57 protein-coding genes, 1 tRNA gene and 1 pseudogene (1 of these 59 running past the window's edge) are annotated in these 57671 nt (G+C 39.5%); 39 read left to right on the top strand and 20 right to left on the bottom strand.

Annotation, left to right across the window (positions count from 1 at the left end):
* The first annotated feature begins 122 nt into the window (after positions 1-122).
* Both CWC11_RS16065 and CWC11_RS16070 read left to right on the top strand, forming a co-directional pair.
* On the top strand, positions 123-653 hold the full coding sequence (locus CWC11_RS16065) for a redoxin domain-containing protein (protein WP_138683515.1): 531 nt from the start codon (positions 123-125) through the stop codon (positions 651-653).
* 237 nt (positions 654-890) lie between these two features.
* Positions 891-1337, top strand: a complete 447-nt coding sequence (locus CWC11_RS16070; RefSeq protein WP_058547401.1) for an Hsp20 family protein — start codon at positions 891-893, stop codon at positions 1335-1337.
* A gap of 60 nt (positions 1338-1397) precedes the next feature.
* Here the strand turns inward: CWC11_RS16070 and CWC11_RS16075 are convergent, their stop codons facing one another.
* Positions 1398-2954, bottom strand: coding sequence for a cryptochrome/photolyase family protein (locus CWC11_RS16075; protein WP_138683516.1), 1557 nt, complete (start codon positions 2952-2954; stop codon positions 1398-1400).
* A 394-nt stretch (positions 2955-3348) separates the two neighbouring features.
* On the opposite strand from CWC11_RS16075, the gene CWC11_RS16080 reads away from it, so the two are divergent.
* Positions 3349-3819, top strand: coding sequence for a hypothetical protein (locus tag CWC11_RS16080; protein WP_138683517.1), 471 nt, complete (start codon positions 3349-3351; stop codon positions 3817-3819).
* Between the two features lie 2 nt (positions 3820-3821).
* On the opposite strand, the gene CWC11_RS16085 is transcribed toward CWC11_RS16080, so the two are convergent.
* Positions 3822-4283, bottom strand: a complete 462-nt coding sequence (locus tag CWC11_RS16085) for a globin family protein (protein WP_138683518.1) — start codon at positions 4281-4283, stop codon at positions 3822-3824.
* A gap of 407 nt (positions 4284-4690) precedes the next feature.
* Between CWC11_RS16085 and CWC11_RS16090 the strand changes: the two genes are divergently transcribed.
* The 25 genes from CWC11_RS16090 (at position 4691) to CWC11_RS16210 (ending at position 29326) form a co-directional block, all read left to right on the top strand.
* Positions 4691-4767: transfer RNA gene (locus CWC11_RS16090), tRNA-Met, on the top strand.
* A gap of 281 nt (positions 4768-5048) precedes the next feature.
* Positions 5049-5504 carry a ribosome maturation factor RimP gene (rimP, locus tag CWC11_RS16095; RefSeq protein WP_058547404.1) on the top strand — a complete coding sequence of 152 codons (456 nt, stop codon included), beginning with the start codon at positions 5049-5051 and terminating at the stop codon, positions 5502-5504.
* Positions 5505-5542: 38 nt separating this feature from the next.
* Positions 5543-7042, top strand: coding sequence for a transcription termination factor NusA (nusA, locus tag CWC11_RS16100; RefSeq protein ID WP_058547405.1), 1500 nt, complete (start codon positions 5543-5545; stop codon positions 7040-7042).
* Positions 7043-7067: 25 nt separating this feature from the next.
* Entirely contained in the window at positions 7068-9728 is a 2661-nt protein-coding gene (gene infB, locus CWC11_RS16105) for a translation initiation factor IF-2 (RefSeq protein ID WP_058547406.1), read from the top strand.
* Positions 9729-9837: 109 nt separating this feature from the next.
* On the top strand, positions 9838-10245 hold the full coding sequence (gene rbfA / locus CWC11_RS16110; protein WP_008467148.1) for a 30S ribosome-binding factor RbfA: 408 nt from the start codon (positions 9838-9840) through the stop codon (positions 10243-10245).
* Complete coding sequence (gene truB / locus CWC11_RS16115) at positions 10245-11204, top strand: tRNA pseudouridine(55) synthase TruB (RefSeq protein ID WP_138683519.1); 960 nt, start codon at positions 10245-10247, stop codon at positions 11202-11204. Before rbfA ends, truB begins: the two co-directional genes overlap by 1 nt.
* Before the next feature lie 144 nt (positions 11205-11348).
* A complete protein-coding gene (gene rpsO, locus CWC11_RS16120) occupies positions 11349-11618 on the top strand; it encodes a 30S ribosomal protein S15 (RefSeq protein WP_004585888.1) in 270 nt (89 codons plus the stop codon).
* A gap of 512 nt (positions 11619-12130) precedes the next feature.
* The gene (gene pnp, locus CWC11_RS16125; RefSeq protein ID WP_058547408.1) at positions 12131-14257 is read left to right on the top strand and encodes a polyribonucleotide nucleotidyltransferase; all 2127 of its coding nucleotides are present in this window, start codon (positions 12131-12133) and stop codon (positions 14255-14257) included.
* A 141-nt stretch (positions 14258-14398) separates the two neighbouring features.
* Entirely contained in the window at positions 14399-15277 is an 879-nt protein-coding gene (gene nlpI / locus CWC11_RS16130; protein WP_058547409.1) for a lipoprotein NlpI, read from the top strand.
* A complete protein-coding gene (locus tag CWC11_RS16135) occupies positions 15264-16439 on the top strand; it encodes a hypothetical protein (protein WP_138683520.1) in 1176 nt (391 codons plus the stop codon). Before nlpI ends, CWC11_RS16135 begins: the two co-directional genes overlap by 14 nt.
* Positions 16440-16657: 218 nt before the next feature.
* The gene (locus CWC11_RS16140) at positions 16658-19450 is read left to right on the top strand and encodes a monovalent cation/H+ antiporter subunit A (RefSeq protein ID WP_058547411.1); all 2793 of its coding nucleotides are present in this window, start codon (positions 16658-16660) and stop codon (positions 19448-19450) included.
* Positions 19450-19803, top strand: a complete 354-nt coding sequence (locus CWC11_RS16145; protein ID WP_058547412.1) for a Na+/H+ antiporter subunit C — start codon at positions 19450-19452, stop codon at positions 19801-19803. Before CWC11_RS16140 ends, CWC11_RS16145 begins: the two co-directional genes overlap by 1 nt.
* Positions 19800-21317, top strand: coding sequence for a monovalent cation/H+ antiporter subunit D (locus CWC11_RS16150; protein ID WP_138683521.1), 1518 nt, complete (start codon positions 19800-19802; stop codon positions 21315-21317). Before CWC11_RS16145 ends, CWC11_RS16150 begins: the two co-directional genes overlap by 4 nt.
* Positions 21317-21853, top strand: a complete 537-nt coding sequence (locus tag CWC11_RS16155; protein WP_058547414.1) for a Na+/H+ antiporter subunit E — start codon at positions 21317-21319, stop codon at positions 21851-21853. Before CWC11_RS16150 ends, CWC11_RS16155 begins: the two co-directional genes overlap by 1 nt.
* Positions 21847-22116 (top strand): K+/H+ antiporter subunit F, encoded by a 270-nt coding sequence (locus CWC11_RS16160; protein ID WP_013464545.1) that lies wholly within the window; start codon positions 21847-21849, stop codon positions 22114-22116. Before CWC11_RS16155 ends, CWC11_RS16160 begins: the two co-directional genes overlap by 7 nt.
* Positions 22117-22125: 9 nt before the next feature.
* On the top strand, positions 22126-22458 hold the full coding sequence (locus CWC11_RS16165) for a Na+/H+ antiporter subunit G (protein ID WP_058547415.1): 333 nt from the start codon (positions 22126-22128) through the stop codon (positions 22456-22458).
* A 129-nt stretch (positions 22459-22587) separates the two neighbouring features.
* Positions 22588-23085: a DUF2059 domain-containing protein gene (locus CWC11_RS16170; RefSeq protein ID WP_138683522.1), complete on the top strand. Its 498-nt coding sequence runs from the start codon at positions 22588-22590 to the stop codon at positions 23083-23085.
* A gap of 206 nt (positions 23086-23291) precedes the next feature.
* Complete coding sequence (locus CWC11_RS16175) at positions 23292-23732, top strand: MerR family transcriptional regulator (protein WP_138683523.1); 441 nt, start codon at positions 23292-23294, stop codon at positions 23730-23732.
* Complete coding sequence (locus CWC11_RS16180; protein ID WP_138683524.1) at positions 23725-25968, top strand: heavy metal translocating P-type ATPase; 2244 nt, start codon at positions 23725-23727, stop codon at positions 25966-25968. Before CWC11_RS16175 ends, CWC11_RS16180 begins: the two co-directional genes overlap by 8 nt.
* A 10-nt stretch (positions 25969-25978) precedes the next feature.
* Entirely contained in the window at positions 25979-26332 is a 354-nt protein-coding gene (locus CWC11_RS16185; protein ID WP_138683525.1) for a cupredoxin domain-containing protein, read from the top strand.
* A 97-nt stretch (positions 26333-26429) separates the two neighbouring features.
* On the top strand, positions 26430-26645 hold the full coding sequence (locus CWC11_RS16190; protein WP_138683526.1) for a TIGR02450 family Trp-rich protein: 216 nt from the start codon (positions 26430-26432) through the stop codon (positions 26643-26645).
* 620 nt (positions 26646-27265) lie between these two features.
* Positions 27266-27478, top strand: a complete 213-nt coding sequence (locus CWC11_RS16195) for an EF-hand domain-containing protein (RefSeq protein ID WP_058547421.1) — start codon at positions 27266-27268, stop codon at positions 27476-27478.
* Between the two features lie 169 nt (positions 27479-27647).
* On the top strand, positions 27648-27848 hold the full coding sequence (locus CWC11_RS16200) for a hypothetical protein (RefSeq protein WP_058547422.1): 201 nt from the start codon (positions 27648-27650) through the stop codon (positions 27846-27848).
* A gap of 81 nt (positions 27849-27929) precedes the next feature.
* Positions 27930-28145, top strand: a complete 216-nt coding sequence (locus CWC11_RS16205; RefSeq protein ID WP_138683527.1) for an EF-hand domain-containing protein — start codon at positions 27930-27932, stop codon at positions 28143-28145.
* 233 nt (positions 28146-28378) lie between these two features.
* Positions 28379-29326 carry an EAL-associated domain-containing protein gene (locus CWC11_RS16210; protein ID WP_138683528.1) on the top strand — a complete coding sequence of 316 codons (948 nt, stop codon included), beginning with the start codon at positions 28379-28381 and terminating at the stop codon, positions 29324-29326.
* A 43-nt stretch (positions 29327-29369) separates the two neighbouring features.
* Here CWC11_RS16210 and CWC11_RS16215 read toward each other — a convergent pair whose 3' ends face one another.
* Positions 29370-30989 carry a M28 family metallopeptidase gene (locus CWC11_RS16215; protein WP_138683529.1) on the bottom strand — a complete coding sequence of 540 codons (1620 nt, stop codon included), beginning with the start codon at positions 30987-30989 and terminating at the stop codon, positions 29370-29372.
* 156 nt (positions 30990-31145) lie between these two features.
* Here CWC11_RS16215 and CWC11_RS22840 point away from each other — a divergent pair, with 156 nt between their 5' ends.
* The gene (locus CWC11_RS22840) at positions 31146-31295 is read left to right on the top strand and encodes a hypothetical protein (RefSeq protein ID WP_171038438.1); all 150 of its coding nucleotides are present in this window, start codon (positions 31146-31148) and stop codon (positions 31293-31295) included.
* 12 nt (positions 31296-31307) lie between these two features.
* Here the strand turns inward: CWC11_RS22840 and CWC11_RS16220 are convergent.
* Positions 31308-32401, bottom strand: a pseudogene (locus tag CWC11_RS16220) (MBL fold metallo-hydrolase).
* 122 nt (positions 32402-32523) lie between these two features.
* Here CWC11_RS16220 and CWC11_RS16225 point away from each other — a divergent pair.
* Positions 32524-33117 carry a TetR/AcrR family transcriptional regulator gene (locus CWC11_RS16225; protein WP_138683530.1) on the top strand — a complete coding sequence of 198 codons (594 nt, stop codon included), beginning with the start codon at positions 32524-32526 and terminating at the stop codon, positions 33115-33117.
* A gap of 58 nt (positions 33118-33175) precedes the next feature.
* Here the strand turns inward: CWC11_RS16225 and CWC11_RS16230 are convergent, their stop codons facing one another.
* On the bottom strand, positions 33176-33415 hold the full coding sequence (locus CWC11_RS16230) for an RNA recognition motif domain-containing protein (protein WP_058547426.1): 240 nt from the start codon (positions 33413-33415) through the stop codon (positions 33176-33178).
* Between the two features lie 215 nt (positions 33416-33630).
* Between CWC11_RS16230 and CWC11_RS16235 the strand changes: the two genes are divergently transcribed.
* Positions 33631-34908 carry a VCBS domain-containing protein gene (locus tag CWC11_RS16235; protein WP_138683531.1) on the top strand — a complete coding sequence of 426 codons (1278 nt, stop codon included), beginning with the start codon at positions 33631-33633 and terminating at the stop codon, positions 34906-34908.
* An 86-nt stretch (positions 34909-34994) separates the two neighbouring features.
* On the opposite strand, the gene lipA is transcribed toward CWC11_RS16235, so the two are convergent.
* From lipA to leuS, 13 genes are all read right to left on the bottom strand, one after another.
* Positions 34995-35960, bottom strand: coding sequence for a lipoyl synthase (gene lipA / locus CWC11_RS16240; protein WP_058547427.1), 966 nt, complete (start codon positions 35958-35960; stop codon positions 34995-34997).
* On the bottom strand, positions 35957-36610 hold the full coding sequence (gene lipB, locus CWC11_RS16245; RefSeq protein WP_104642286.1) for a lipoyl(octanoyl) transferase LipB: 654 nt from the start codon (positions 36608-36610) through the stop codon (positions 35957-35959). The genes lipA and lipB overlap by 4 nt, the downstream gene beginning before the upstream one ends.
* A 19-nt stretch (positions 36611-36629) precedes the next feature.
* Positions 36630-36908: a DUF493 family protein YbeD gene (gene ybeD, locus CWC11_RS16250; RefSeq protein WP_058547429.1), complete on the bottom strand. Its 279-nt coding sequence runs from the start codon at positions 36906-36908 to the stop codon at positions 36630-36632.
* A gap of 179 nt (positions 36909-37087) precedes the next feature.
* Complete coding sequence (locus CWC11_RS16255; RefSeq protein ID WP_058547529.1) at positions 37088-38248, bottom strand: serine hydrolase; 1161 nt, start codon at positions 38246-38248, stop codon at positions 37088-37090.
* 53 nt (positions 38249-38301) lie between these two features.
* Entirely contained in the window at positions 38302-39066 is a 765-nt protein-coding gene (locus tag CWC11_RS16260) for a septal ring lytic transglycosylase RlpA family protein (RefSeq protein WP_138683590.1), read from the bottom strand.
* A complete protein-coding gene (gene rodA, locus CWC11_RS16265; protein ID WP_138683532.1) occupies positions 39066-40172 on the bottom strand; it encodes a rod shape-determining protein RodA in 1107 nt (368 codons plus the stop codon). Before rodA ends, CWC11_RS16260 begins: the two co-directional genes overlap by 1 nt.
* Positions 40172-42049 (bottom strand): penicillin-binding protein 2, encoded by a 1878-nt coding sequence (gene mrdA, locus CWC11_RS16270; RefSeq protein WP_131692387.1) that lies wholly within the window; start codon positions 42047-42049, stop codon positions 40172-40174. Before mrdA ends, rodA begins: the two co-directional genes overlap by 1 nt.
* Before the next feature lie 8 nt (positions 42050-42057).
* Positions 42058-42528 carry a 23S rRNA (pseudouridine(1915)-N(3))-methyltransferase RlmH gene (gene rlmH, locus CWC11_RS16275; RefSeq protein ID WP_058547433.1) on the bottom strand — a complete coding sequence of 157 codons (471 nt, stop codon included), beginning with the start codon at positions 42526-42528 and terminating at the stop codon, positions 42058-42060.
* Between the two features lie 36 nt (positions 42529-42564).
* Entirely contained in the window at positions 42565-42882 is a 318-nt protein-coding gene (gene rsfS, locus CWC11_RS16280; protein ID WP_058547434.1) for a ribosome silencing factor, read from the bottom strand.
* 54 nt (positions 42883-42936) lie between these two features.
* Positions 42937-43572, bottom strand: a complete 636-nt coding sequence (gene nadD / locus CWC11_RS16285; RefSeq protein ID WP_138683533.1) for a nicotinate-nucleotide adenylyltransferase — start codon at positions 43570-43572, stop codon at positions 42937-42939.
* Positions 43573-43582: 10 nt separating this feature from the next.
* On the bottom strand, positions 43583-44620 hold the full coding sequence (gene holA, locus CWC11_RS16290) for a DNA polymerase III subunit delta (protein WP_058547436.1): 1038 nt from the start codon (positions 44618-44620) through the stop codon (positions 43583-43585).
* Positions 44620-45111 carry an LPS-assembly lipoprotein LptE gene (locus tag CWC11_RS16295; RefSeq protein ID WP_138683534.1) on the bottom strand — a complete coding sequence of 164 codons (492 nt, stop codon included), beginning with the start codon at positions 45109-45111 and terminating at the stop codon, positions 44620-44622. The genes holA and CWC11_RS16295 overlap by 1 nt, the downstream gene beginning before the upstream one ends.
* Complete coding sequence (leuS, locus tag CWC11_RS16300) at positions 45112-47700, bottom strand: leucine--tRNA ligase (protein WP_138683535.1); 2589 nt, start codon at positions 47698-47700, stop codon at positions 45112-45114.
* Between the two features lie 174 nt (positions 47701-47874).
* Between leuS and CWC11_RS16305 the strand changes: the two genes are divergently transcribed.
* The 5 genes from CWC11_RS16305 to CWC11_RS16325 all read left to right on the top strand — a co-directional run bounded on the left by CWC11_RS16305 (position 47875) and on the right by CWC11_RS16325 (position 52286).
* On the top strand, positions 47875-48333 hold the full coding sequence (locus CWC11_RS16305; RefSeq protein ID WP_138683536.1) for a zinc ribbon-containing protein: 459 nt from the start codon (positions 47875-47877) through the stop codon (positions 48331-48333).
* Positions 48334-48411: 78 nt separating this feature from the next.
* Entirely contained in the window at positions 48412-50835 is a 2424-nt protein-coding gene (locus tag CWC11_RS16310; protein WP_249330757.1) for a Lon protease family protein, read from the top strand.
* Positions 50836-51312: a BamJ family beta-barrel-assembly machinery protein gene (bamJ, locus tag CWC11_RS16315; RefSeq protein ID WP_138683538.1), complete on the top strand. Its 477-nt coding sequence runs from the start codon at positions 50836-50838 to the stop codon at positions 51310-51312.
* Positions 51313-51349: 37 nt separating this feature from the next.
* On the top strand, positions 51350-51604 hold the full coding sequence (locus CWC11_RS16320) for a hypothetical protein (protein ID WP_138683539.1): 255 nt from the start codon (positions 51350-51352) through the stop codon (positions 51602-51604).
* Between the two features lie 145 nt (positions 51605-51749).
* The gene (locus CWC11_RS16325) at positions 51750-52286 is read left to right on the top strand and encodes a hypothetical protein (RefSeq protein ID WP_138683540.1); all 537 of its coding nucleotides are present in this window, start codon (positions 51750-51752) and stop codon (positions 52284-52286) included.
* An 18-nt stretch (positions 52287-52304) separates the two neighbouring features.
* On the opposite strand, the gene CWC11_RS16330 is transcribed toward CWC11_RS16325, so the two are convergent.
* Positions 52305-52829: a CIA30 family protein gene (locus tag CWC11_RS16330; RefSeq protein WP_138683541.1), complete on the bottom strand. Its 525-nt coding sequence runs from the start codon at positions 52827-52829 to the stop codon at positions 52305-52307.
* Between the two features lie 64 nt (positions 52830-52893).
* A complete protein-coding gene (locus tag CWC11_RS16335; RefSeq protein ID WP_138683542.1) occupies positions 52894-53682 on the bottom strand; it encodes a hypothetical protein in 789 nt (262 codons plus the stop codon).
* Positions 53683-53862: 180 nt separating this feature from the next.
* Here CWC11_RS16335 and CWC11_RS16340 point away from each other — a divergent pair, with 180 nt between their 5' ends.
* The 3 genes from CWC11_RS16340 to CWC11_RS16350 all read left to right on the top strand — a co-directional run.
* Positions 53863-54948, top strand: coding sequence for an alkene reductase (locus tag CWC11_RS16340; protein WP_138683543.1), 1086 nt, complete (start codon positions 53863-53865; stop codon positions 54946-54948).
* A 140-nt stretch (positions 54949-55088) separates the two neighbouring features.
* Complete coding sequence (locus tag CWC11_RS16345; protein ID WP_138683544.1) at positions 55089-56165, top strand: RDD family protein; 1077 nt, start codon at positions 55089-55091, stop codon at positions 56163-56165.
* Between the two features lie 32 nt (positions 56166-56197).
* On the top strand, positions 56198-57671 hold the 5' portion of the coding sequence (locus CWC11_RS16350) for an NACHT domain-containing protein (RefSeq protein WP_138683545.1). 392 nt of this gene lie beyond the right edge of the window; only the first 1474 of its 1866 coding nucleotides appear in the window; it begins with the start codon at positions 56198-56200; its stop codon lies off the right edge, out of view.

Consider the following 57671-nt stretch of genomic DNA (forward strand, 5'->3'; position numbering starts at 1 on the left):
AAAGATCAACACGCCCTAATAGATTTCTAATTACATTTTCAGGTTGAATTAATAAAAGTTACCCTAAGCTATGTGGGTGAGAGCAAAGTTAATTTTATCTGAAACAGTAAAAGGAGATCGCAATGAGTAACACTAGTTTAAAACCTGCGGATATTATGCCATCACTAATAGTGAGTGATGTGGACGAGAAAAAAATAGACTTAGTAGACAGAGTAAGTGACTCCCCATGGAAAATGATTGTTGTTTATAGAGGTCAACATTGCCCTAAATGTACTGCGCAACTTAATGAGCTTGCTAAAATACATAAAGACTTTAAAGAGGCTGGCGTTGAAGTTGTTGCCGTTAGCGGCGATAGTCATGAGCAGCTTAATAAGCATTTAGAAAAAATAGACATTAATTTCCCAATTTACTACGGTTTAACCATCAAGCAAATGACCGACTTAGGGCTCCATATCAGTGAGCCACGTAGCGATGCAGAAACAGACCATCCATTTGCAGAACCTGGCATTTTTGTACTTAACGAAAAAAATCAGCTTCAGATGTTCGATATATCAAACAGCCCGTTCGTTCGCCCTGATTTAGAACAGTTATTAGGTGGAATTAAGTTTTCAAGAGAAAACGACTATCCAATTCGTGGTACATTTATTAAATAATAGTATTTATAAATGATTTAAAAAGGCACAGTTTTGTGCCTTTTTTTATTTTTACTTTAAATTTTTTTATTTAATTACTTGAAAACAAAATTACTGCCCATAAATAGTTATGTGAAGACGCCTGATGGGTCTTTATTTAACAGAAGTATTTGAAATTTATATTATTAATTTATTTGTGTTGTACTTGTTCAAAAGAAAAGTAGCAACATTATATCGCTTAAATATGAGGATATTATTATGCGTACAGTAGACTTATCACCACTTTACCGTTCATTCATTGGCTTTGATCACTTAGCATCTTTAATGGACGCAGCAGCACGTACAGACAAGCAACCAAGCTTTCCTCCGTACAACATAGAAGCACTCGATAAAGATAAATATCGTATCACAATGGCCGTAGCAGGCTTTAGTGAAAGCGAGTTAACTATTGAGTCAGAAAATAACACGCTTAAAGTTGCAGGTACTAAAGCAAATAAAGATGAAAACGCAGAGCGTAAATTTATTCATCAAGGTATTGCTGAGCGTAACTTTGAACGTAAATTCCAGTTAGGAGATCATGTAAAAGTACTTGGCGCAGATTTAGCCAACGGCTTACTAAGTATTGACTTAGAACGTGAAATCCCTGAAGCGCTAAAACCACGTAAAATTGAAATTGGTAGCAGCAATTTAATAGAAGGTAAATAATCTTCTAAAGTACATTTTACTCTGATTATTTAGCCGCCTCATTTTAGGCGGCTTTTTACTTTATAAAGAATCTATATTTTTGATATGGTGCTTTGCTTGCTCAAGAGTTTGTGTTTGAAGATCGGATGACTGTTTATCCCAATTCTTATAAACCATGCCTATTCTGGGATTAGACTGTAGTTTATCTCGATGTTTATCCATAAAATGCCAATATAGACTGTTGAGCGGACATGCATTTTCACCTATTTTTTGCTTAACATCGTATCGACAGTTTTTGCAGTAATCACTCATCTTATTAATGTAATTGCCACTTGCTGAATAGGGCTTGGTTGCAATAATACCGTCATCTGCAAACTGACTCATTCCCCGTGTGTTTGGCATTTCCACCCATTCTATGGCGTCTATATAAACGCCTAAATACCAATTATCTACTTCGTTCGGATTTATGCCTGTTAATAAGCAAAAGTTCCCTATGACCATTAGGCGTTGTATATGATGCGCATAAGCTGTTTCGAGGCTTTGGGTAAGGGCGTGGCTTAAACAGTTCAGTTTTGTATCCCCATTCCAAAAATATTGAGGCATTTTTTGTTTTGCATCCAGCTGGTTTTTATTAGCGTAGTCGGGCATATTCACCCAATAAATAGCCCTTACATATTCTCTCCAGCCTAAAATTTGCCTGGTAAACCCCTCTACTTGTGAAATTGTTATTTGCTGAGGATTTTGTTCATATTCGTTTATCACACGTTTAATTACATAAAGTGGGTGAAGTAATTTTGCATTTAATGCGAACGATAAACGGCTGTGATACAAGCTGGTATTATGATTACATTGATCTGTCATCGCATCTTGAAATTGCCCAAACCGGCTCAGTAAATTTTTACAAAAGTATTCTAAGCAATCAATAGCTTGCTTTCTGGTGGTTGGCCACTGAAGTAACTCATCTTTGATTTCTCCAAAATAGCTCACATTATGTTTGTTTAAACGGGAAATAATACTGCTTACATCACTATCGAACATTTTTGGAACAGGGATATCAGCTAAGTCACTTTTTGAAAATTTATTACGGTTATTACTGTCATAGTTCCACTTTCCACCTTGTGGCTTTGCACCATCCATCAATATATTGTATTGCTTTCTCATTGCACGGTAAAAGTGTTCCATCGTCGCATGCTTGTTTTTAGTGAACCGTTCATTTATTTGTTCAAACTGTAATAAAAAGTGTTCTGTATCAACTGCGTTTATATTAAATGTACTCTTTTTTTTAAATTTATTAAGTTGCTGCTTTAAACGAAACTCATCAGGGTACTGATACTCTATTGCCGAGCAATTATATTGAGTTGCTATGCGGGTAAGTAAATCGGGGAGGTTAGCATCGCCTTGTGTTTCATCTAGTGTTAAATGAAGTACATTAAATCCGGCTTCTTTAAGCGCGCTTGCAAAATTAGCCATAGCACTAAAAAAAGCGCATAATTTTTGTACATGATGTTTTACGTAATTAGTTTCTTGTTTTAGTTCCGCAATTAGGTATAAAGTGTCATTATCTTTATGCTTAAACCATGAGTGAGATGGGTTGAGTTGGTCGCCCAATATAAGCCTTACTGTTTTAAAGTTTGTCATAATATGGCCAAAGTATTTTTATACGACATAACGCGAATAAGCGATCGTGATAATTTAGAAGGGGTAGCAAAGTGAACTATTTCATAAATATCATTATTCTATTTTACAGTTTAACTTACAGCACGTATTTGGCTTCTACACCCGTTTATAAATGTTAAACAGCTCAAGGTGTTGAGTTTAGCCAGCACCCTTGCTCTGAAAATCCTCAATTAATCACTATAAAGGTAGACAGTGTGAGGAATGATTCAAGCTCAGCTTCTAAACTTGATAGTAAAAATACCTCGTCGAAATCAATTGATACGTATATAAAAATAAAAGCGCTGGAGAAGAAACTGGCTGAACATCAAGATAAAATTAATACTTATAAAGCTAAGATGCAAAGGCAGTTAGTGTTTTGAATATAAAATCAGAGGAACAGCCAAGTACTTTATTAGGTGCCAAGCAAAGTAGTGCCTTTTCAGAACAGGCGATAGCGGGAATAGCGCGATTTAATGTACTTATTAATAATGAGCAAATCCTTATGGGGGCGCTGAATCAGCAATTAAATGCATTATTAAAAATAGCCGACAACATAACAGACGCAAAAGATCTCCCTGATCAATCGGTTGATGTGTTTATTAAAAGCCAGCATTTAAAGCGTGAAATTAATCAGACTGAAAACAAAATTAAAACTCTAAGAGATGAACTACAAGAAAACACAACAAGCCTAGAAGGGAAGCTTATAGAGCCCGTTAAAACTAAGGAAGAGATTGAGTTAAACAGCGCTATTTTGAAAAGGGTGGAAGCGTTAAATATTCAGTACAATGTTTTATTAGATATAGAGCAAAAAAAGCTTAATCGATTATTAAACCAATTAAGCTTTTAAAACTATAATTTATTACTTTGTTTTTGTTGCATTTTTTGCTGAAGAGAAACTACATTTGAAACATTAAACAGGGTGTTATTTGCAAATTTTTCAAAAAAATTGAGAGTATCTCTCCATGCTCGTTGACTTTCATGAGTAAAATATGTGCCAAGGTGTTCTTTAAGAGTTTCGTAAAACGCATCTGATAAAATAGTTATATCATTTTGAGTTGCTCCAGAGTTTTTTAAATACGCTAGATGGTGTACTAAAAAAGGCGCAACCGATGACGGCTTGTTTATATGCTTAACAATTCGCTCGAGCACACAAAACAAAGTAAAGCTTTTTTCGTTAAAATATGACGCTGCTGGGTAATCCATCTTGATATCAGACTCAGCTAATTTATTATGAAACCGAGCAGTAAATGCATGAAAGTTTGGTTTAATAATCTTTAAATTATTTAACAATGCTATTTGTTGTGTATTCATTTTTATCTCTTCGCAGTAGATTATAATTATTATTCTCAATCTGGTTACGCTTTATTATAGCGGGGTGTTCAAATACTGCACGTTTTTTTAGTGTTAAAGTATGGGTTTTAGTTTTTTCTATGGTTTTTCTAGTCATTGCGTATATACAAAAGCTCTTTTAAAAGTCAGTTTGTATGCACACTTTAAATGTAGCTTAATTAAATAAGTATACAAAGTGGCTGTGTTTTGTGAAGCTTACGATCCTAATATCTACATAAAATTAGCATCTTGGCGAATTGTGATTTTTATAAACTAATTATTTATTATGGTTGCTAATTACCCCACACATCCTTATAATAGCGGCCATTGTTTAGCGTGTTGTAAAACAGCTAACAGCGATATTAAATTTAAGGTTTGATATCTATTGGCGCGGGATGGAGCAGCCTGGTAGCTCGTCGGGCTCATAACCCGAAGGTCGTCGGTTCAAATCCGGCTCCCGCAACCAATTCTACTAGTAGGTATTACCTTACTAATTTATATCGCGCATTCTAAGTAATGCGCGTTTTGCGTTTTAAGCTATGTAGTTTAAATTAGGTCAGTTACTGACTCGCAACCAAGCTTGGCCCTCGGCCACACAGTTTTATGCTTTATTGGTGTGACGCCCCGCTTGGTTCGGGGCGTTGTTGTATCTGCACCTTACGATTTATGGCAATTGTCATCAAATCAAAACTTAAACTCAGTATTTTAGGGCTATAAGCCCTTTTTTTGTTTGTATGGAGGATTTTCGTGACAAAACTTGAACAAGATTTAGTAACCATGTTAACGCCTGCGGTAGAAATGTTAGGCTTTGAATTACATGGTCTTGAGTTTGTGCAAGCGGGTCGCCATTCTACCTTAAGAGTATATATTGCTCATGAGGATGGGATCTCAGTTGATAACTGTGCGGACGCGAGTCGTCAAATTAGTGCGATTTTAGACGTCGAAGACCCAATTACAAACGAATATGATTTGGAAGTATCGTCTCCTGGTGTTGATCGTCCATTATTCAAACAAGATCACTACGAGCAGGCGCAAGGAGAGGAAGTACGCGTGCGTACTAAACTTCCACAAGACGGTCGTCGTAATTTTAAAGGCGACTTAGTAGCTGTTAGCAGCGATATGATCACACTATCTAGTGATGGTGCAGAGTATTTAATCATGCTTAGTAACATCGAACGTGCGAATTTAATCGCAAAGTTTTAATTCGAGTGCGAAGGAATAGGGCAAGCGAGGCATTACCCATGGCAAAAGAGATATTATTGGTTGCTGAAGCCGTTTCCAATGAGAAAGCGGTTCCAAAAGAAAAGATTTTTGAAGCTTTAGAGTTCGCTCTAGCAACAGCAACAAAGAAAAAACACGATGGCGAAATTGAAGTGCGTGTAGCAATTGACCGTAAAACGGGCGATTACGATACGTTCCGTCGTTGGCAAATTGCAGCAGTACAAGAAGATGGTTCATTAGAAAACCCTTACAGCGAAATCACACTAGAAGCAGCTCAAGTTGAAGAACCTGATTTGCAAATGGGCGATTACGTTGAAGAACAGATTGAATCTATCAAATTTGACCGCATAACTACACAGATGGCAAAACAAGTTATCGTACAAAAAGTACGTGAAGCTGAACGTGCTCTAGTTGTAGAAGCTTATAAAGATCAAGAAGGCGAGCTTGTTACAGGTGTAGTTAAAAAAGCGACTCGTGATGCAATCGTACTTGATTTAGGTAATAACGCAGAAGCTGTTATTTACCGTGACGATATGCTTCCACGTGAAAACTTCCGTCCAGGGGATCGTATTCGTGGTCTTCTTTACGAAGTTAAACCAGAAGCACGTGGCGCACAATTATTTGTTACGCGTTCAAAACCAGAAATGCTGATGGAATTATTCCGCATTGAGGTGCCAGAAATTGGCGAAGAAATGATTGAATTACGTGCCGCAGCACGTGATCCAGGTTCTCGTGCTAAAATCGCCGTTAAATCTAACGACAAACGTATTGACCCAGTGGGTGCGTGTGTTGGTATGCGTGGCGCACGTGTTCAAGCTGTATCGTCAGAACTTGGCGGTGAGCGGGTTGATATCGTACTTTACGATGACAACCCGGCGCAGTTTGTTATTAACGCAATGGCACCTGCAGAAGTTGCTTCAATCGTAATGGATGAAGACACTCACTCAATGGATATCGCTGTTGAAGCAGATAACCTAGCACAAGCAATTGGTCGTAATGGTCAAAACGTTCGTTTAGCAAGCCAATTAACTGGCTGGGAACTAAACGTAATGACTGTTGAAGACATGCGTACTAAAAATGAAGCTGAGTCAGATAAGTTAATTAACTTATTTACTGAAAACTTAGATATCGATGATGAGTTTGCATCACTACTTATTAACGAAGGTTTCTCGACACTTGAAGAAGTGGCGTATGTACCTGCATCAGAGTTTTTAGAAATTGATGGCTTAGATGAAGAAACAGTAGACGTTTTACGTTCACGTGCAAAAGACGCGTTAACGACTAAAGCGCTTAAAACGGAAGAAAGCTTAGATGGCGTAGAGCCAGCTGAAGACTTACTTGCGCTTGAAGGCTTAGAACGTCATTTAGCATTTGTTATGGCAAGTAAAGGTGTAGTTACACTTGAAGACTTAGCTGAGCAAGGCATCGACGAACTAGTTGATATTACAGAGCTATCACCTGAAAAAGCAGGTGAATTAATTATGGCTGCACGTAATATTTGTTGGTTTGCAGACGAGTAATTTATTAACGGAGGTATTACACACTATGGCAGAAGTAAATGTTGAAAAACTAGCCGGCGATATAGGTACAACTGTTGATAAATTGCTACAGCAGTTTTCACAAGCGGGTATCACTAAGCAGGCAACTGATAATGTAACTGAAGCTGAAAAAGCGACATTACTTGATCATTTAAGCAAGCAACATGGCGGTACTGGCTCAGATGGCCCAGCGCGTATGACTTTACAACGTAAGAGCAAAAGCACGTTAAGTGTTACTGGTTCTACTGGTAAAGCAAAAGATGTTCAAGTTGAAGTTCGCAAAACACGTACATACGTGAAAAAAAGCGCAATGGAGCAAGAACAAGAGCAACAACGCCTAGCCGCAGAAGAGAAAGCGCGTCTTGAAGAGCAGCAAAAAGCTGCACAAGAAGCCGCTGAATTAAAAGCGAAACAAGAGGCAGAACGTAAAGCGAAAGAAGACGCTGATCGTAAAGCCAAAGAAGAAGCTAAACGCAAAGCAGATGCAGAGCGTAAAGCTAAACAACAGCAGATGACCCCTGAGCAAAGTGCTAAGTCTGAGAAAGATCGCATCGAAGCTGAGCGTCTGCAAAAAGAAGCAGAAGAGGCCGCATTGAAGAAAGCTGAAGAAGAAGCGAAACGTCAAGCAGAAGAGGCAAGAAAGCTAGCTGAAGAGAATTCAGCACGCTGGAAGAAAGAAGAAGAAGAACGTAAGAAGCGCGAAGAAACCGCGGATCATCACCTTACGACTTCAACTTACGCACGTGAAGCAGAAGATGTTGCCGATGCTCGTGATGAGCAAGGTACACGCCGTGCGAAGAAAAAGAAAAAAGCGCCAGCAAAAGATAAGTTTGCTGCGTCTAGAGGCCGTAACAAGTCTAAGTTAAAAGCACCAGCATCGCTGCAGCATGGTTTCCAAAAACCAACAGCTGACGTTAAAAACGAAGTGCGTATTAGCGAAACAATTACAGTTGCCGAGCTTGCATCACGCATGGCTGTTAAAGGCGCTGAAGTTGTGAAAACAATGATGAAAATGGGTGACATGGTTACCATTAACCAAGTAATTGACCAAGAAGCTGCACAACTTGTTGCTGAAGAAATGGGTCACAAGGTTATCATCGTTAAAGAAAACGAATTAGAGCAAACAGTACTAAATGACCGCCATGAAGATGGTAAGTCTGAGCCGCGCGCTCCAGTAGTAACTGTAATGGGTCACGTTGACCATGGTAAAACATCTACACTAGATTACATTCGTTCAGCGAAAGTTGCATCTGGCGAAGCCGGTGGTATTACACAGCACATTGGTGCATACCACGTTGAAACAAACGGCAGCATGATCACTTTCCTAGATACTCCTGGTCACGCCGCGTTTACATCAATGCGTGCTCGTGGAGCTAAAGCGACTGATATCGTAATCCTAGTAGTTGCAGCAGATGATGGCGTAATGCCACAAACTAAAGAAGCGGTTCAGCATGCTCGTGCAGCTGGCGTTCCTTTAATCATCGCAGTAAACAAAATGGATAAAGAAGGCGCAGATCCAGATCGCGTTAAAAATGAACTAGCTCAGCTAGACGTTATCCCTGAAGATTGGGGCGGCGATACGCAGTATGTTCATATCTCAGCTAAAACTGGTTTAGGTATTGATGACCTTCTAGAAGCTGTACTTATGCAATCTGAGCTTTTAGAGCTTACAGCTCCTTCTACAGGTATGGCTGCAGGTGTTGTAATTGAATCTCGTCTTGATAAAGGCCGTGGTCCAGTTGCATCTATCCTAGTTCAATCTGGTACGCTTAACCAAGGTGACATTGTATTATGTGGTCTTGAATATGGCCGTGTTCGTGCAATGCGCGATGAAAACGGTAAAGACATCAAATCGGCTGGTCCTTCTATTCCAGTTGAGATTTTAGGTCTTTCGGGTATTCCAGCTGCAGGTGATGAAGCGACTGTAGTTAAAGATGAGCGTAAAGCACGTGAAGTTGCTTTATACCGTCAAGGTAAATTCCGCGATGTTAAACTTGCTCGTCAACAAAAAGCGAAGCTTGAAAACATGTTCACTAACATGGCTGAAGGCGATGTTTCTGAAGTTAACGTGGTACTTAAAGCAGACGTTCAAGGTTCAATCGAAGCGATTTCTGACTCACTAACTAAACTTTCTACTGATGAAGTAAAAGTGAAGATTGTTGGTTCAGGTGTTGGTGGTATCACTGAAACTGATGCAACACTTGCTGCAGCGTCTAACGCAATCGTAGTTGGCTTTAACGTTCGTGCTGACGCATCAGCGCGTAAAGTAATTGAGACTGAAAACTTAGATCTACGTTACTACAGCGTAATCTACAGCTTAATTGACGAAGTTAAACAAGCAATGTCAGGTATGTTAGCACCAGAGTTTAAGCAAGAGATCATTGGTCTTGCTGAAGTGCGTGACGTATTTAAGTCTCCAAAAATTGGCGCTATCGCTGGTTGTATGGTTACTGAAGGTGTTGTTAAGCGTAGCGCGCCAATTCGTGTACTTCGTGATAACGTTGTTATTTACGAAGGTGAGCTTGAGTCACTTCGTCGCTTTAAAGACGATGTTGCTGATGTTCGTAACGGCATGGAATGTGGTATCGGCGTTAAGAACTACAATGACGTTCGCGTTGGTGACCAAATCGAAGTATTCGAAACAGTTGAAGTACAACGTACACTTTAATTGCTCGTAAGCTAAGATTGTAAATGGGGGCTTAGCCCCCATTTGTGTATCCATTATTAAATTATCTTATTATTAAATTTCAATAAGTTATTATTTTAGGACAAATGCAATGAGAGAGTTTTCTCGCACTGATCGTGTTGCTCAGCAAATTCAAAAAGAAATTGCTGTAATTTTACAACGCGAAATTAAAGATCCACGCTTAGGTATGGTGACAGTGTCTGCGGTAGAAGTATCGCGCGACTTATCTTACGCTAAAGTATTTATCACAGTATTTAACACTGAAGATGAAAATGCAGCGAAGCAAAGCGCAAAAGTACTTAACGAAGCTACGGGTTATATCCGTTCGTTATTAGGTAAACGTATTCGTGCACGCATAATGCCAGAGCTTAAGTTTGTTGTAGACAACTCACTTATGGAAGGTATGCGTATTTCTAACTTAGTAGATTCGATCATTCGTGAGGATAACGCTAAGCACGTAGATGACGAAACAGATAGCGAAGAAGGCACTAAAGACTAATGGCAAGACGCAGTAAAGGCCGTCCAGTTGACGGTATTTTGTTGTTAAACAAACCTGAAGGTATTTCGTCTAACAAAGCGCTTCAACGAGCGAAAGGTATTTATTTTGCTCAAAAAGCAGGGCATACCGGTGCACTCGACCCACTAGCAACAGGTATGCTTCCCATTTGTTTTGGTGAAGCGACCAAGTTCACTCAGTTTTTACTCGATATAGACAAAACCTATGTAGTACGTGCCAAATTAGGTGAACGTACAACAACATCAGATTCTGATGGGGAAATTGTTAGTACTAAAGATGTAAACGTAACGTATGAACAGCTAGAGCGTGAAATTGCGGCCTTTTTAGGTGAATCAGATCAGTATCCATCAATGTATTCAGCGCTTAAGTATGAGGGTAAACCTTTGTACAAGTACGCACGAGAAGGCATTGAAGTACCTCGTAAATGCAGAAAAATTAACGTATTTAGTTTAACGCTAGATGAGTTTGACGAGCAAACTAACGAAGTACAAATGACTGCGCATGTGTCAAAGGGTACGTATATTCGTACGATTGTTGATGATTTAGGCGAAAACCTAGGGTGCGGCGCACATGTTATTATGCTTCATCGCTCAGCTGTAGGGCACTACCCAACAGATAAAATGGTAACGCTTGATGAAGTTCAAGCCTTGTTAGATAAAGCTAAAGATGAAGAAATAGCACCATCAACTTACCTTGATGAGTTATTGCTACCTATGGACACTGCTTTAGTTGGTCTTCCTGTTGTAGAAATAACAAAAGAACAAGGCTCGGTGTTTAGCCATGGGCAAGCTGTAGATATAGCAACAGATTTACCTGATGGTCCAATTAAAGTACTTGCCGATGGTGTGTTTATTGGCACTGGCGAGCGTAATCCAAATGGGCAGTTAAAGTCTAAACGTGGACTTGCAAGCCAACAAGATGACTACAAAAAGCCAGAATAAGCACTGTGCTGAATGCCCTAAGGGTATCTTTAGTATAATTAGCTTGTAGTTATTCTCATAGTTGATAGAATACGCCCGCTTAATCGTTTTGGCTGAATTAGTGATCGGCTAAGACACCTTTTAAATTTAATTTTTGGAGTTACTATGTCACTAAGCAATCAAGAAAAAATCGATATCATTGCTAAATTTGCACGTGCAGAAGGCGACACTGGTTCACCTGAAGTACAAGTAGCATTACTTACTTTTGATATCAACAAGCTTCAAGGTCACTTTGCTGACCACAAGCATGACTTCCACTCACGTCGTGGTCTGCTTCGTAAAGTAAGTACTCGCCGTAAATTGCTTGATTACCTTAAAGGTAAAGATATCTCGCGTTATACTGCGTTAATCCAAGAGCTTGGCCTACGTCGCTAAGAACTTGATTACGAGAAAAGGAGCTTTATAGCTCCTTTTTTTGTGCCTAAAATTTACGCTTTAAAAAACACTTATCTAATCTCACCCCTTGAAAATCAATAATACACATCTGCAATAAAACCTAATAATTTTAGAAACTAAATTTGGCGCTAGCTGCGTTAAAATGTCCATGATTAGAGCGATTAAATAACGAGATTTCTCCTAGTTATTCACTCGATCCCATTACCTCAAAATAGATCACTTAATTAAGCTCATTGGTATAAGCCGTGTGTCATGAAGCAATTGATAAATAATAAGATAAAAGCGATTACTTTTATCTCGGGGTAGACTCGCAATTTTACGTCGCTTTGGTATATACTGTGCGCGTAGATAAATAGGTTATCTGCAGTTATTAAAAATTTTGCCAATTGTAGTACTTAATTGATTTCCAACTGAATACAATTATGTACTGTAATTGGCCCTTTTAATGACACTTATTAATGAAATATAAAAACATTTAAGGAATATTTTAAGTGCAAGCAATTATTAAAGAATTTCAACTAGGTCAACACACTGTAACCCTAGAAACTGGTGCAATCGCACGTCAAGCAGACGGCGCAGTACTAGCAAGCATTGGCGACACTTCAGTTTTAGTAACTGTTGTTGGTAAGCGTGAAGCTCAGCCTGGTCAAGACTTTTTCCCACTTACTGTTAACTACCAAGAGCGTATGTACGCTGCTGGTCGTATCCCAGGTGGTTTCCTTAAGCGTGAAGGTCGTCCTAACGACGGTGAAACACTAATTGCACGTCTTATTGACCGTCCAATTCGTCCACTTTTCCCAAGCGGTTTTGTTAACGAAGTACAAGTTATTGCAACTGTTGTATCTGTAAACCCTGAAATCCAACCAGATATGGTTGCGATGATTGGTACATCAGCTGCACTTGCTATCTCTGGTATCCCGTTCAGCGGTCCAATTGGCGCATCACGTGTTGGTTACATTAACGGTGAATACGTACTTAACCCTACACTAAAAGAGCTTGAAGAAAGCCAACTTGATTTAGTTGTAGCGGGTACTGATAACGCAGTACTAATGGTTGAATCAGAAGCTGACGTACTTGCAGAAGACGTTATGCTTGGTGCTGTTGTATATGGCCATGAGCAATCTCAAGCTATCATCACAGCTATCAACGAATTTAAAGCAGAAGCGGGCAAGCCTACATGGGATTGGTCAGCACCTGAGAAAAACGTAGCACTTGAAGAAAAAGTTGCTGCTATTGCTGCTGATAAAGTAGGTGAAGCTTACCGTATTACTGATAAAGTAGCGCGTAAAGAAGCACTTGGTGTAGCTAAAGACGAAGTTGTTACTGTACTTACAAGCGAACTTGCTGAAGGCGAAACGCTTGATAAGCAAGAAGTTGGTAAAGTATTCGGTTCTCTTGAGAAGAAGATCGTTCGTGGCCGTATCGCTGCTGGCGAAAAACGTATCGATGGTCGTGAACCAGATATGATTCGTGCACTAGACGTAATGACTGGCGTATTACCGCGTACTCACGGCTCTGCTATCTTTACACGTGGTGAAACTCAAGCATTAGTTACAGCTACACTTGGTACAGAACGTGATTCACAGTTAATCGATGATTTAACTGGCACACACAAAAACCACTTTATGCTTAACTATAACTTCCCTCCATTCTGTGTTGGTGAAACTGGTTTTGTAGGTTCTCCTAAGCGTCGTGAAATCGGCCATGGTAACCTAGCTAAGCGTGGTATTTCAGCTGTAATGCCTACACTTACTGAGTTCCCTTACTCAATCCGTGTAGTATCTGAAATCACTGAATCAAATGGTTCATCTTCAATGGCGTCTGTATGTGGTACTTCACTAGCACTTATGAACGCGGGTGTACCAATTAAAGCATCTGTTGCGGGTATCGCAATGGGCTTAGTTAAAGAAGAAGAAAACTTTGTAGTACTTTCTGATATCTTAGGTGATGAAGATCACTTGGGCGACATGGACTTTAAAGTTGCAGGTACTTCAAACGGTATCACTGCACTTCAAATGGATATCAAGATTGAAGGTATCACTCAAGAAATCATGCAAATTGCGCTTAAACAAGCAAAAGCTGCACGTTTACACATTCTAAATGTGATGGACGAAGCGATTTCTGCTCCTTCTGAAGAACTATCTATGTTTGCACCACGTATTTACACAATGCAAATTCCACAGAAGAAAATCGCAGAAGTAATTGGTAAAGGTGGCGCTACTATTCGTCAACTTACTGAAGAAACTGGTACAACGATTGAAATCGGTGATGACGGTACAATTAAAATTGCCGCTACAGATGGTGAAAGTGCAGCTAATGCAATTAGTCGTATTGAGCAATTAACAGCTGAACTTGAAGTAGGTACTATCTACGAAGGTAAAGTTGTACGTATCGTAGACTTTGGTGCGTTTGTAAATATTCTTCCTGGTAAAGATGGCTTAGTGCACATCTCTCAAATCAGTACTGAGCGTGTTAACAATGTTTCTGACCACCTAAGTGAAGGTCAAGAAGTTAAAGTTAAAGTACTAGAAGTTGACCGTCAAGGTCGTGTACGTCTAAGTATTAAAGAAGCAATGGAATCAGCAGCACCAGCAGCTGATGAGTCAAAAGACGCATAATTGCTAACTTATTAATCTAGCTATATTAGCTAGATAGTAAAAAAGGGGCTGTTTAGCCCCTTTTTTTATGCTTTAATGAAACCTTACTAGACAAGGTCTGTCTTATATTTATCGCGATATATCTTGGTATTAAGGATTTTAATGATACTCAAACATTTAGCTTTGGCATCTTTTGCTATTTTGTCTTTAAGCGCTTGCCAAACTACAACTGAAACAGAGCCTACACCTATTGTTAATGTGCCTTTCACAGCACCTTTAGCCTCAGACTTTAGAAGTGAAATTGCCATAGCTCGTTACTCTGAGCTATTAAATAGAGCCGACCTAAGTGAAGAGCAGCAAGCTAAGCTTTACTACGACCGTGGTGTACTTTTTGATAGCCTAGGCATGACCACTCTTTCACGCATAGATTTTAACCGCGCGGTTAAACTTAAGCCCGATTTAGCTGAGGTGTATAACTTTTTAGGTATTCAACATACGCTTATGCAGCAATATGAGAAAGCCTATGAGTTCTTTGATTCAGCGCTTGAACTAGATGAAGAGCACGAGTATGCCTACTTAAATAGAGGTATTGCCCTTTATTACGGTGATAGGGCAGGCCTTGCTAAAAACGATTTTGATGAGTTTTTAGCGCGTTCTCCAAATGATCCATACCGTGTTTTATGGGTTTACTTAGCAAGCGCGCAAGAAGATAAAGTTAAGGCATTGGAATCACTTAAAACCAATGCAACAGCACTTGATGAATCACAATGGGCATATCAATTAATATCACTTTATAGCGGTGATATGAGCGAACATGCTTTTTTATCAGGTATTAGTGATGGCGTTAAAACTGAGCAGGAATATGCTCAACGTTTATGTGAAGCTTATTTTTACTTAGCTAAAATGCATCAGGCGGCGGGTGAAGAGTACTTAGCTGCAGATTATTTTAGGCTCGCACTTGCAACCAATGTACATGAGTTTATTGAGTATAAATACGCTCGTTTAGAACTTGAGTTGATGGCGGGTGTTGACGCAAGTTAAACGTATTAAACTAATAGGTGTATTACTGTGTTGCCTGATGCTTTCAGGCTCAAGTAATCACCTTAATGCTATTGGCTATTGGCATGCTTTAAGCACCAAAGCTAATGTGCTGCAAAATTATTGGCGCTTTCCCACTTATTTTTCGAACCATTTAGCAACCCTACCTAATGCCCTCCTGGCAAAACTTGCACGTCATTCAATACCTAATGCTCAATATACATATTCACTAAGGCTTTTAAATGATAACCAAGGGGATACCGCAAAAAAGTTTTGGTTTGCGAGCATAAATGAGTTAACTATTTCTCAGCGTAAAACATTAGCTACACACTTGCTAGAGCAAGCAAGGTGGAGCGATTTGAAATTACTTGCGAGCATAAATTCTTTACCGGCAGGGGATGTACTAAATCATCTTAAAATTGAAATAAAAACGCCGCATAATAAAATCTCCAGCGCATTTATAAGTAAGCTTGGTTTTGCATCGCTACAAGATCACCTTAAGCCAGATGCGCAATGTATGTTTAACGTATTAGCGATGAGCGATCATCGTAGTGGTTTATATAAGCTTTCTGAGCTTATTAATACTTATAATAAACAGCCAGAGCCAAAGCATAATATTTTTTGTTTTTCTAAACCTATTTATGTTGCGGGGACTATTGAATGCAACAACAGTGCTAATCAAGCAGCAAAGTGTTATTGGGAAAGATCTTTGCTCAAAAAACAACTCCCTAAAAACTTTGATTTTATTATTATGATGCCAGAGCAGGGTATGGCAAATGTAAGTAAAGGCACCATGCTCGTTAATTCAACAGCAAATTACAACGTGTTTTTACATGAATTAATGCATTTTAGCGGCTTTGAAGATGAATACGTTCTACCTAAATCTAAACAAGCGTGGCTATGTGCGCAAAGTGGTTACGTTGCTCCTAATTTATATATTTCTCAAAATAACGATGCACCAATAGGCTGGCATAAAGCAAAAAGTTGTCAAAAAGGGGGAGTGGCTTATAAACCCAGCGAAAATTGGTCTATTATGCAGTATCAGCAATTAGGGCTGTCAGCGCAATATAGGGCGATTTGGTTAAAACATTTAGATATGACCAGTAACCAGATTAATAGTCGCTCCAGTGCTCTTACATTTGCAAATAAAGAAATACTGAATTAACTATCTTGGGTTATTAATTTAGTGTTTTAAATAGCTAAATAAATTGTTTGAACTTGTTTGAAAAATAGCCATGTAAAGTCGCTTTTCGTAGACAAAATCAGTGTTTTTCAGTATAACTATAGTTATTAATGTCGTTTAAAAACAGGCAGTAAAAGCATCTTTAAGTCACCAAAAAAGGGATGCCCTGATAAACTTATGATAATAAAAGGCCCTACACTATGACTTTGCTCTGGATACCCTTGCTATCCTTAATTGGCAGTGTTATTTCTGCATGCACAGGTAAATTATCTCGTAATCAAAGCGCTGGCTTAACGGTTTTGGCACCTTTGACTGCATTGGGAATTACTTTATATCATGCACCAGCAGTTTTAGCGGGTGAAACTATCCGTTACTCATTGTCTTGGATCCCTACTATAGGGCTTGATCTATCCCTTCGATTAGACGGCCTTAGCTTATTGTTTATGTTTATGATTTTAGGCATTGGCTTGCTCGTTATTTTATATGCGCGTTACTACCTCAGCGCTAACGACTCAATGGCTAAACTATATAGCTATTTGATGTTGTTTATGACCGCTATGCTAGGCATTGTAATGTCTAACAATGTAATTCAGCTTTGGTTATTTTGGGAATTAACCAGCATAAGTTCATTTTTGTTGATCAGTTATTGGTGGCATAAGTCAGAAGCGCGAAAGGGCGCGCGTATGGCGCTGGCTGTAACAGGAGCCGGCGGTTTAGCGTTACTAGCAGGTTTAATGCTGATAGCTGATATAGTTGGTAGTTATGACCTTGATGTTATTTTAGCAAGTAAGGCCATTATTCAATCGCACGACTTATACGAAGTTGCCTTAGTACTCGTTTTACTTGGTGCGTTTACTAAATCTGCGCAATTTCCGTTTCATTTTTGGCTCCCTCATGCCATGGCTGCGCCGACGCCTGTTAGTGCTTATTTACACTCGGCAACAATGGTTAAAGCCGGTATATTTTTGTTAGCACGTTTTTACCCTGCGCTTGCTGGTACTGACACTTGGTTTATTTTGGTGGGCTTAACAGGGTTAACTACTTTATTATTTGGCGCATACATAGCGCTATTCAAACACGATTTAAAAGGGCTGCTAGCCTATTCAACAATTAGCCACCTTGGTTTAATTACACTCTTACTAGGGCTTGATACTGAGCTTGCAACGGTTGCTGCAATTTTTCATATTATAAATCATGCGACCTTTAAAGCGTCGCTATTTATGGCAACCGGTATTATCGACCACGAAACCGGCACGCGCGATATGCGTAAGCTCAATGGTATGTGGCGATTTTTACCCTATACAGCCACACTCGCAATGGTCGCAGCTGCATCAATGGCTGGTGTGCCTTTACTTAACGGCTTTTTATCAAAAGAAATGTTTTTTGCCGAAACATTACATCAACAAGTATTAGGCTCAATGTCTTGGCTAATTCCTGTGCTTGCGACAATTGCTGGTGCGTTTTCGGTCGCGTATTCTGCGCGCTTTATTCATGATGTGTTTTTTAACGGCGACCCAATTGATTTACCTCGTATGCCACATGAACCGCCACGTTATATGCGTGTACCTATAGAAATCCTTGTTGTAATTTGTTTACTGGTTGGTATGTTCCCGCACTTTATTGTTGGCGGTATTTTATCTGCGGCATCTTCAGCGGTATTAGGCAAAGCGATGCCAGATTACGAAGTTGCTTTATGGCATGGCTTTAATTTACCTCTATTGATGAGTGCAATGGCAGTGGCTGGCGGTTTATTTATTTATATCAATCGCAAATACTTGTTCCAGTTTCAGGCTTCATTACCCCCACTTAACGCTAAAAAAACCTTTGAGCGCGCAGTGCTGTCGGTCATTGCTTGGAGCCAATCTAAAATTAATCACATAGAAAACGGCTCACTACAGCGTTATTTAGTTGTTATGTTAGGCGTAGTATTACTGTGCGCTGGCTGGCCACTATTTGAAATGCAAGAGTTAGCCGGAACAATGGCACTAACCCCTGTTGATGTTCACAATGCGATAGGGGCTGCTTTACTAATTATTGGTGCATTGGCTACTGTTATTTGGCACCGCTCTCGAGTAGTTGCGTTATTAATGATTTCTATTGTGGGGTTAATGGTATCGGTTGCGTTTACGCGCTTTTCGGCGCCAGATTTAGCCCTAACCCAATTAACAGTGGAAGTAGCAACCGTTATTTTACTTATGCTGGCGCTATTCTTTTTACCGCAATACACGCCTAAAGAGTCAAGCTCACTGCGTGTTTTACGTGATTTAGGAATAGCCTCTACATTAGGTGTGGTGATTGCGAGTATTTGTTATGCGTTGCTTACGCGCCCATTAGAATCTATCTCAGACTTTTTTATCGCCAACGCTAAAACTGGCGGTGGTGGTACTAATGTTGTAAACGTTATTTTGGTGGATTTTAGGGGCTTTGACACGCTTGGTGAAATTACAGTGTTAGGTATTGCTGCACTTGGGATATTTAAAGTTCTGTCTAGAATTCCATTATTTATGCCAGCGAGTGACGGTGAAGGACGCCCTTGGGCACGAGAACGTCACCCTATATTGCTTGCCAGTATTTCACACAGTTTATTACCACTTGCTTTACTGGTTTCGGCGTATATTTTCTTACGTGGTCATAACTTACCTGGTGGTGGTTTTATTGCTGGGTTAGTGACATCAATTGCCTTTATTTTACAGTACATGGCACATGGCTCTGCGTGGATCAGCGAGCGATTTGGGGTTAACTACCGTAAAATCATTGCTTCTGGTATTGGTATTGCTTTATTTACTGGCGTGGGCAGCTGGTTCTTCGACAAACCATTTTTAACTACTTGGTTTGACTACTTTGATATTCCATTTATTGGGAAAACAGAACTCGCAAGCGCGATTGTATTTGACCTAGGTGTTTATCTAACCGTTGTAGGCGCTACATTAATGATTTTGGCAAGCCTTGGGAACATGACAGCAGAGACCCAGAAAAAAGAGGTAAATATTTAATGGAATTATTGTACGCATCTTGCGTTGGAGTATTAGTTAGTTGCGGGATCTTTTTATTATTAAGAGCGCGCACATTCCCTGTAGTACTTGGGCTTACTATGATTTCATATGCCGTTAATTTATTTTTATTTTCTGCAGGTCGTTTAACGATTAATAAAGCAGTAGTACTGGGTACAGGTGCCGATTATGCTGATCCGCTGCCTCAAGCGTTAGTACTTACGGCCATAGTAATTGGCTTTGCAATGACTGCATTTGTGGTTATTTTAGCTATTCGTGGTCGTGCAGATTTAGGAAGTGATCACGTAGATGGTCACATAGTTAAAAGCCCGGCAGATACTAAGGAGCAAAAATGATTCAACATTTAGCTTCTTTACCTATTTTATTACCTATGTTGGCAGCGGTTATATTACTTTTGCCTCCATGTGGTAAAAGCTTACCAATTCGTCGTATAGCCTCGTCTATTATGGCTATTATTACGTTTGCTATTAGCGTATTGCTTTTACTGCATGTACATAATACAGGGATAAACGTATACGCTATCGGTAACTGGTCTGCACCATTTGGTATTGTACTTGTAGCCGACATGCTTTCTACATTGCTAGTTGCACTTACATCGTTACTTGGCTTAGGCGTTATTTTATATAGTTGTGCAGGCGATGACGCTAAAGGTAACTTTTTTCACCCATTGGTTCACTTTTTAGTATTAGGTGTTAATGGTGCATTTTTAACCGGTGATTTATTTAACGTATTTGTATTTTTTGAAGTACTACTTATTGCTTCGTACTCTTTGCTGATGCATGCCGGTGACAAACAAAATACCCGTGCGGCTTTGCAATATGTAATATTAAATTTAGTTGGCTCAAGTGTATTTTTAATTGGCTTAGGTATTTTATACGGTGTACTTGGTACATTAAATATTGCTGATATGGCTTTAAAAGTATCGCAGCTGTCGGGCGATGATGTTTATTTAGCTAAAGCAGGCGGATTATTACTACTTATTGTATTTGGTTTAAAAGGGGCGTTACTGCCACTACATTTATGGTTACCAAATACTTATGCTAGCGCAAAGCCTGTTGTAGCTGCATTATTTGCGATTATGACCAAGGTAGGTGTATATGCCATGTTGCGTGTTTACACCGTAATATTTGGTGAACAAGCTGGACAGCTCGAGCATATGGCGCAACCGTGGCTGTGGGGCTTGGCCATTGCGACCATAATTGTTGGTGCAATTGGTGTAATGGCTGCTCAAGATTTACGAAAGTTAACTGCAAACTTAGTGGTTGTATCGGTTGGTACGCTAGTGGCTCTTATTGCGCTGCAAAACGTAACCGCAACAGCTGCATTACTGTATTACTTAGTACACTCAACACTTGTATGTGCCGCTTTATTTTTATTAGCCGATTTAATAGCTACACAACGCGGTAAAGTGGGCGATAGGCTCGTTGCTGGTCGAGCTGTAACACAGCCTTACTTATTGGGCGGCTGCTTTATAATTGCAGTACTCACGGTTGTTGGAATGCCACCTCTTTCGGGTTTTGTTGGAAAAGTGTGGATCCTTAAAACAACTTTAAATGCTCAACAAGCGTGGCTATTTTGGCCTGTTTATTTATTTGCGAGCTTTGTATTATTAGTTGCACTTTCGCGTGCCGGAACCACCATGTTTTGGGAGCGTAAAGATAAAAAAAATGAAAATACAGATGGAGAAAATGCACACCCATTGCAAGTAATAATAATTGTAAGCCTATTAGCGTGCTCACCATTAATGGTTATATTTGGTGGCCCTATTACCGATTACATGCTTGGCGCGGCTGCGCAATTGCACGATATTAGCGGTGGTATTAACGCTGTAATTAGAGGAGGTGCGTAATGAGATTACAAGCCCGTTATCGTTGGCTACCAACGCCTTTTCGTAGTTTATTTTTATTTTTAATATGGTTGTTACTAAATAACAGTGTATCGGCAGGACATTTGGTACTGGCAACGCTTTTTGCCATATTTATACCGCTGCTGAGCTTTTCTTTGCGTGACCCTCAGCCTCTTATTTTAAAGCCTGGTCTTGCGTTAAAACAATTGCTTATAGTTTTATACGATATTGTTGTGGCTAACTTACAAGTGGCATTATTAATAATGGGCCCCGCTAAAAAGTTACGTCCAGCTTTTGTGAAAGTGCCTATAGATTTAATGCACGATATGCCGATTACTATACTTGCTAGCTGTGTTTCATTAACGCCAGGTACGGTAAGCGCCGAAGTGTATCCTATACCTGAATCACTTGCAGAAGGTGAAGAGCCAACTCAGCGCTATTTACTGATACATGTGCTCGACTTAAAAGATGAAGAAGCACTTATCAAACAAATTAAACAACGCTACGAAGCTCCATTAAAGGAGATATTTAAATGTTAGACACCGTATTACTCATTGTTTTTTCAATGATTGGTTTATCGCTATTGCTTAACCTATGGCGCCTTATAATTGGCCCATCAGTGCCCGATCGTATTTTAGCGCTCGATACTATGTATATAAACGTAATAGCACTAATTATTTTGTATAGTATAAGCATGGGCACAGGGCTTTACTTTGAGGCTGCATTACTGATAGCAATGCTAGGTTTTATAAGTACGGTTGCGGTGTGTAAGTATTTACTTCGTGGCGATATAATTGAATAGGGTAAAAACATGATCAGCGAATGGATTGTCTCAATATTATTGTTATTTGGTGGTGTATTTATTTTAATTGGCTCAGTAGGCTTAGTAAAACTACCTGACTTTTTTATGCGCTTACATGGGCCAACTAAAGCTACAACGCTAGGTATGGCAAGCATTTTAATTGCCGCTATGGTTTATTTTGCAAGCTCAGCACATGGGCTAAGCGTTAAAGAAATACTTATTACCATATTTTTATTAATTACCGCACCAATCAGTGGCTATATGCTAATAAAATCGGCTATTCATCATAAACTTGAAGCTAAAGAAGGCACAAAAGGGCTTGATAACATAGAAGATAATTAGGGCAGTAATGTATTAAAAAAGGCCGAATAAATTGTATTTATTCGGCCTTTTTTTGTAATTGTTAGTATCATTTACAATGCTAAATAATCGTGTGACTATAAACTCACTATTTAATTAAAGGATACTATTATGGGTAAAGCACTACTTTTGTCTTTGTTGATTTTCTCAAGCAGCTTATACGCAGAGCAAAACACTAAGCAGCAAAAAATAGATGAGCTAATTAACGTAATGAACATGGATGCGATGGTTGATTCTATGTATGGGCAAGTTGAGGGCATGATGAAAAATATGTCTGCTCAAATGGGCGTTAAGCCTTCTGAACAAGCTATTTTTGATAAATACTATGCAGATATGACCAATGTGCTTAAATCTGAAATGAGCTGGAAAAAAATGCAGCCTATGATGGTAAATGTTTACGACAAGCACTTTAATGAGCAAGAAATTGCCGATATGCTCGCGTTTTATAAGACAGAAACAGGGCAAAAAATTCTTAAAAAAATGCCTGTAGTAATGCAAGAATCGATGCAAATGTCGCAAAGTTTAATACAAGATGCAATGCCAAAAATTCAAGATATAGCAGGCAAGCTAAGTGAAGAGCTAAAAGCCTCTCGCGAGCAAGCTAACTAGAGGCTGTTAATTAAAATTAAAGTATTAAAGAACAACAGCTCCTAATACTTTTACCCCTTTTATTTGAGCGCTCTAGCCAGAGCGCTTTTACTTTTGCGCTAAATCAGCTTCAGTAAATTTAAATTATGCTTTAATGCTCCCTCTATTGACCTATGTGTTGCACATAGGTTTATTATTGATCTATTGAAATTCCACGGAGCTAAATTATGTATGTAAAACAATTAGCCAAATTAATGGATGTGACGCCTGATACCGTTCGTCATTACACCCGTGTGGGTCTTTTAAACCCAATACGCAGTGAAAACAATGGATACCAGCAATATACCAAGGCAGACAAACAGCGGTTACAATTTATTATAAGCGCTCGCCAATTGGGGTTTTCTATAAAAGATGTGCAACATATTATTGGTGAGTCAGAGCAAGGCAATTGCCCATGCCCACTTACGCGTAAGATTATAGCCAAGCGTTTAGAAGAAACGGAAGCGCTGTTTCAAGAAACGCTTAAATTACGTACGCGTATGCAATCGGCACTAAAACAATGGGATGCATCTGCCGATGGTGCTGTTTCAAGTGATGTATGCAGTTTAATAGAAACATTTATCGATCCTATTCCAAAGCCTGTAAAAATAGAGGTGCGTGATGAGTAGCAGCAAAAACACCGAACTTAACTTTATGATTGAAGGTGCTAATTGTGGCAGCTGTGTTGCTAAAATAGAAAAAGCCCTAAAAAGTGTGCAAGGCGCAAACAATGTAGAAATGAATTTTGCAGAGCGTACAGTACGAGTAGAGGGAAGTGCTGAGCAAAACACACTAATAAAAGCGGTTGAAAACATAGGCTATGGCGCAAAACCTATGAGTAATAAATCTGATCAAGACGCTCTTGACGAAAAAGCTAAATCGGATGATGCGCACTATAAAAAACTCATGCGAAATATGATGCTTGCCTTAGGTTTAGGTATACCTTTAATGGTTTACGGCCTTATTTTTGATATGAGTGTATCGACAACAACGCAGCGCATTGCATGGTTTGTTGTAGGCATTATTACCCTTGTGGTAATGGCGATATCGGGCAAGCAGTTTTATAGAGGTGCATGGCAGGCATTTAAAAACCATGCTGCAAATATGGATACGTTAATAGCGCTCGGTACAGGCACCGCTTGGTTATATTCAATGTTTGTTGTAATTGCACCTAGTTTATTACCTGAAGTGGCAAGACACGTATATTTTGAAGCATCATCGATGATCATTGGTTTAATTAGTTTAGGCCTTGCCTTTGAAGTAAAAGCTCGCGGGCGCACTTCGCAGGCAATTAAGCGCTTAATTGGATTACAAGCTAAAACTGCGCGTGTTGTACGCCAGGGGCAAGAGCAAGATATTGATATAAATGATGTGCAAAAAAACGATCACGTACGCGTACGTCCTGGCGAAAAAATACCGGTAGATGGCAATGTACTTGAAGGTAGTAGCCGTGTTGACGAGTCAATGCTTACAGGTGAACCTATGCCTGTAAGCAAACAAGCCGATGATAAAGTTGTTGCTGGCAGCATAAATAAAAGTGGCACTTTATTATTTGAAGCCACGCATGTTGGCCACGAAACCACCCTTGCCAATATTATTAATATGGTAAAGCGAGCACAAAACTCAAAGCCTTCAATAGGGCGCTTAGCCGATGTTATTTCGGGTATTTTTGTACCCACAGTGATGATTATTGCCATATTGGCTGCGCTCGCATGGCTAAATTTTGGCCCAGAGCCTTCAATTGCTTATGCAGTGGTCGCGCTTACCACTGTGCTTATAATTGCGTGCCCGTGTGCGCTTGGTTTAGCAACGCCTATGTCGGTAATGGTAGGCGTTGGTAAAGCGGCTGAGTCGGGTATTTTGATTCGTAATGGCGAGTCACTGCAAACCACCTCTAAAATAACCACCATGATTTTAGATAAAACCGGCACTATCACGCAAGGTGCCCCACAAGTAACAGATGTGGTTACGTTTAATAGCGCAGATGAAAACAACGTAATGCAGCTAGTTGCAAGCCTAGAGAGTAGCTCTGAGCACCCTCTGGCAGAGGCTATTATGCAGCATGCTAAAAAACAAAACGTAACCTTGAGTAAAGCTACTGATTTTGACGCCATTACCGGTAAAGGTGTAAGCGGTAAGGTGAATGGGCAAATTTTGTTATTTGGTAATAAAGCGCTTATGGATAAATACGAGATTGCTGTTGATGAGGCTACTGAGCAAGCGCACAGGTTTGCAAAAGAGGCTAAAACGCCCATGTACTTTGCTTGTGATAACCAGCTAACAGCGTTAATTGCGGTGGCGGATCCGATAAAAGAAGATTCTGCTGAGGCAATAAAACGACTACAACATAAAGGTATTCACCTTGTCATGCTAACAGGGGATAACAAAGCGACAGCACAAGCGGTTGCGAAAAAAGTAGGAATAGATGACTTTATAGCTGAAGTTTTGCCACAGGACAAAGTAAACGAAGTGAGTAAACGTCAGCAGCAGGGCGAGATTGTTGGTATGACTGGCGATGGTATTAACGATGCTCCTGCGCTTGCTAAGGCGGATGTAGGTTTTGCAATTGGTACTGGCACCGATGTAGCTATAGAAAGTGCCGATATAACGTTAATGCGAGGCTCACTCCATGGCCTAGCTGATGCAATAGCGATAAGCAGCGCAACTATTGGTAACATTAAGCAAAACCTATTTGGTGCCTTTATATATAACGTAGCGGGTATTCCTATTGCCGCAGGCGTACTTTATCCATTTTTTGGTTTGTTATTAAACCCTGTTGTAGCAGGAGCTGCTATGGCACTTTCATCGTTAACGGTGGTCACTAACGCTAACCGCTTACGTTTTTTTAAGCCTAATAAATCTTAGGGAGTAAATTATGTTGATGATTAATATACTCGGCGCCATTTTAATAGCAGCTATTATTTACTGGTTTTGGTTATATAAACCAAAGCAAATTCAAACTGATAACAATACAGTCACCATAGTAGTAGATAACGGCGTGTACCAGCCTGGTAATATAAAAGTCGCGGCCAATAAACAAGTCACGCTTACTTTTAATAGAAAAGACAGCGCGCCGTGCGCCGAAACCGTCGTATTTCCAGAGCTTGATATAAGCAAAAGCTTGGCAATGGGAGATGATAATAAAATCACCTTGCCTGCACTAAAAGCTGGCGAATACGACTTTCATTGCCAAATGCAAATGTATAAAGGTAAGTTGACTGCTGAGTAACTTAAGCTTTAGTGAAGTAATATAAATACGGCCTAGCTGTTTGTTGAGCTAAACAATGGGTTAGGCCGTATTAATAAAAAAACGATTATTTAAAATTATGAATAAATTAAACCCTAAAAAATTACTCAATAGTAAATGGACCGCCACACCAGCAATTAATAAAGAAAAACATTTTATTATTGTCGAAGTTGAATACGATGAGGACGCCAATGTAATAGCGTGCATTACTGAGTCGGTATTTTCTAAAAACCAATACCCAATTAGTTGGCGCGATTTAAAAGACGCTCAAAAGTGGTGCCAAGGCTGGAAATAGCTTCCATGCATTCAACTTTTACATTTTTTTATAAGCAAAGCCACTGAGTAAAGGCTTTTACCGTTGGTACTGCATTTAAACTCCCTCCAAAAAACATAATGTTAAAGAGGATTTAATAGGTCTTAGGCTTTGCAAATTTCTCTTTTAAATACAGCGCCCATAATAAAATTCGCCATTTGGCAACAAAACCATGTTTTTCTAAATATTTTTAAAAATCACGATAAAATATTTTTAAATTATTTTAAAATTCATTTATTTCAAAGGCTTAAATTTTTTAGCTTTGTGCTTTAAACCCCATTTATTTTTCTGTTCATATTAAGTTTATTCTCATAACCATCAAATTATTGGTTTTAGTTTGTAATTAGCTTTTGTGTGTCTTTTTTATTAATTATAACTTATTGATTAAATTGATATATTTGTAACCCTACTGACTGCTGTTGCTAAAAAGCAACAAAATTACTCCCATCATAATGCTTTGCCGATACATTTTAAGCTTAACTATATGTTTTTAAATAAAAAATAAAACATGGCATCGAAGTTGTAATACCTAAGATGTAATTAGCAAAACGTGATGAAAGCCTCTGGCCTTAATCGCAACAACCCAATGAAGGAATACGATTATGAAAACATTTCAGTCAACATTAGTACTAATGGCTTTAGCTTCTTCATCAGCGGCTTTTGCAGCAACAGATTTTGATACGTTAGACACAGATGGTAATGGCGCAGTTAGCCTAGCCGAAGCATCAGTAGATGCAGAACTTTTAGGCCAATTTGAAGAACTTGATACAAACCAAGACGGTGAGTTATCACAAGATGAGTTTTCAAAGGCATAAGTTAAAACCAGCTAATGCTCTATGATGCGATCTAAATTCTGAGTTGCCAAAGACAACCTAAATAGGCAAGGGAGCCTATTAAAAAGAATAACCAGGAAGTGAATAGTGACCAACATAGAGCAAATTTTTAGAGCTATTTAGATTTTGCATGTAATTGAAGGATTTAATTATGACAAAGCTGCAATCAGCCCTCGTTCTTTTAACACTGGTTTCATCATCAGTGGTATTTGCAAATACAGATTTTAAAACCCTCGATGCACACGAGCAGGCTTTACAATCTCAAAACGAAGTGCAAACAAAGCAATTGATGGAACAATTAAATATGCAAAGTCATGATGGCCTAACTGAAAACGATTTTTTTGAATATTAATTTATACAAAATCGACTCCTAAAGGATCTTCGAAAAGGACTTCTTACCCATTAATCAGGCTTAACGTCTAAGGAAATGATTATGAAAACACTACATAAAACGCTAGCTCTTGCGGCACTTGTTTCTTCTTCAGCGGCTTTTGCTGCGGTAGATTTTGATTCTTTTGATGCTGATGGCGATGGTGTAATTAGCAAAACAGAAGCAAAAGTTAATTCTCAACTAGTGCAGTTATTTGATCAATTAGATGCAGATGGAAATGGCGAGTTATCTAAAGAAGAGTTTTCAAAGGTTCAATAATTAGCTCTATATTAAGAGCATTAAAAACCTAACCGGTCATACTCACAAAGCAGCTAAGTAATTAATACTTAGCTGCTTTTTTTGTGCGTTAAAGAAGAATTTAAGCTGATTTGGCCCCAAAGGAGTGCAACCTTTAGCTTATTTAAAATATAAGTTATTGAATATACTTGCTTTTAATACTTGGTTTTAAACTTGCTTAGCTACTTACAGAGTTAATCTATGAGTGTAAAAATATGGCGCGAATGAGTTATATAAGTAGTGTAGAGCGTTACCACGAGTATGAGCATGTAATACATAGCTTGCTCGAATCAATTTTAATGAGTATTGAAGATGGCTTAACTAAAGAGCGAGATACTCGTTATCTTGTAAAGCAGTATCCATTTTTAGAATTACAATATTGCTTAAATGAACAAGGCTTGCAGCAAGGCAATAATGTATGTTTTAAACGCGCGTATGCAAAAAAATTAGGCACAAGCGGGAATCAACAAGATTTAAGTGAGCGCCCTTACTTTTTACAATCAAAAGCGAATGATGCAGTGTGCTTTACCGATCCTTACATTTCGATTGCAACGCATCATTTATGTATATCGGCAATTAAAGAGCTTAAAAAACCCATTAATAATCAACACTATTTAGTGGTTGATGTAAGCTTAACGCAGCTTATAGAGTTTATTATGGGGGATACTGCACGCGCTAATATGTCACCTTACTTTAAAGCTGGGTACGGTGTTATTGTGGCATGCTTATTTGGCCTTGTGTTATTTTTGCTAAACATTGTTTTTAGCGATATATATGCATTACTAACTCATGTAGACACATCATCAGATCCCTTAGAGCCCTTTAGTATCATTATTTATATCACGCTTGCGTTAGCAGTATTTGATTTAGGTAAAACGATACTCGAAGAAGAAATTTTAATGCACAAGGATATTTTTAGGCATTCATCAACACGGCGCACCATTACCCGGTTTATATCTACTGTGCTAATCGCTATATCTATTGAGGCGCTATTAACTATGTTTAAAGCGGCGCTGGGGCAGGCTGAATACCTAATGCCGGCTATTGCGATGATGTTAGCAGTGGTAGGGCTTTTAATTGCATTAGCTATTTATGTTTACTTAGGCGCTAAGGCTGAAACCCTATTAATGCGAGCGCGCTTAAAGCAAAAATCCTCCAAATAGGAGGATTTTTATTATATAAAATTCAAACTGCTAAGCTTGTTTATTATGGCTTATCTTGTGCGCGTTTTGCTTTAAAGTCTGAGTCACTAGTCCATTTAGGCCAGTCACCGTTATTAGCAAGTTGCGAAGCTATATCAACAATAAGCTCTATATCTTGCTTTACGCCACCTAAAGACCAATCAGCTGAGTAGTCGTCGGCTTCTTTATGGTATTTATGCGCAATGTAATCAGGGTCGGTATCGCCAAGGCTCATAAACAATAAGCTAGGAACGCCTTGCTTAGAAAGCGAGAAATGATCAGATCTAAAAAACAAACCATTTTGCGGGCGAGGATCCATTTTAACAACGCGGCCTTGCGCTTTAGCGGCTTTTGCTAAATAGCTTTCCATTGTTGATAAGTCTTTGCCGTACTGCAAAATATAATCAGTACCGGCAAGTACGTTCATACCATCAATATTTAATAGCCCTACCATTTGCTTTGTTGGTACAACCGCACCCGAGGCAAATTCTTGCGAGCCAATTAACCCCGTTTCTTCTGCGGTAAAGTTGGCAAAAATAATTGAGCGTTTAAACGGTGTTTGCTGATGGATTTGATTCATAATGCGTGCAATTTCAAGTGTTGCAGCTGTGCCTGAAGCGTTATCTACCGCACCATTATAAATTTTAGGACCACTATCGGTTTGTTTCGTACCAAAGTGGTCCCAATGTGCGCTTATAACCACGTACTCGTCTGGTGATTCGCTACCAGTAATTTGCGCAACTACATTATGTGATTTGGCATGCGATACCTCGTTTTTAAACGAAAGATCCGCTTTTAAATTAAGTGATGTGGCTTTAAAGCCATCACTTAGAGCGCTTTGTTTTAAATCTTGATAGTTAAGCTTTGCAGCATTAAAAATTTGCTCAGTAGCATTAAGAGTTAGCCACCCCATAACAGGTAATTTAGAGGCGTTTAAATTGTTATCCATTAAGGTATATTTTGTTCCGGTGTTTGAACTTTCAACTACGCCCCAAGGGTAGGCCGCAGGGGCTGTTTCGTGCACAATAAATACCGCTTTGGCGCCTTGGCGTGCTGCTTCTTCATATTTGTAAGTCCAGCGACCGTAGTAGGTCATAGCGTTACCCGTAAATAGCGCATCATTTTGAGTGGCAAATCCAGGGTCGTTTACCAATACGATAACCGTTTTACCCTCTACATCAATGTTTTTATAATCGTTCCAGCCGTATTCTGGTGCATTAATGCCATAGCCCACAAATACAATATCAGAGCTTCGCACATCTATTACTGGCTGTAGTTGCTCGGTACGTGCAGTAAAGTCTTTACCCGCAACAAAGCTTAAATCAGCCACATTTAACTGCATATTTTGATTAGCCGTCACCATCGCCATTTTTACCGGCTGTAAGTATTTGCCTTTATAAGCACCTGTTAAACCAAGTGCTTTATATTGCTCGCTTAAGTAACCTACTGTTTTTACTTCACCATGAGTAAGTGGGCCGCGACCTTGAAAGTCGTCAGAGGCTAACGTTTTAATATGCTGTTTAACGTTATTTAGGCTCACGCCAGAGGGTGTTTCTAGAGGAGAGTGTTTGTTAGCAGGCTCTGAGCAGCCAAAGAGTGCAACTAGCAAGCTTAGGCTAGCGCTTTTTAAAAGAGTAGAGGCCATAGTCTTCAAATAGTTTTAAAAAATGGCTTTTAATATAAAGGAAGCAGCGGCGTTATGTCGAATTTTTATCGTGGTGTTTTAACACTCAGCCAAAAAATTGAAAGATTACGTATTGGAGTGTATAAATAATCAACAACAATAAATGGAGCACACATAATGAGCCAATCTAAAAAAAGCGGATACTTGTTTATAGGCAGCGGCGTAGCATTTTTTGTAGCAGCTTTGCTTGCACAGCAAGCGATGTTTTTTGCTTTAGCTGTATCCTTTGTATTGTTAGGTACAATAAGTATAAAAAAAGCGGCTTAATAGCCGCTTCACTTATTGAGTAGGCTGTAACCACCACTTGTCGTGTATGGGTTTATCGCTTGCGTTAAATATTTGTCCAAACTGTGGGGTACTCAACACTACATTATTGGCTGTACTTGACGTTGTTACACGTTCAAGCGGATCTACCCAAGTATGAAATGCTAAATCAAATGTACCGTTATGAATGGGCACCATGGTTTTGCCTTTTAGATCAATGTGCGCCTTAACAGACTCTTCAGGTGTCATATGAATATCGGCCCAATCTTTGTCGTAGGCCCCGGTTTCGATAAGCGTTAAATCAAAGGGTCCATATTTATTGCCAATTTCTTTAAAGCCCGCAAAATAACCAGAGTCGCCACTAAAATAAACACTTTGCTGCGCTGTTTTAATAACCCACGAACCCCAAAGTGTGTTGTTTGCATCACTTAATCCACGGCCCGAAAAATGCTGAGTAGGAGTAAAGGCAATTAAAGCGTACTCAGTTTGCTGTTCTTGCCACCAATTAAATGACGATATTTTACTTTGTGCAATGCCCATTTTTGTAGGTCGGTTTCAACACCTAAAGGCACATAAAAGTGTTTTGTTTTAGCTGCTAATTGTTTTACGGCTGCTTTATCAAGGTGGTCGTAATGATTATGCGATATAAGTACTTTATCTATTTCAGGTAGATCAGCAATACTAATTGGCGTTGGTGAAAACCGTTTTGGACCTAAAAATGAAAATGGTGAAGCGCGCTGGCTAAAAACAGGGTCGAGTAACCAGTACTTTCCATGTACTTTAAGTAGCACACTAGAGTGCCCTAACTTTACAACATGAATAGTATTACTACTTAATTTATCCAGCATACTTTTAGTTAATGTATACATAGGCACTGGGCTTGAAGGGGTTATATTAGTGCGCTTTTCTTTAATATAACGCATAAGTATACCGAGTGTTTTTTTTAATGTTGTAGGTTCAACTTCTTCCTCATTGTAAAATTTCCCGTTATTAAAGTGCTTAATATTGGCTGTATTATTTAAACCTTGAGCAACTAAATTCTTATTCACGCTATATACTCCACAAATAATAATGGCGATGAGCACAACAAACCACTTCAAAAATGTCATCGTAAAACCTTAAGGTAAACTAATGAGTGTAGTTTTTCATTGTTCAATAAAAAAGTAAACTACTTAGTGCATTTATTTGTTGTTCCGTTAAAATGCACACATTAATAATTACAGGCTCTATTATGAAATTATCAGAAAAAAAGCGCATAGATATACTCCAAGCAGCAGAGCAGCTATTTTTTGAAAGTGGTGTAGAGCACACCAGCATGGATCAAATTGCAGCTAAAGCAGGCGCCTCAAAACGCACTGTATATAATCACTTTACAACTAAGGATGAGTTATTTAAGGCAATTTTAAACAACATGTTAGCCAAAATTAATCATGGTGAGGTTATTCACTTTAATGAAGGTGAGCCTATTGATCAGCAGCTTATTAGCATTGCTGAGCAAGAAGTAGCGATGCTAACGGCTCCTGATTTTTTACGCCTAGCTAAAATTGCTTTTATGCAAATGCTACAAGAGCCACAATTAGCTAAGTCTTTAAGTAACAATACCATGGGGTGTATGACTTATTTAGAAGGTTTTTTAGAGCAAGCAAAAAAAGCAGGCGTTTTAAAAGGTGATGAGCTAAATGTAGCCGCTAAACAATTTGTGTACCAATTAAAATCGTTTGTGTTTTATCCGCTACTTTATGGGTTTGAAACAGCAGCAGAGCAGCAAAATAATAAAGTAATTGAGCAAACAGTCAGCTTATTTTTGGCTAAGTATAAAGCGTAATCTTAAAAGTAAAAAACCAGCATATAGCTGGTTTTAATCATATATAGCAAGCAGCTAATTACTCATCTGCGTATTTTACGCGGATTTTACTTTTATCAACGCTTAGTTGATTGAGTGCTTTAATAGCGCTTTTGCTTTCTATGTCGTTTGGCATTTCTACAAAGGCAAAGCCTTTTGACTGGCCAGTCTCTTTATCAAGTACTAAGTTACAAGTAGTCACTTTACCGTGAGCTGCAAACAACGTACGAAGTTCTTGCTCGGTAGTAGCACGAGACAAGTTACGAACTAATAATTTCATATTTAACCTAAATAATGGGTTCAGTAATGATTATCTCAAGTAACTTAGCTTTAACCTAATTTTATTTTTATCCTCTCATTTAAAGCTGCTTTTATGAAGTAGTTAAGCCTAAAAATATAAAGCCACATTGGTAATAAATATCTAGTTATTAAAACAAATAATTGGTAAGTTATATTTCACTTTGTTTACTTACCGTTTACCTGGACTGGTTGTTTATGTCAAAATTTGGCTTACGTGTTTTAACTATTACTTCTGTTTGTTTTTTGGCTGGTTCAGTTTTAGGTTGTGGCAGCTCAGAGTCAAAAAGTGAGCCTGTAAATGTATCGGTAGCAGCGCAGAACGCCGCGGTAATTAGCGGTCAAACAGCTGTAAGTATTGAAAATATCCGAGAAGCTGTAATAACAGGTGAACTATCTATAACGGATGCACAAACCAACGAAGCAGTATTTAAAACGCAAAGCAATAACACCATAGCTTATGGTTTATTTAGTTTAACGCAAGAGGGAATTTGGTCATATACACTCAATGTTGACCATGCCACTGTTAGTGCACTAAACGAAGGTGAAACCTTACTTGATGAAGTAATTGTCACATCAGCTGATGACACGACAGCTAAAGTGTCTATAACAATTATAGGAGTTGCACGCGCTGATGATTTTATAGTAAGTGAAGAGACAGCGCTTAATGCTGATGGCGCTAATACAGGGCTAAGTGCTTATACGTTAATAGAAAATGCTTTTAGTGAAGGTTCAATTGAATCGCCCGATATGTATAGCGGGAATCATCAAGAGGTTGAGCATATTATTGAAGACACCGACTCAATAATTGGTAACCACTTTGTGTTTTTAGCGCATCGCGATGACGACCAAGATAAAGACAAAGGCGCAAGCGACCGGCAGCGCAACGAAATAAAAGCTTATGATAAATCACCCGCGGCAACACTTGCCTTTAAAGACGAAACTGTACAATACAGTTGGAAATTTAAAGTCTCTAGTGAGCTTGAGCTGAGCAGTAAATTTAGTCATTTTTTTCAAATAAAAGCCCGTAACGATAGCAACGACAACACTAATGGCAACGACGATCAGCCTATTATTACGCTCTCGGGTGCACAAAAAAACAGTACAGGTAATCAGCTGCAAGTGCGATATAGCGCAGGTTTTGACGAAAACGGTAACAGCACTGGGTTTGACAAAAACCTTATAGAAACCGACTGGTCAATTATTACGGATGAATGGGTAGCGGTATTTGTTCAAGCTACTTTTAGTGAAGAAGGCAAGCTTGATATGACCCTCACCCGCTTAAGTGACAACGAAGAGCTATTTAATATAAGCGAGCAAAACATAGATATGTGGCGTGGTTTTAGCGATGATGACTTTGCTCGCCCTAAATGGGGAATTTATCGCTCAATAGCAGAAACCGATAGCCTTCGCGGCGATGAAGAGCAGGTACGATTTGCCGATTTTGTGATTAAAAAAGGCGTTTTAACAAAGTAGCCGAGAGAATGGATGAATAATACTCACAAAAAAGCCCTTAACAATTTAATTGCTAAGGGCTTTTTTAATGCTTTTTAAAAAAGCAATTATTTTACTTCTTTACCTGCGGCTTGTTGGTCAGCATGGTAACTTGAACGAACAAATGGGCCAGAGGCTGCATGAGTAAAGCCAATTTCATCGGCATACTCTTTTAAGCCGTCAAACTCTGCTGGTGGCACGTAACGTTTAACTGGTAAGTGATGCTTAGAAGGCTGTAAGTATTGGCCAACAGTAAGCATATCTACGTTATGCGCACGTAAATCACGAAGTACTTCTTCTATTTCGCTAATTTCTTCACCTAGACCAACCATTAAGCCAGATTTAGTTTTTACTTCTGGGTGTGCTTCTTTAAAGCGACGAAGTAATTCTAATGACCATTTATAATCGGCACCTGGGCGCGCAAGTTTGTATAAACGCGGCGCTGTTTCTAAGTTATGGTTAAACACATCAGGTGGTGTCTCAATTAAAATTTCAAGCGCACGGTCCATACGACCACGGAAATCTGGCACTAAAATTTCGATGGTAATGGTTGGGTTGTGCTTACGAATTTCGCGAATACAATCGGCAAAATGCTGTGCGCCGCCATCACGTAAATCATCACGGTCAACCGAGGTAATTACTACGTAGCTAAGCTTCATGTCTTTAATTGTTAGTGCAAGCTTTTCAGGCTCTGCTGCATCAGGTTTTAATGGACGACCATGGGCAACATCACAAAACGGGCAACGACGAGTACAAATAGCACCTAAAATCATAAAGGTTGCTGTACCGTGGTTAAAACACTCTGATAGGTTAGGGCAAGACGCCTCTTCACATACTGAGTGCAAGCCGTGCTTACGCATTGCTTGTTTAATACCGTCTATACGCTCTGTTGATTTTGGTAAGCGAATTTTAAGCCACTCTGGCTTGCGCAACATTTCAGTTTTTTCTGTTGGTAAAACTTTAACGGGGATCAACGCCATTTTTTCTGCGTCGCGTAGTTTTACACCTGGTTCCATTTTGACTGGTTTATTCATTCGTTTTCAAACCCTTCAGTATGCTTAACCTGTGTTGCATTAAGCTTCTTTATCATGTGTTTTACCAGCCCTTCACCTGCGCTTTGTAGGTTTTGAGGACCATTCAATTCTTTCGTTTGCACCATATTCATGCCGGCATAACCACATGGGTTAATGCGTAAAAACGGGCTTAGGTCCATGTTAACATTTAATGCTAAACCATGAAACGAGCAGCCGCGGCGAACTCTTAAACCTAATGATGCAATTTTGCTGTCGTTAACGTAAACACCTGGTGCGTCGGCTTTAGCATATGCATCAATACCGTATTCAGCGAGAGATTCAATAATGCACTCTTCAAGCCAGGTAACAAGTTCACGTACACCAATTTTTAAACGACGTAGATTAAATAATACGTACATCATTTGTTGGCCTGGGCCGTGATAAGTTACTTGGCCGCCGCGATCAACTTTAATCACTTCAATGTCGCCTGGGGCGAGTAAGTGCTCGTCTTTACCGGCTTGGCCTTGGGTAAAAACACTGTCGTGTTCAACAAGCCAAATTTCGTCTGGCGAGTTGTCATCGCGGGTATCGGTATAAGCCTGCATTTTTTGCCAAATTGGCATATAACGCTGACGCCCAAGCTGGCGAACTATTAAGGTGTTTTCGTTCACAACAAATCTCAACTATGGCTTAAAGCATGTGACGTACGTCATCGATATTGCTGATCACGTTGTAAATTTCTTCAATGTGCTTACCGCTTGTAACCGTAGCCACTAGCGTAACAGACTCATAATTACCTTTGCTGCTTGGTTTTACTTTTGGGGCGTAATCACCCGGAGCAATAGGTTGTAATTTAGTTAGAATTTGATCTGTTAGATTAACGTTCGCTAAACCCATAATTTTAAATGTGAATGGGCAAGGGTACTCTAGGTACTCATCAAATTTAGTATCTTTAACAGGTTGAACCACGACGGTGACTCCTCATACAAAAGTGTGGACTCTATGCAAAGCTCGAAGCTTAATACAGATAGGCAATTAGCAGTGTTGCATATATGGGGCGCATTCTAGCATTTTTCAAGCAAAAAAAAACGCCTCATAACAGAGGCGCTTTGTTTAACAACCCAACAACTGTGGGTTTATTTTTACGTTTACATAATTTGTAAGCGTAAGTAGTCGTAAATTTTGCTAAAGAAGCTGCCTTCTTCCACTTCTTCAAGTGTTACTAGTGGGTATTGTGCAATGTCTTCACCCTCTAGTTGTAAGAATAGTGTGCCTACTTTTGTGCCTTTAGCTAGAGGCGCTTCTAGTGTGTTGTCTAGCTCAAAGTTAGCTTTTAGGTTTTTATGTTGACCGCGTGGAATAGTAATTGGCGTATCTTCTAAAATACCTAACGATACGTTTTCTTTGTTACCCATCCAAATACGTTGCTCTGCAAAGCTATCGCCAGCTTTGTAAGGTGTAATTGTTTCAAAAAAGCGAAATCCGTAGTTAAGTAGCTTTTTGCTTTCTACTTTACGAGCACGTTCACTTGATGTGCCCATAACAACAGCGATTAAACGCATATCGTTTTTAGTTGCAGAAGTAACTAAGCTATAGCCTGCCTCTGATGTGTGACCCGTTTTAATACCGTCTACATCTAGGCTTTCGTCCCATAATAATGAGTTACGGTTGTACTGTTTAATACCGTTGTAAGTAAATGACTTTTGCTTATAAAGTGCGTACTCGTCTGGTACATCGCGAATAAGTGCAGCGCCAAGCGTTGCCATATCGCGTGGTGTTGTGTAGTGCTCGTTAGTATCAAGGCCGTGGCTGTTGATAAAGTGGCTATTACTCATACCTAATTTAGCAGCGTGGGCATTCATCAAATCAGCAAAGGCGCTTTCGCTACCCGCAATGTGTTCAGCCATTGCTACACACGCATCGTTACCTGATTGAATAATAATACCGTGGTTAAGCTCATCAACACTAATTTGCTTACCTACTTCAATAAACATTTTAGATGATTCAGGAAAGTTTTTAGCCCATGCTTTTTCACTTACCGTTACCATATCGGTAGGTGCAATATTACCTGCGTTAATTTCGGTGCCAATTACATAACTGGTCATCATTTTAGTTAAGCTTGCAGGTGCGAGTTGTGTATCTGCTTCACCCTCAGCAATTACTTTACCTGTTGTAAAGTCTACTAAAAAATAACCTTTTGCATTAATTTGAGGTGGTGCCGGAATAATTTGGGCGCTGGCTGAAAATACGGCGGCTGTACAAACTAAGCCGCATACACCTTTGAGGATTTTATGTTTAATAGATTTCATCATACTCATTAATGGTTAAAGTTAAAAATTCGCGTTATGCCATTCTAAAGGTCTTACTGAGTGTAAAGCAAGAACGCGTTTTGAAATTGATTTTGTTTTAATTTTTTTAATACCTGATCGGCATGTTGGGTGTCTTTTATTGGCCCTAAATGCAATCTAAAAATAGCGTCTTTTTGCACGATATTTGTTGGTAATTTGTATTGAGCACGCAATGTGCTGGCAAGCGCTTCTATATTAGCAAGTGTACTTCCTGCTGCTACTTGAATATACGTTTGACGCGCGGCTGATCCTGCAAGCGTAACGGCCTCTAACTTAACCTTGGCTGTACCATGATTGTAGTAGCCGAGTTTGTATGCGGCTGCGTAAGATAAGTCTATAATTCTATCATCATGAAATGGTCCACGGTCATTAACACGTACTATAACTGATTTACCATTAGCAGTGTTTGTTACACGTACAAAGCTCGGTAGTGGCAGTGTTTTATGAGCAGCAGTCATGGCAAACATGTCGTATGTTTCGCCGTTTGAAGTGTGATAGCCATGAAACTTTCGGCCATACCACGATGCAATCCCTTCTTCTTTATAGCCTGTTTCATCGAGCATTGGGCTGTATCGTTTACCTAGCACTTCGTATGAGCGACTCGCACTGGCACTTTTTTTAACATCAACCACAACCGCATCTTGCATTTCAAGAGTTGTAGGGGCTCTAAGCGGGGCTGCGTCATGGCGCATACTATAGCGGCTACTTGGGCCACTACTACATGCACTTAAAAACAGTATTAATGATGTAATAAATAAAAGCTTAGTTGAGTGTCGCATCATTTTAAAAGCATCCTTTTATCTGTCGCAATCGACATAATAATGCCAAATCCGGCCATTAACGTCACCATTGATGTGCCGCCATAACTAATTAGTGGAAGCGGTACACCTACAACAGGCAGCAAGCCCGACACCATGCCTATATTTACAAAAATATAGACAAAAAATGTGAGCGTTAGGGCGCCGGCTAATAACTTACCAAACGCATCTTGTGCGTTTACAGCAATGTATAAACCTCGGCCAATAATAAATAAGTACAGGCTGAGTAATACACATACACCAAATAACCCAAACTCTTCGCTTAAAACCGAAAATATAAAATCGGTATGGCGCTCTGGTAAAAACTCGAGCTGCGATTGCGTACCGTGTAGCCAGCCTTTGCCTTCTATACCACCAGAACCAATAGCTATTTTAGATTGAATGATATGATACCCCGAGCCAAGCGGGTCACTCTCAGGGTCTAAAAAGGTTAGTACGCGCTGTTTTTGATAATCGTGCATACCGTAGTGCCAAAATGGCCAGGCAGCGAGCCCCACTACAGAGCTTAAAAAGCCAATTAAGCGCCAGCTCAAGCCCGATAAAAACAATACAAAAACCCCAGAACTTGCAATTAATATTGAGGTTCCTAAATCGGGTTGCTCTTTAATTAATAGTGTTGGCAACATAACAATTACAAAACCAATAATTAAATGCATCGGGCGAGGTGGTAAATGGTTTCGGCCTATATACCAAGCAACCATCATAGGGACCGCGAGCTTCATTAACTCTGATGGCTGAAAGCGGGTGATCCCTAAATTTAACCAGCGCTGTGCACCTTTGGAGCTTACGCCAAATAAAAGCACGCCAACCAGCATAAGTAAGCCTACGCAATAAAGCGGAATAACTAAACGCTTGAGCGTAGCAGGTGAAAACTGGGCAAGTATTACCATGCCAATTATTGCGCCGCCCATACGAGTCATGTGGCGGAGCATCATTGCGGTATCTTGGCCGCTGGCACTGTAAACAATGGTAATGCTACCAGCCATCATAACTAATAAAGCAATGAGTAATGGCAAGTCGAGGTGCATTCGCATCCAAATAGAGCGTTTATCGTGTAATGCAGTCATTATTGTTGTTTCCCTGCCGGCTCAATAGGGTTAGCTGCAAAATAGTAGTCCATTAATTGGCGCGCAATAGGGGCGCCTACTGAACTACCACCACCAGTGTTTTCTACCACAATAGATACGACAATTTTAGGATCGTTATACGGTGCAAAACCAATGTATATAGCGTTATCTCGTTGACGCTCTTTTAGTGATTTTGCATCATAACGCTCACCTTGGGCAATACTGACTACTTGGGCCGTACCGGTTTTACCCGCAGGGTCGTAATTAGCGCCTTTAAATGCACGGTGCGCAGTACCTGTTACTTTTTTAACGGTGTTGTGCATAGCATCAAGCGCTATACGCCAATGATCTGGATTGTTTAATACAACAGGTGGTTTTTCTTCGCCATTAATTTGTGTAACTTGATCTTCTTTTTTAGCCACTTGGGCTAAATGTGGCGGATGGTTTATGCCTTTATTAACTAAAATATTGGTCGCGTTTGCTATTTGAATGGGTGTAGCTGTCCAGTAACCTTGTCCAATGCCTACAGAAATTGTATCCCCGCGCCACCACGATTCTTTAAAGCGGCCTTCTTTCCATTCTTTTGAAGGCAGTATTGCAGTAGTTTCTTCGTGTATATCTATTCCAGATAGATCCCCAAAGCCAAAACGCGCCATAAAGTTACTAATTTTTGTAATACCTAGGCGATAGGCCGCATCGTAAAAGTAAGTATCGCACGACTCTTCAATCGCTTTGTATACGTCAACATGGCCGTGTCCCCAGCGTTTCCAGTCACGCCATTTGTGATCCACATTAGGAATTTGAAAAAAGCCCGGATCCCACACCGACGTTGACTCTGTCACTATGTTTTCTTCAAGCGCGAGTATAGCCATATGAGGTTTTACAGTAGAAGCCGGTGCGTATCGCCCTTGTGTAGTACGGTTTATTAAAGGGCGGTCAGGATTAAGCAATGCTTTGTAATCTTTGCTGCTAATACCGTGTACAAATAAATTAGGGTCGTAGCTTGGGTTTGAATACAGCGCCAGTACACCGCCATCTTTTGCATCCATAACCACAATTGCACCACGCATATCTTTTAAAGAGTGCTGAGCAATTTGTTGTAAGCCAATATCAAGGGTAAGTACTATATCGCTACCCGGTTGTGGTGGGGTCATACTTAGTGTGCGAATTACACGGCCACGGTTATTTACCTCAACACGCTGTGAGCCAACTTGACCATGTAAAAGTTGTTCATAATATTTTTCTATACCGAGTTTACCAATGTCGTGCGTAGCACGATAATTGGTTGCTTGGTCTTCTTGCTCAAGCTTATTAAGCTCTTTACGGTTTAGTTTTGCTACATAACCTAGCGCATGGGTGAGTGTATCGCCGTAAGGGTAATAACGGGCTAGGCGGGCTTCAATACTAAAGCCAGGAAATTTATGCTGATTAACCGAAAACTTAGCAACATCAGACTCGTTTAAACGGGTTTTAAGTACTTGCGATTTAAAACGGCGAGTGTGTTTTATGTCTTTTAAAAAGTCTTCTTTTTGTTGATCAGTAATAGTAATTATTTTGCTAACTTGCTCAAGTGACTTGGCTAAATCGTCCACCTCTTCGGGAATAACCTCAAGGTTATACACTGGTTTGTTTTCAGCCAGAAGCACACCGTTTCTATCGTAAATAAGGCCACGGTTGGGGGCAATAGGAATTACTTTAATGCGGTTGTCGTTAGAGCGGGTTTGGTAATCTTGGTGGTCTTCTACCTGGATGGTATATAGGTTTGAAAGCAAAATAGCTACTAAACCTAATACAAATACAAAACCCACAAATGCACGCCGTGCAAATAAATTTGCCTCTGCTGAGTGGTCGCGAATAGTGGGTCTTTGTTTCAACATGGCAAGGTTTACTCGCGATGATAAGGATGGTTGTTATTTAAGCTCCAGCCACGATAGAGGCTTTCTGCAACAATAATGCGCACCAAAGGGTGCGGTAATGTTAAATTAGATAACGACCATTTTTGCTCCGAGGCAGCAATGCACTCTGGAGCAAGTCCTTCTGGTCCGCCAATAAGCAAACTTACATCGCGGCCATCGAGTTGCCATTTTTCCATACTTTTTGCAAGCTGGTGGGTATCAAGTGGTTTACCTGTCACTTCCAGTGTAACAATCCGATTGCCTTTAGGAATAGCGGCTAAGGTTTTTTCTCCCTCAATGTGTAAAATACGTTTTATATCAGCATTTTTACCACGTTTGCCTGCCGGAATTTCTATCAGTTCTAGTGCCATATCTCTAGGAAAACGGCGCTGGTATTCTGTAAATCCGGTTTCTACCCATGCTGGCATTTTTGTACCAACAGCAATCATTTGTATTTTCACGTATTACTTCCAAGCTCAATTAAAAAATAGTGGAGTTTAGCCCCACAGTTTTTCTAGATCGTAATAGCTACGTGCTTGGTCTTGCATCACGTGTACAACCACATCACCTAAATCAACAAGCGCCCATTCACCATCGCTTTGGCCTTCATAACCTAGAGGCTCTGCATCTGCATGACGAGCTTCTTTTGCTAAATGATCAGCAATTGATAAAACGTGACGTTTAGAAGTACCAGAACACACAATCATAAAATCTGTGATGTCTGATGATTTGCTTACGTCAATATGAACTATGTCACGTGCTTTCATATCGTCAATTTTATCTAGTGCAAAGGCAAGAAGTTGTTTCGAATCCAAGGTTTTGTCTCAATATTAAATTTAATAGCGCGCATTTTAACACGCTAAGGGGTTTTAATCATCACTTTGATAGAGCTGGTGTTGCTCAATGTAATGACTTACGGAGTTGGGTAATAGTTCATTCTTTTTATTGGTTTTTTTAAGTTGCTCACGAATCACGCTTGAGGCAGCGTCAAACATATCCCCAGGTAAAAAATAAAGTTTACCTGCTGGGGCTTGCTCAAGTGCGTGCGCCTTATTTACTTGCGCGTGTTGCATATAGCTTTTAAGTCGCTCAGAAGGGTTAACTGTTTGCTCAGGGCGTTCGTAAACAACAATATGGCAAAGCTGTGTTATGGCTTGCCATTCGTACCATTTATCAAGGTTATTAAACGAGTCCATACCAATTAAGAATATAATTGGTGTAGTTGGGTGCTCAGCTCTTATTTCTTGCAAGCTTAATAACGAATACGATGGGCCGCTTCGATTTAGCTCTCTTAAATCAAGTTGAAAAAATGAATAAGGAGCAATTGCCGCACTGAGCATATTTATACGGTGCTCGGTGCTAATACCCGGCGCGGTTTTATGCGCAGGCAAAGCACAAGGCATAAAATACAAGGTATTTAAATTAAATGCTTTTACACATTGCTTGGCCATATTTATGTGGCCTACATGCACGGGGTCGAAGGTGCCACCAAAAATTGCAATCATTCTAAGTATCTTAATTTAATGCGTGACAAGGCATAGGAATATCAAGCGGCTGGCAAAATTTAATGCAAATATGAGCAAGCGCTTGGTATGGCGCAATTAAATTGCCTTGCTTGTAGCTTGAATCAAACAACGCAAGTTCGCTACTGATATGTTCAAGGGTTTGGATGTTTAATCGGTTTATGGCGTTTTGTACTGGGCCTTGTTGGTTTTTCCAAATTGCTTTTTGCTTAAATAAGTTAGCAATAGGTTCGCCGTTTAATAGACCAAGTTGCACACTCATTAAAGTGTTAAGTTCTTTATTTATAGCCCATAAAATACTCACCACTTCGGTATTATCGCTGGCTAATTTATTAAGTACTTTAATCGCCTGTTTAGCGTGCCCATTTAAAAGAGCATCACTTAAATCAAAAATATCAAACTTGGCTTGATTAAGCAGGCCTTGCATTACCAGTTGCTGGGTTATTAAAGCGTTACCGTGTAACAACGAAAGCTTTTCTAGCTCCTGAAAACACGCTAATAAATTGCCCTCAGTGGCGTTAATTAAGCTAATCTTTGCATCGTTTTGCATATTAAGAGACAGGCGATTAACTTGATCATCTAACCAGCGTTTTAAATGACTACCAGCAAGCGGATAACAAGGTACAAATACACCGTGTTTATCTAAGGCTTTAAACCATGCGCCGCGTTGTACTTCTTGGCTGGCTTTAGCGCCTTTAATAATTAATAGTGTGTCGGGATTTATTAGCTCAATAACTTTTTTGAAGGTGTTACTGCCAACTACACCTGGCTTTTGTTGGTTTAAATCAAGCTCAATAATAGTGCGTGCACTAAACAAAGACATGCTTTGATATTGAGCTATAATTTCTTGCCAATCAAACCCTTGCATTAAAGTAAACTTAATTACTTCATCAAAGCCTTGGGCTTTGGCGGCATCTCGAATTTGTTGTACGCATTGCGCTTCTTGAAAGGGCTCTTCGCCAAACACTAAATAAAAGGGTTTTAAGCCTTTTTTTAATTCACTGGTTAACTGATTGGCGTAACAGCGCATTATAGTTGTGACAGCTCTCTAACAATACGACGACTTGCTTGTTCACGAATTTCGCTAATAAGAAGTTCAAGTTCTTTTGCTTTAGCTAATGCGTGATCAGGGTCATCTTGGTAATTACGATAAAGCTCAAAGCGTTTTTCAATGGCTTTTTCACCCGGGCGTTTAACGATGTATGTTACACCATAAGCAAGTTCGTATTCAGCAACCTGACCGTTTTGAAACAACGACAGAGTTTGACGTTCAATGCTTTCTTTACGAAGGTAGAGCTGTGCAATATTTTTGGCTGACGGTTTTAGCTCAACATTACTCGCTTTTAACTCATTTTTAAGAGCTGCAAATAAAGTCGATTTTTCATCATCCCCTTTAAGTGTGAGCGTTTTAAGGTTATCAGGAAGGCTAGAGGCTTTCTTTAAATGAAAGCCACAGCTAGATAACACAAAACACATTAGCACTAAGGCTAATGTGTTTTTAATGGCGTTAAAGCTGACCATTTAGTTAGCTACCACGTTAAGAAGTTTGCCTGGTACGTAAATAATTTTACGAATGGTTGCGCCATCAGTAAATTTAGTTACGTTAGCTTCTGCAAATGCTAGTGATTCTACTTGCTCTTGCGTTGCATCTGCTGGCACAGTTAGTTTAGCGCGCAGTTTACCGTTTACTTGTACGATGATGAGCTTTTCATCTTCAACAAGGGCAGACTCGTCAACTTTTGGCCATGCTGCATCTAAAATTTCACCTTCTTTACCAAGCTCTTTCCAAAGCTCGTGCGATAAATGCGGCGTAATTGGTGCAAGCATAATAATTAATGCTTCAAGCGCTTCATTGGCAATCGCTACATCTTGGGTGTCGTTTAATGGTGCTTTTAATAACTTATTAGACAGCTCCATAATGGCAGCTATAGCGGTGTTAAACGTTTGACGACGCTCAACATCATCGCTCACTTTAGCAATGGCTTTATGTAGTTCACGACGAAGTACTTTTTGCGGGTTAGTAAGCGCCGATTTATCAAGTGCTTGGTAACCAACTGTTTTAACGTCTACCGCGTATTTCCATACACGTTTTAAGAAGCGGTGTGCGCCCTCTACGCCTGAGTCTGACCATTCAAGTGTTTGCTCTGGTGGTGCTGTAAACATCATGAATAAACGCACAGTATCTGCACCGTATTGGGCAATTACTTGTTGTGGGTCTATACCGTTGTTTTTAGACTTAGACATTTTACTCATGCCTGATGAGAATACCGGCTCACCATCTTCTTTATGCCATGCTTTAGTTACGCGGCCTTTATCGTCGGTTTCGGTATTTACATCGCTTGGCGAAATCCATACATCGCCGCCTTTTTCATCTTTACGATAAAACGTTTCGGCAAGTACCATACCTTGACAAAGTAGGCGATCAAACGGCTCGTCTGAATCTACTAAACCAAAGTCACGTAATAATTTATGGAAAAAGCGTGAGTATAGTAAGTGTAAAATTGCGTGCTCAATACCACCAATGTATTGGTTTACAGGTAACCAGTAGTTTGCCGCAGCAGGGTCTAACATGCCTTCGTCGTAACGTGGGCTACAGTAACGCGCGTAATACCAAGACGATTCCATAAAGGTATCGAAGGTGTCCGTTTCGTGAAATGCAGGTGCGCCATTTACCGTTGTTTTAGCCCATTCTGGGTCTGCTTTAATTGGCGATGTAACACCGTTCATTACCACGTCTTCTGGTAAGCGAACTGGTAGCATATCTTCAGTTGCAGCAAGTTCTTGGCCATCTTCATCGCTAAGCATTGGGATTGGTGAACCCCAGTAACGCTGGCGGCTAACGCCCCAATCACGTAGACGGAAGTTAACTTTACGCTCACCAACACCTAGCGCTTCTAGTTTGTCGGCAACAGCGTTAAACGCGCCTTCAAAATCAAGGCCGTCAAACTCGCCAGAATTAACTAATACACCTTTTTCGGTGAATGCTTCTTCTTTTAGGTTTACTTCAAGCTCAGAGCCATCAACCGGTGCAATAACTTGTTTAATGTCTAGGCCGTAAGCGGTTGCAAACTCATAGTCACGCTGGTCGTGTGCAGGTACAGCCATTACCGCGCCAGAGCCGTAATGCATAAGTACAAAGTTAGCAACCCAAATAGGTACTTGCTCGCCCGTTAATGGGTGAGTTGCGTAAAAGCCAGTTGCAATGCCTTTTTTCTCCATTGTTGCCATGTCTGCTTCGGCTACTTTGGTGTTTTTGCATTCTTCAACAAACATTGCAATTGCATCGCTATTTTTAGCGGCTTCTTGTGCAATAGGGTGGCCACCGGCAACAGCAAGGTAAGTTACACCCATAAATGTATCTGGGCGCGTAGTGTATACGCTAAACTTTTCGTTGTTATCGGTACGCGTAAACTCAATGTCTAACCCTTCAGAGCGACCAATCCAGTTGCGCTGCATGGTTTTAACTTGCTCAGGCCAGTCTTCTAATTTGTCTAAATCGTCTAAAAGCTCTTGTGCGTAGTCGGTAATTTTAATAAACCACTGTGGGATTTCTTTTTGTTCAACCACAGCGCCAGAGCGCCAACCACGGCCGTCAATTACTTGCTCGTTTGCAAGTACAGTTTGATCAACCGGATCCCAGTTAACCGTAGACATTTTTTTATACACTAGGCCTTTTTCGTAAAGCTTAGTGAAAAACCACTGCTCCCATTTGTAATATTCTGGGTGACAGGTTGCAATTTCGCGATCCCAGTCGTAACCAAAACCTAATTGCTTAAGTTGGTTGCGCATGTAATCAATATTTTCGTAAGTCCACTTTGCAGGGGCTGTTTTGTTTTTAATAGCAGCGTTTTCTGCAGGTAAACCAAACGCATCCCAACCCATAGGTTGCATTACGTTTTTGCCTTGCAGGCGCTGGAAACGAGAAACAACATCACCAATGGTGTAGTTACGTACATGACCCATATGCAGTCGACCACTCGGGTATGGGAACATAGAAAGGCAGTAATACTTTTCTTTGCTCTCATCTTCGGTGACTTTAAATACCTGGTTTTCTTCCCAGTAACTTTGGACTTTTGACTCTATGTCTTGCGGGTTATATTGCTCTTGCATCTATGATTCCAGACTTCTTGCAAACTAATAAAAAATTGCCGATAGGATACCCCAAATAAACGCCTAATCACAGCGTATAAATACGGTTTTGTTAAAATCTAACTTTCAGTTCAGGTTAACCTATACTTATCTATGTTAATGGCTAACACGCCCTTGATTTTGATGGAGTATAAAATGGCAGATTATAAAACATGGCTTAGCGATTTAACTCATTGGCTAAAAGATGTAAAAGATCATGAAGTAAAAGACGCAGTCACTCGATTTGTTGAATCTGAGCAAGCACTTAAAGACTTAGGCCAAGAAAGATACGCTTTATACAAAAGCTATTTGCAGCGTGATATAGAACACGTTCAAGAAAACGAATCTCACTATAATTCGCTTGCGTGGCAAGAACTTAAAGAGTCGTTGTGGTTTGAGCTCTCGCACATAGAAGACAAAACCCAACTTGAATGGCAATCCCTTAGTCAAGATTTAAAGCACAATGGTGTGTATCACGTGGGCGAATGGATAGCCATGGGCACATTAGTATGTAAGAATTGCACCCATAGTTTTGATATTTATCACGCTACACAAATTACTCCGTGTATTGAATGTGATGGGATCTATTTTAGCCGTAAGGCATTACAACCCTAAATATATGTATTAAGTGGCTTGTAGGCCACTTAATACGCCCAAAAGCCAGCGAATATGTTGGTAAAAAAAGAAGTTAGAATGACGAAAAAATTGCTGCCACTATCTGTTTCACAGCTCGCACCGAGTATTTCTACTAATCACGTAAACACGTGTATGAGCAATCCATACCCAGAGCAACTTACCTTTATAGGCCAACAACGTGCCCAAAGTGCCCTGGACTTTTCATTAGGAATGGAATTGCCCGGTTACAATGTTTATGTAATGGGCGAAGCTGCACATGGTCGTTTTACGCTTGTAAAAGATAAACTTAAACAACACGCCAAAGACCGTCCAACGCCAAACGAATGGTTATACGTAAATAATTACGACGACCACCGCGAGCCTATTGCGCTATTTATGCAAGCAGGGCAAAGCAAACAGTTAAGCGACGACATAGACTCGTTTTTAGATGAAGTGCTTGATACTTTTCCGGCAGCGTTTGACAACCCTGCATACCAACGCAAAAAGAAATCTATCGATCGTGAATTTAACGATGCCTACGACAGCGCTATTACCGCTGTAGAAATTGCTGCATTTGAGCAAAGCGTAGCATTAGTTGAAGAAAAAAATTCGGTAGGTTTTGCACCACTTGTTGATGGCAAGCAATTAAGTGATAACGAATTTGCAGAACTTGAAGAAAATTTACGCGAAGAGTTTTTTGAAAAAATAGAAAAGCTAGAAGATGCGTTAATAGAAGCGCTTATTGAATTACCTCGTTGGAAGCGCGAATCAAAAGAAAAACAACGTAACCTTAAAAAGTCGACCGCAGAGCAAGCTACAAAACCGCTGTTAAAAGATTTAGAACACAAATACGCAACCCATATTGGTGTACTGCGTTACCTAAAAGATATACGCGTAGAAATTATTGATGCGGTACTTGAGTGGCTTGACGACGAAGACGAAAGCGAAGAAAGCAAAGAAGACTTTGACCGCAAAGGCATGCTTACCGACTTTTTCGCACCTAACATTTTAGTTGAGTTTAAAGAAGACGATGCAGCACCTGTGGTATATGAGCCTAACCCAACGTTTGGCAATATATTTGGCAAAATTGAGTATTCAACTTCGCAAGGCTCACTTATAACAAGTTACCGCTCAATTCAGCCAGGGGCTTTGCATCGTGCTAATGGCGGTTACTTAATTATGGACGCCGAAAAAGTCATGGCTAACCCACAAGTGTGGGATGGTTTAAAGCTTTCGCTTAAAACACACCAAATTAAAAACGATTTACCGTACCAAGACAGCTCAGTTGGCAGTAGTTTTACACTTCGCCCGCAACTGATACCGCTTGATGTAAAAATTATTTTATTAGGCTCTCGTGAGCTTTACTACACCATAGGTGAGTACGACGAAGAATTTGCTGAACTATTTAGAGTACTTGCCGACTTTGACTATTACTTGCCAAGTAGCGATAAACTACAGTACCAGTTTATTACTAAAGTAACGCAGTATTGTGAGCAAACTTTAAAGTGCACAACAACGCAAGCCGCTATGGTGCGTTTACTTAAGTTTAGCTACCGCCAAGCAGAGCATCATAATAAGTTATCAGCGCGTTTTGCTGATGTACTTGAGCTTGTAGCAGAGGCAAGCTACTACGCCAAACAAGATAATCAAACGCTAGTTGATGCGCATCATATTGATGAAGCTATTGAAGGCAAGCAGTATCGCACCGGCCAAATTAGCGAAAATATGCTAAGCGATATAAAAGAAGGCCACACGCTTATTGCCACACAAGGCCAAGCAATTGGTAAAGTAAATGGCTTAACAGTGCTGCACATTGGCGATACCTCGTTTGGCACACCAGCACGTATAACCGCTACCGTATATGCAGGCGCCGATGGCGTAATCGATGTAGAGCGAGAAGCCGAGCTGGGTAAAGCTATTCACTCAAAAGGCGTAATGCTACTTACCGGTTATTTAGGTAACAAATACGCGCAGCACTTTAGCTTAACGCTAAGCGCCAACATAGCCATTGAGCAAAGCTATGGTTACATAGATGGCGATAGTGCATCACTTGCTGAGTTATGTGCGCTTATTTCAGCCATTACTAGTTTACCAATTAGCCAATCAATCGCGCTTACGGGCTCTATTAACCAACATGGTGATGTGCAAGCCATTGGTGGTGTAAACGAAAAAATAGAAGGCTTTTTTAAGCTGTGTAAAATGCGCGGCTTAACAGGCGAGCAGGGCGTTATTATTCCAAAATCGAACCAAGTTAACTTAGTGCTTGATGACGAAATACTTGATGCAGTAGAGCGCGGTAAATTTAATATTTACGCCGTAGAAACGGTAGACCAAGCACTTAACTTATTAATGGATATTGAAGCTGGCAATATTATTGATGGTGAATACCCAGAGGATTCTGTGAACGGCATTGCTTTAGCGCGTTTAAAAGATATTGCCGATATAGTTAATGGCGATAGCGAAGACGACAAAGATGCAGAGCTTGATGAGGAAAAACACTAAATGATCAATATAATTTTAGCGGTGATCATCGCTATATTTTGTTTTTTAATATTTCAAAATAGTAAAAAAGCAAAGCAACAAGCAGGTATAAATGCACAAATTGAAGCTGACTACCTAGTAGCTAATGCCCAAGTTGAGGGCGTAATAGAAACCAGCTCTGGCTTACAGTACAAAATACTACATAAAGGCGAAAGTGAAAATACACCTAGCCCAACCAGCATGGTTAACGTGCACTACCACGGTACATTAATCGACGGCACTGTATTTGACAGCTCAGTAGATCGTAAAACGCCAATTAGCTTTGGTTTACACCAAGTAATTAAAGGTTGGACCGAAGGCTTACAACTTATGAGCCCAGGTGATAAATACATTTTTTATGTACCGCACCAACTCGCCTACGGTGAAAAGCGAGTAGGGAGCATTCCCCCTGCATCACTGCTTATTTTTGAAGTAGAATTATTGGCAATTGAGTCGTAGTATTTACGATTAGCTATAAATAACAAGGAAGTAAATTATGAATAAAGACGAATTACTTAAAATAGCCAAAGGCGATATTAATTTTACCTTTCAATCTATTGTTTACTCATTAGCACTGTGTTTGTTAGTTACGGCTCTTTTTTTACTACAGATAAACGCTAATCTAAAAATGGGTTTAATTGTTTGTATTATCGGTGTGTTTGGCATGAGCATTTATAATAATTTAAATACCCGCCTAAATGCGGCACTTGCACTTATTGCGCTCTCACAAGAAAACCAAAGCACTAAGTAAGCAACGAGTTAGTTTAATAAATTGGTATAAGCCCTACTTTAATAAAGTGGGGCTTTTTGCTTTTAGCTAATAATAAAATTTACTCAAGGATTTTAATACGAGGTCGATATCTATAAAAGAGGTAAACTATTTTAGGGACAAAATAATGAAGGTTTCAGCGGCTCCCATTCCATACCAAGTAAACAGTTCTAATACTCAACCTTTAGCGAAATCAGATAAACTACCTGTTGAAAAAGCGAGTGAAGAAAAGAGCGAGGAAGAAAATGAGGAACAACCAAAATATGTGTTATCAAAGTTTTTAGATACCAAAGCACAAAAATACAGTGAAGATAACGCAACGTTTGGCAATCAGTATAAAAACTTAGAGAAAGTATATAAGCATTTCACAGGTCAAATTGCTGCATTACAAGAGCAAATTAACAAACTTAAGCAAAGCCCAGTTCAACGTAGTTTATCCGTAGTTCTTAGCGCCAATGAGCTAAATAAAAGCGATGCAACTTTAGCTTTAGATGCTAACCACCTAGGTGCAAAAAAATATAAAAACACACAACAGCGAGATCAAATAGATAGGCTTGAGCTGCAACTCGAGGAATTAAAATCAGAGCAAGCAGCTATAAAGCAGCAAATGATTGAGCTGGTTATTAGTGAAATAAAAAGGCGAGGCGATGACTATACAATTTAATGCCGCAGGGCTTACAGCTTAGCTTTTAAACTCGATTTTGCTCACTTCAAGTTTAAATTTACCCTCTTGTTTGCCTGCAATTAAAAAACCTAACTGTTTAATATCACTAAAATTAAGAGCTGGTTGTTGCTCAAGCACTCGCCCACGAAAAGTTAATGTAAAATCACCTGGAGTAAAGTGAATATCCATCCATTGGTTTTTAGTTGTGTTAAATGAATGTGTATAGGCTGGGCCATCAAGGTAGTCGGATGTTCTGAGTCTTAGTTGATAGGTTTTTCCATCGCCTTTAATGCGCAGCGCTATCGCTTTAGAGTTTTGACCTTGGGTGTCAAGTTCGGTACGTATTGATGCAAAACCACCGTTGTTTTCAAGCGATACATTCCCTTCAAATATTAAGCTTTTAGCCGTTTGGTTTACTTGGCTATTTGATACACCACCCATTACTGAGTCGTTTACTACATACCAATTTTGACTGGCATTTGCGTGCGTCGTTAAAAATAATGCATTAAATACAAAAAGTGATGAGAGCTGCAAAGTGGTCATGGCTGTTCCTAATAGCTTTAAATTATCAATACGGCTAAATATATTATTTGTTCACTTATTAAAGCTAATTATTTTTACGGCTCCATTTTTTCATGATTTTTTCAAACATAATTTCTTTATCAGTTTTATCTTCAGGGCAGGGTTTGCCGCTACCTTGAGGCAAACCGTTACTGCCAAATACGGTAGCAGTATCTATTAAATAGCACTTACCATTAAATTTTTCTAATCGCTTTGTCCCTGTTGTATTTTGACTAATTACTTCTGACTTATCAGACTTCACTGGCGCTTTAATAGTGGGCTCGTTGTTTATCTCTTCATTTGTAGAGCTTTTATCTTCACCAAAGGTGATCATTTTTTTATGAGTCATATTATTTACGGGTGAGCCAAACACCGGTGCATAGGGGTTTAGCTTTTTAAATGTTTGAGGCGATGTTGGTGAAGGAGCCGAAGACGATTTTGCAGGTGCGGCTGGCTGTGATTTAAGAGGTTCAGCAGAGTTATTTTTAAGCTCTGTTTGTGCCCTAGGTAACGTTGTGCGTTTATCTTGAGTGTTTTGAGTCACCTTAACTTCGGCTTTTGTAGAACCCGTTTTTACAGGTGTAGTGTTAGAAGTCGCCGTATTAGAGATATTTGATTTAGTATCTACAGGTTTTATATCAGGTGCATTGGTTGTTGTAGCAACTGAGCTTGGCTTAGGATGGCTTGCTAAATTAACTGTTACATAGGCTTGTACTATTGCGCTTTTTTCTTCTATTGGCTGCGCAACTTTAATCGATTGCGAAAACAAAAAGTACAACACAATAGCATGTATACAAAACGATATAGCCCATGGCCACGCATTCCCTTTATTCACATTAAACCCTCAACTTAATAGTGCTGTTATGAGTCAATAAATCTCATTTAGTTCATCTTAAGTTAAGGTGTTTTGCCTTGGTATATTGTTGCAAATTAAACAAAACTATTTTGCAATTTTTGTTGTTTTTGAATTTATTTAAACGCGTTATTATGAGCGCAATCAAGCTTAGGAGGCATTATGACATTACTTTTTTCACCAATAGAACTTGCTGGTAAAACATTAAAAAACCGCATTGTTATGCCACCAATGACACGCTCGCGTTCAACGCAGCCCGGCGATATAGCAAATGATTTAATGGCCACTTATTACGCACAACGTGCAAGTGCTGGGTTAATAGTTAGCGAAGGCACACAAATTAGTGAGCTTGGTAAAGGTTACGCTTGGACACCGGGTATTTATTCAAACGAGCAAGTAGCAGGCTGGAGTAAAGTAACTAATAAAGTACATAGCGCTGGTGGCGTTATGTTTGCTCAGCTTTGGCATGTAGGCCGAGTAACGCACAGCGATAACACAGGGGGCGTGCAGCCAATATCAGCATCGGCTATTGCCGCAAAAGACGTAAAAGTATTTGTAGATACTAACGGCGAGCCTGGCTTTGTAGATACTCAGTTACCGCGTGAGATGAGCAAGCAAGAGATTGAAAATGTCCTAGCAGAATTTCGCCAAGCGGCTAAAAATGCAGTAGATGCGGGCTTTGATGGTATAGAGCTTCACGCAGCTAACGGGTATTTAATTAACCAATTTTTAGACTCGCAATCAAACGCGCGTACTGATGAATATGGTGGCAGTGTACAAAACCGTTTGCGCTTTTTAGTTGAAGTCGTCAATGCTGTAAGTGATGAAATTGGCAGTAAAAAAGTAGGTGTAAGACTTGCGCCACTTACCACGCTTAACGGTACTGTTGACGATAACCCAGAGCAAACATATTTGGCTGTTGCACGCGCATTAAATGACGCTGGCGTAGGTTATATGCATATTGCTGAAGCAGACTGGGACGATGCACCTTTAATGAGTGTGGAGTTTAAACAGGCCATTCGTAAAGCGTACAGCGGTGTATTAATTTACGCAGGTAAATACAATAAAGAGCGCGCCGATGAAGCCCTTGCACAAGGTTGGGCTGATATGATTGGTTTTGGTCGCTCGTTTGTGTCAAACCCAGATTTACCAGCAAGGCTTGAGCAAGGCAAACCGCTAAATAGCCACAACCCAGACACCCTATTTGGTGGCGCCGAGCAAGGTTATACCGATTATCCAACCGCCTAATTGTTTATAAATAAAGTATTATGAAGGGCTGCATTTATGCAGCCCTTTTTTTATGCATGTAAATCAATAGCTTTAACTTGAGCTAAAAATAAAAAGCGCGTAAGTTAAATAGGTTACCCATTTTAATAACAAATATAAAAATGAAAGCCAAAGAAATAGAACAGTTAGCATTATCAGACTCTGAAACCAAAGACGTGATCACCCCGTACGCCTTTAAAATTGACCAAGCATTATTAGGCATACCTTTAGCTACCCCAATTAAACGTGCAATGGCTATGACCATTGATGTCGCTTTGATATTTATGGCCGCTAAGCTAAGCGCGACCATAATTGCATTTGTAGCTGCTATGGCTTTTTATAAAGGCACTGCACAGCAATACCTGCCAAAAATGTCATCGTTTTGGCGCAGAGCCCTAAAATTTTTTGCAGCGAGCTTTTTATTTGTAAGCGCACTCACCGTGCTCTCATTAGCGATAGATTTTTTTGAAGACGATAACGCTATTCAAGGTATAAAAATAGAAAAAGCACAGCAAAATGATGAGTTAAGTGAGCATGACAAATCAATAATACGCACATATTTAGCGCAAACAGACGACGGTAAAAACTGCGATGATGTTTGCCAAAGCGTTGCTCGTGCTAATTTAGTTGGCCAATTGCCAGCGCTTGCTGAAGTTGAAGGCGTTGGAGGGATTGAAGTTACGCGCGCATTATTGCACTTAATGGCTATTGATGATGAGCCTATAGCGGCAGATGATTTTAAAAATAATAATACAGAGCTAAAGAGCATTCCGGGTGAAGCTTCAGATGAAAACAATATAACTGAAAAAGCAGGCACTAAAAGCGAGAAAACCAAACCTGTCACCAGCATTTTGCAGTGGGGTAAAGGCATTATTCAAGACCTAGGCCTTGGTTTTGGTTGGGCGGCCGTTTATTTTACGTTGTTCTCGTTATTATGGCGCGGACAAACGCCGGGTAAAAAAGTTTGTAATATCCGTGTTGTCGCCTTAAGCGGTGAACCATTAGGTTTATTAGATTGCTTTGGCCGATATGGCGGCTACGGCGCCGGTTTTGCCACGGGCTTATTAGGCTTTTTACAAGTGTATTGGGACCCAAACAGGCAAGCCATTCAAGATAAAATATCAGCGACAGTGGTTATCCAAGGCAGTGTGAATCAAGTTGTAAATGTTGAAACCGTTGTAGATATGGTTCAAGGTTAACTTAAAATTTAAATGAGGGAAGGTGGTAAATTGTGGAACCATTAACAGTATTAACTTCAGCGGCTTTGAAGCAAGCTATAACCCACCTAACGAAGAAGCTCATTGATAAAGCTTGGGATATTGGTGAAAATCAAGGTAAAAATATACTAGGACAGCTATCTGAAGACTACCCTGCCACCATTTATACTGAAAGGTATGTTAATCGATTTTTAAAAATGAGGACACTACATAGCGCAGAGTCTGATGTTTATTTAAATGAAATATACTCACCCTTACGAATAGTTAAACAAGGAGCCTGTGAAGAGTTTGTTGTTGGCGACACTTTTACTTTAAATTTTAATCGAACAGTGAATATTATTGGTATTGCTGGGCAGGGGAAAAGTACAATACTTCGAAAGTTATTTCTTCAAGAAATCTATAAGACAGAAAGGTTCCCTTTTTTTATAGAGTTAAGAAAAATCGAAGAGAGCAGTATCTTAGATTATTTAAAGCAACAGCTTGAAGATATAGGTTTATCTTTAATTGAAGGTGATGTTGAGATACTACTACAATCGAGAAAAGTAGTTTTGATGCTAGATGGGTTTGATGAGGTAACTTCTAACCGTCGTCACCGATTATTAAATGAAATTAACCAATTAAAGACAAGATATAATTGTAGTGTTATCGTAACTAGCCGTCCTGGTACAGAAATATGTACCGAGATAGATATTATTAATTTTAAAGTTAAAACACTAAGCTGCAATGAGATCATATCAATTATTTCAAAACTTGATAAGAATTCAGCAAATGAAGAGCTAAAAGATCTAATAATTGATAATTTACAATTACAGGAAACATTAGTCAGTCCAATTCTTGTCAACTTGTTATACGTTTGCTACCCGTATCTTGATATTGTACCTAAAAATGTAATTGATTTTTATGATAAATTATTTATAACGCTTTTCAGTCGCCACGATAAAATTAAAAACTTCAATAGAGAAAAAAGCTCTAAAGTTTCTTCAATTGAAGCAGGGAACATTTTCAATGCTTTTTGTTTTGATAGCTTAAATAAGAATGTTATGGAGTTTACTGAGGAATCACTTTATAAGTTTCTAAACTCTGCATTAAAGCTTAATGGTACTTCGCTTGAACTCACAGAAAAAGTACAAAACGATCTTATAAATATAACTTGTTTAATACAAAAGGATGGATTTGATAAGTATCTTTTTCTCCATAAATCAGTTCAGGAATTCCATGCTGCTAAGTTTATTGCGTCTTTACCCTATGTACATAAAGAGAAGTTCTATTTAAAGCTATTAGAGGTAATAGATGAAGAGGATAAATTTGATAATGTTCTTCAATTTCTAAAAGAAATAGATACAAATGATTATAATGCCCTATTAGTTTTAAAGTATTTTCAAAACAAAAAATTAAATCGTTTAAATACTGAAAGCAAAGATACAATTCTTAGAAATATGATATCTGAAATTTTAAAAGCTAGGGTCATAGAGTTTGAAATTAAAGATG

Source organism: Pseudoalteromonas sp. S3178 (assembly GCF_005886985.1).
In the GTDB taxonomy this organism is placed as follows: Bacteria; Pseudomonadota; Gammaproteobacteria; order Enterobacterales; family Alteromonadaceae; genus Pseudoalteromonas; species Pseudoalteromonas carrageenovora.

Bases quoted from the DNA above. Each gene is read 5' to 3' on its own strand.
- CWC11_RS16065 (WP_138683515.1), top strand. From the start codon at position 123: ATGAGTAACACTAGTTTAAAACCTGCGGATATTATGCCATCACTAATA.
- CWC11_RS16330 (WP_138683541.1), bottom strand. From the start codon at position 52,829: ATGACCACTTTGCAGCTCTCATCACTTTTTGTATTTAATGCATTATTT.
- nusA (WP_058547405.1), top strand. From the start codon at position 5,543: ATGGCAAAAGAGATATTATTGGTTGCTGAAGCCGTTTCCAATGAGAAA.
- CWC11_RS16235 (WP_138683531.1), top strand. From the start codon at position 33,631: ATGTCAAAATTTGGCTTACGTGTTTTAACTATTACTTCTGTTTGTTTT.
- CWC11_RS16255 (WP_058547529.1), bottom strand. From the start codon at position 38,248: ATGAAATCTATTAAACATAAAATCCTCAAAGGTGTATGCGGCTTAGTT.
- CWC11_RS16160 (WP_013464545.1), top strand. From the start codon at position 21,847: ATGTTAGACACCGTATTACTCATTGTTTTTTCAATGATTGGTTTATCG.
- CWC11_RS16185 (WP_138683525.1), top strand. From the start codon at position 25,979: ATGTTGATGATTAATATACTCGGCGCCATTTTAATAGCAGCTATTATT.
- truB (WP_138683519.1), top strand. From the start codon at position 10,245: ATGGCAAGACGCAGTAAAGGCCGTCCAGTTGACGGTATTTTGTTGTTA.
- CWC11_RS16260 (WP_138683590.1), bottom strand. From the start codon at position 39,066: ATGCGACACTCAACTAAGCTTTTATTTATTACATCATTAATACTGTTT.
- CWC11_RS16230 (WP_058547426.1), bottom strand. From the start codon at position 33,415: ATGAAATTATTAGTTCGTAACTTGTCTCGTGCTACTACCGAGCAAGAA.
- rodA (WP_138683532.1), bottom strand. From the start codon at position 40,172: ATGACTGCATTACACGATAAACGCTCTATTTGGATGCGAATGCACCTC.
- mrdA (WP_131692387.1), bottom strand. From the start codon at position 42,049: ATGTTGAAACAAAGACCCACTATTCGCGACCACTCAGCAGAGGCAAAT.
- CWC11_RS16210 (WP_138683528.1), top strand. From the start codon at position 28,379: ATGGCGCGAATGAGTTATATAAGTAGTGTAGAGCGTTACCACGAGTAT.
- CWC11_RS16215 (WP_138683529.1), bottom strand. From the start codon at position 30,989: ATGGCCTCTACTCTTTTAAAAAGCGCTAGCCTAAGCTTGCTAGTTGCA.
- CWC11_RS16145 (WP_058547412.1), top strand. From the start codon at position 19,450: ATGGAATTATTGTACGCATCTTGCGTTGGAGTATTAGTTAGTTGCGGG.
- lipA (WP_058547427.1), bottom strand. From the start codon at position 35,960: ATGAATAAACCAGTCAAAATGGAACCAGGTGTAAAACTACGCGACGCA.
- CWC11_RS16345 (WP_138683544.1), top strand. From the start codon at position 55,089: ATGAAAGCCAAAGAAATAGAACAGTTAGCATTATCAGACTCTGAAACC.
- CWC11_RS16320 (WP_138683539.1), top strand. From the start codon at position 51,350: ATGAATAAAGACGAATTACTTAAAATAGCCAAAGGCGATATTAATTTT.
- CWC11_RS16205 (WP_138683527.1), top strand. From the start codon at position 27,930: ATGAAAACACTACATAAAACGCTAGCTCTTGCGGCACTTGTTTCTTCT.
- CWC11_RS16070 (WP_058547401.1), top strand. From the start codon at position 891: ATGCGTACAGTAGACTTATCACCACTTTACCGTTCATTCATTGGCTTT.
- CWC11_RS16165 (WP_058547415.1), top strand. From the start codon at position 22,126: ATGATCAGCGAATGGATTGTCTCAATATTATTGTTATTTGGTGGTGTA.
- CWC11_RS16075 (WP_138683516.1), bottom strand. From the start codon at position 2,954: ATGACAAACTTTAAAACAGTAAGGCTTATATTGGGCGACCAACTCAAC.
- CWC11_RS16140 (WP_058547411.1), top strand. From the start codon at position 16,658: ATGACTTTGCTCTGGATACCCTTGCTATCCTTAATTGGCAGTGTTATT.
- CWC11_RS16225 (WP_138683530.1), top strand. From the start codon at position 32,524: ATGAAATTATCAGAAAAAAAGCGCATAGATATACTCCAAGCAGCAGAG.
- CWC11_RS16340 (WP_138683543.1), top strand. From the start codon at position 53,863: ATGACATTACTTTTTTCACCAATAGAACTTGCTGGTAAAACATTAAAA.
- CWC11_RS16310 (WP_249330757.1), top strand. From the start codon at position 48,412: ATGACGAAAAAATTGCTGCCACTATCTGTTTCACAGCTCGCACCGAGT.
- CWC11_RS16175 (WP_138683523.1), top strand. From the start codon at position 23,292: ATGTATGTAAAACAATTAGCCAAATTAATGGATGTGACGCCTGATACC.
- CWC11_RS16195 (WP_058547421.1), top strand. From the start codon at position 27,266: ATGAAAACATTTCAGTCAACATTAGTACTAATGGCTTTAGCTTCTTCA.
- CWC11_RS22840 (WP_171038438.1), top strand. From the start codon at position 31,146: ATGAGCCAATCTAAAAAAAGCGGATACTTGTTTATAGGCAGCGGCGTA.
- CWC11_RS16305 (WP_138683536.1), top strand. From the start codon at position 47,875: ATGGCAGATTATAAAACATGGCTTAGCGATTTAACTCATTGGCTAAAA.
- leuS (WP_138683535.1), bottom strand. From the start codon at position 47,700: ATGCAAGAGCAATATAACCCGCAAGACATAGAGTCAAAAGTCCAAAGT.
- CWC11_RS16150 (WP_138683521.1), top strand. From the start codon at position 19,800: ATGATTCAACATTTAGCTTCTTTACCTATTTTATTACCTATGTTGGCA.
- nlpI (WP_058547409.1), top strand. From the start codon at position 14,399: ATGATACTCAAACATTTAGCTTTGGCATCTTTTGCTATTTTGTCTTTA.
- bamJ (WP_138683538.1), top strand. From the start codon at position 50,836: ATGATCAATATAATTTTAGCGGTGATCATCGCTATATTTTGTTTTTTA.
- CWC11_RS16170 (WP_138683522.1), top strand. From the start codon at position 22,588: ATGGGTAAAGCACTACTTTTGTCTTTGTTGATTTTCTCAAGCAGCTTA.
- CWC11_RS16190 (WP_138683526.1), top strand. From the start codon at position 26,430: ATGAATAAATTAAACCCTAAAAAATTACTCAATAGTAAATGGACCGCC.
- CWC11_RS16325 (WP_138683540.1), top strand. From the start codon at position 51,750: ATGAAGGTTTCAGCGGCTCCCATTCCATACCAAGTAAACAGTTCTAAT.
- CWC11_RS16200 (WP_058547422.1), top strand. From the start codon at position 27,648: ATGACAAAGCTGCAATCAGCCCTCGTTCTTTTAACACTGGTTTCATCA.
- CWC11_RS16180 (WP_138683524.1), top strand. From the start codon at position 23,725: ATGAGTAGCAGCAAAAACACCGAACTTAACTTTATGATTGAAGGTGCT.
- rbfA (WP_008467148.1), top strand. From the start codon at position 9,838: ATGAGAGAGTTTTCTCGCACTGATCGTGTTGCTCAGCAAATTCAAAAA.
- CWC11_RS16085 (WP_138683518.1), bottom strand. From the start codon at position 4,283: ATGAATACACAACAAATAGCATTGTTAAATAATTTAAAGATTATTAAA.
- rpsO (WP_004585888.1), top strand. From the start codon at position 11,349: ATGTCACTAAGCAATCAAGAAAAAATCGATATCATTGCTAAATTTGCA.
- holA (WP_058547436.1), bottom strand. From the start codon at position 44,620: ATGCGCTGTTACGCCAATCAGTTAACCAGTGAATTAAAAAAAGGCTTA.
- CWC11_RS16295 (WP_138683534.1), bottom strand. From the start codon at position 45,111: ATGGTCAGCTTTAACGCCATTAAAAACACATTAGCCTTAGTGCTAATG.
- CWC11_RS16155 (WP_058547414.1), top strand. From the start codon at position 21,317: ATGAGATTACAAGCCCGTTATCGTTGGCTACCAACGCCTTTTCGTAGT.
- infB (WP_058547406.1), top strand. From the start codon at position 7,068: ATGGCAGAAGTAAATGTTGAAAAACTAGCCGGCGATATAGGTACAACT.
- nadD (WP_138683533.1), bottom strand. From the start codon at position 43,572: ATGATTGCAATTTTTGGTGGCACCTTCGACCCCGTGCATGTAGGCCAC.